49 protein-coding genes (1 of these 49 cut by a window edge) are annotated in these 57268 nt (G+C 69.4%); 21 read left to right on the top strand and 28 right to left on the bottom strand.

Features of this window, described 5'->3' with window-relative positions:
• The 3 genes from H0X95_RS13415 to H0X95_RS13405 all read left to right on the top strand — a co-directional run.
• Positions 1–259, top strand: partial view of a metal-dependent hydrolase gene (locus tag H0X95_RS13415; RefSeq protein WP_059723267.1) — the final stretch only. 266 nt of this gene lie to the left of the window's left edge; 259 of the gene's 525 nt are visible here — the last part of the coding sequence; its start codon lies off the left edge, out of view; its stop codon occupies positions 257–259.
• Positions 260–471: 212 nt separating this feature from the next.
• Entirely contained in the window at positions 472–4935 is a 4464-nt protein-coding gene (locus H0X95_RS13410; protein ID WP_059723266.1) for a DEAD/DEAH box helicase, read from the top strand.
• Between the two features lie 140 nt (positions 4936–5075).
• The gene (locus tag H0X95_RS13405) at positions 5076–6350 is read left to right on the top strand and encodes an APC family permease (protein ID WP_059723263.1); all 1275 of its coding nucleotides are present in this window, start codon (positions 5076–5078) and stop codon (positions 6348–6350) included.
• A gap of 95 nt (positions 6351–6445) precedes the next feature.
• Here H0X95_RS13405 and H0X95_RS13400 read toward each other — a convergent pair whose 3' ends face one another.
• The 4 genes from H0X95_RS13400 to H0X95_RS13385 all read right to left on the bottom strand — a co-directional run bounded on the left by H0X95_RS13400 (position 6446) and on the right by H0X95_RS13385 (position 9110).
• Complete coding sequence (locus H0X95_RS13400) at positions 6446–6742, bottom strand: XRE family transcriptional regulator (RefSeq protein ID WP_006479223.1); 297 nt, start codon at positions 6740–6742, stop codon at positions 6446–6448.
• A gap of 74 nt (positions 6743–6816) precedes the next feature.
• Positions 6817–7176, bottom strand: a complete 360-nt coding sequence (locus H0X95_RS13395) for a type II toxin-antitoxin system RelE/ParE family toxin (protein WP_012493279.1) — start codon at positions 7174–7176, stop codon at positions 6817–6819.
• 132 nt (positions 7177–7308) lie between these two features.
• Positions 7309–8295, bottom strand: a complete 987-nt coding sequence (gene pcaQ, locus H0X95_RS13390; protein WP_058903028.1) for a pca operon transcription factor PcaQ — start codon at positions 8293–8295, stop codon at positions 7309–7311.
• 77 nt (positions 8296–8372) lie between these two features.
• On the bottom strand, positions 8373–9110 hold the full coding sequence (locus tag H0X95_RS13385) for a helix-turn-helix domain-containing protein (protein WP_006481688.1): 738 nt from the start codon (positions 9108–9110) through the stop codon (positions 8373–8375).
• A 120-nt stretch (positions 9111–9230) separates the two neighbouring features.
• Between H0X95_RS13385 and H0X95_RS13380 the strand changes: the two genes are divergently transcribed.
• The 3 genes from H0X95_RS13380 to pcaG all read left to right on the top strand — a co-directional run bounded on the left by H0X95_RS13380 (position 9231) and on the right by pcaG (position 11377).
• Positions 9231–9797 carry a YiiX/YebB-like N1pC/P60 family cysteine hydrolase gene (locus H0X95_RS13380; RefSeq protein WP_058903026.1) on the top strand — a complete coding sequence of 189 codons (567 nt, stop codon included), beginning with the start codon at positions 9231–9233 and terminating at the stop codon, positions 9795–9797.
• Positions 9798–10072: 275 nt separating this feature from the next.
• Positions 10073–10780 carry a protocatechuate 3,4-dioxygenase subunit beta gene (gene pcaH, locus H0X95_RS13375; protein WP_006489685.1) on the top strand — a complete coding sequence of 236 codons (708 nt, stop codon included), beginning with the start codon at positions 10073–10075 and terminating at the stop codon, positions 10778–10780.
• 3 nt (positions 10781–10783) lie between these two features.
• Positions 10784–11377 carry a protocatechuate 3,4-dioxygenase subunit alpha gene (gene pcaG / locus H0X95_RS13370; RefSeq protein WP_059723260.1) on the top strand — a complete coding sequence of 198 codons (594 nt, stop codon included), beginning with the start codon at positions 10784–10786 and terminating at the stop codon, positions 11375–11377.
• 467 nt (positions 11378–11844) lie between these two features.
• On the opposite strand, the gene H0X95_RS13365 is transcribed toward pcaG, so the two are convergent.
• The 9 genes from H0X95_RS13365 to H0X95_RS13325 form a co-directional block, all read right to left on the bottom strand.
• Positions 11845–12624 carry an AraC family transcriptional regulator gene (locus H0X95_RS13365; RefSeq protein ID WP_006489688.1) on the bottom strand — a complete coding sequence of 260 codons (780 nt, stop codon included), beginning with the start codon at positions 12622–12624 and terminating at the stop codon, positions 11845–11847.
• Positions 12625–12818: 194 nt separating this feature from the next.
• Complete coding sequence (locus H0X95_RS13360) at positions 12819–13646, bottom strand: M55 family metallopeptidase (protein WP_034202455.1); 828 nt, start codon at positions 13644–13646, stop codon at positions 12819–12821.
• Positions 13643–14725, bottom strand: coding sequence for a DmpA family aminopeptidase (locus H0X95_RS13355; RefSeq protein ID WP_059723258.1), 1083 nt, complete (start codon positions 14723–14725; stop codon positions 13643–13645). Before H0X95_RS13355 ends, H0X95_RS13360 begins: the two co-directional genes overlap by 4 nt.
• Complete coding sequence (gsiD, locus tag H0X95_RS13350; protein WP_006482629.1) at positions 14725–15618, bottom strand: glutathione ABC transporter permease GsiD; 894 nt, start codon at positions 15616–15618, stop codon at positions 14725–14727. Before gsiD ends, H0X95_RS13355 begins: the two co-directional genes overlap by 1 nt.
• A 7-nt stretch (positions 15619–15625) precedes the next feature.
• Positions 15626–16546 carry a glutathione ABC transporter permease GsiC gene (gene gsiC, locus H0X95_RS13345; RefSeq protein WP_006482634.1) on the bottom strand — a complete coding sequence of 307 codons (921 nt, stop codon included), beginning with the start codon at positions 16544–16546 and terminating at the stop codon, positions 15626–15628.
• Positions 16547–16613: 67 nt separating this feature from the next.
• On the bottom strand, positions 16614–18176 hold the full coding sequence (gsiB, locus tag H0X95_RS13340) for a glutathione ABC transporter substrate-binding protein GsiB (RefSeq protein ID WP_006482639.1): 1563 nt from the start codon (positions 18174–18176) through the stop codon (positions 16614–16616).
• Positions 18177–18278: 102 nt separating this feature from the next.
• On the bottom strand, positions 18279–20183 hold the full coding sequence (locus H0X95_RS13335; protein WP_048985807.1) for a dipeptide ABC transporter ATP-binding protein: 1905 nt from the start codon (positions 20181–20183) through the stop codon (positions 18279–18281).
• Between the two features lie 25 nt (positions 20184–20208).
• Entirely contained in the window at positions 20209–21207 is a 999-nt protein-coding gene (locus H0X95_RS13330; protein ID WP_006482631.1) for an isoaspartyl peptidase/L-asparaginase family protein, read from the bottom strand.
• A complete protein-coding gene (locus H0X95_RS13325) occupies positions 21204–22148 on the bottom strand; it encodes a MurR/RpiR family transcriptional regulator (RefSeq protein ID WP_006482638.1) in 945 nt (314 codons plus the stop codon). The genes H0X95_RS13330 and H0X95_RS13325 overlap by 4 nt, the downstream gene beginning before the upstream one ends.
• 471 nt (positions 22149–22619) lie before the next feature.
• Here H0X95_RS13325 and H0X95_RS13320 point away from each other — a divergent pair, with 471 nt between their 5' ends.
• From H0X95_RS13320 to H0X95_RS13300, 5 genes are all read left to right on the top strand, one after another.
• Positions 22620–23891: an MFS transporter gene (locus H0X95_RS13320; RefSeq protein ID WP_196446078.1), complete on the top strand. Its 1272-nt coding sequence runs from the start codon at positions 22620–22622 to the stop codon at positions 23889–23891.
• 27 nt (positions 23892–23918) lie between these two features.
• Positions 23919–26339 (top strand): glycoside hydrolase family 31 protein, encoded by a 2421-nt coding sequence (locus H0X95_RS13315; protein WP_059723254.1) that lies wholly within the window; start codon positions 23919–23921, stop codon positions 26337–26339.
• A 114-nt stretch (positions 26340–26453) separates the two neighbouring features.
• A complete protein-coding gene (locus H0X95_RS13310) occupies positions 26454–27641 on the top strand; it encodes a porin (protein WP_006495036.1) in 1188 nt (395 codons plus the stop codon).
• 322 nt (positions 27642–27963) lie between these two features.
• Entirely contained in the window at positions 27964–29985 is a 2022-nt protein-coding gene (locus tag H0X95_RS13305) for a BCCT family transporter (RefSeq protein ID WP_059723251.1), read from the top strand.
• Positions 29982–30293 carry a hypothetical protein gene (locus H0X95_RS13300; protein WP_006495039.1) on the top strand — a complete coding sequence of 104 codons (312 nt, stop codon included), beginning with the start codon at positions 29982–29984 and terminating at the stop codon, positions 30291–30293. Before H0X95_RS13305 ends, H0X95_RS13300 begins: the two co-directional genes overlap by 4 nt.
• Positions 30294–30387: 94 nt before the next feature.
• Here H0X95_RS13300 and H0X95_RS13295 read toward each other — a convergent pair whose 3' ends face one another.
• Positions 30388–31236: a class I SAM-dependent methyltransferase gene (locus tag H0X95_RS13295; protein WP_059723248.1), complete on the bottom strand. Its 849-nt coding sequence runs from the start codon at positions 31234–31236 to the stop codon at positions 30388–30390.
• Positions 31237–31400: 164 nt separating this feature from the next.
• On the opposite strand from H0X95_RS13295, the gene H0X95_RS13290 reads away from it, so the two are divergent.
• The 3 genes from H0X95_RS13290 (at position 31401) to H0X95_RS13280 (ending at position 34621) form a co-directional block, all read left to right on the top strand.
• A complete protein-coding gene (locus tag H0X95_RS13290; protein WP_196446077.1) occupies positions 31401–32864 on the top strand; it encodes a metallophosphoesterase family protein in 1464 nt (487 codons plus the stop codon).
• Positions 32861–34246: a cytochrome-c peroxidase gene (locus tag H0X95_RS13285; RefSeq protein WP_059723244.1), complete on the top strand. Its 1386-nt coding sequence runs from the start codon at positions 32861–32863 to the stop codon at positions 34244–34246. Before H0X95_RS13290 ends, H0X95_RS13285 begins: the two co-directional genes overlap by 4 nt.
• A gap of 96 nt (positions 34247–34342) precedes the next feature.
• On the top strand, positions 34343–34621 hold the full coding sequence (locus H0X95_RS13280) for a hypothetical protein (RefSeq protein WP_006488718.1): 279 nt from the start codon (positions 34343–34345) through the stop codon (positions 34619–34621).
• 84 nt (positions 34622–34705) lie between these two features.
• On the opposite strand, the gene H0X95_RS13275 is transcribed toward H0X95_RS13280, so the two are convergent.
• Positions 34706–36190 carry an aminotransferase-like domain-containing protein gene (locus H0X95_RS13275; RefSeq protein ID WP_408580720.1) on the bottom strand — a complete coding sequence of 495 codons (1485 nt, stop codon included), beginning with the start codon at positions 36188–36190 and terminating at the stop codon, positions 34706–34708.
• A 212-nt stretch (positions 36191–36402) separates the two neighbouring features.
• Between H0X95_RS13275 and H0X95_RS13270 the strand changes: the two genes are divergently transcribed.
• On the top strand, positions 36403–36753 hold the full coding sequence (locus tag H0X95_RS13270) for a hypothetical protein (RefSeq protein WP_059723240.1): 351 nt from the start codon (positions 36403–36405) through the stop codon (positions 36751–36753).
• A 108-nt stretch (positions 36754–36861) separates the two neighbouring features.
• Here the strand turns inward: H0X95_RS13270 and H0X95_RS13265 are convergent, their stop codons facing one another.
• The 8 genes from H0X95_RS13265 to gtdA form a co-directional block, all read right to left on the bottom strand.
• Positions 36862–37284, bottom strand: a complete 423-nt coding sequence (locus H0X95_RS13265; protein WP_059723237.1) for a DUF6691 family protein — start codon at positions 37282–37284, stop codon at positions 36862–36864.
• Between the two features lies 1 nt (position 37285).
• The gene (locus H0X95_RS13260) at positions 37286–37720 is read right to left on the bottom strand and encodes a YeeE/YedE family protein (RefSeq protein ID WP_059723233.1); all 435 of its coding nucleotides are present in this window, start codon (positions 37718–37720) and stop codon (positions 37286–37288) included.
• On the bottom strand, positions 37710–38060 hold the full coding sequence (locus H0X95_RS13255) for an ArsR/SmtB family transcription factor (protein ID WP_034202469.1): 351 nt from the start codon (positions 38058–38060) through the stop codon (positions 37710–37712). The genes H0X95_RS13260 and H0X95_RS13255 overlap by 11 nt, the downstream gene beginning before the upstream one ends.
• A 99-nt stretch (positions 38061–38159) precedes the next feature.
• Positions 38160–39521 carry an MFS transporter gene (locus H0X95_RS13250; protein WP_059723230.1) on the bottom strand — a complete coding sequence of 454 codons (1362 nt, stop codon included), beginning with the start codon at positions 39519–39521 and terminating at the stop codon, positions 38160–38162.
• 80 nt (positions 39522–39601) lie between these two features.
• Positions 39602–40810 carry a 3-hydroxybenzoate 6-monooxygenase gene (locus tag H0X95_RS13245; protein WP_034202470.1) on the bottom strand — a complete coding sequence of 403 codons (1209 nt, stop codon included), beginning with the start codon at positions 40808–40810 and terminating at the stop codon, positions 39602–39604.
• Between the two features lie 32 nt (positions 40811–40842).
• The gene (gene maiA, locus H0X95_RS13240; protein WP_196446076.1) at positions 40843–41484 is read right to left on the bottom strand and encodes a maleylacetoacetate isomerase; all 642 of its coding nucleotides are present in this window, start codon (positions 41482–41484) and stop codon (positions 40843–40845) included.
• 34 nt (positions 41485–41518) lie between these two features.
• The gene (locus H0X95_RS13235; RefSeq protein WP_006488722.1) at positions 41519–42217 is read right to left on the bottom strand and encodes a fumarylacetoacetate hydrolase family protein; all 699 of its coding nucleotides are present in this window, start codon (positions 42215–42217) and stop codon (positions 41519–41521) included.
• A gap of 87 nt (positions 42218–42304) precedes the next feature.
• The gene (gene gtdA, locus H0X95_RS13230) at positions 42305–43348 is read right to left on the bottom strand and encodes a gentisate 1,2-dioxygenase (RefSeq protein ID WP_006488719.1); all 1044 of its coding nucleotides are present in this window, start codon (positions 43346–43348) and stop codon (positions 42305–42307) included.
• 163 nt (positions 43349–43511) lie between these two features.
• On the opposite strand from gtdA, the gene H0X95_RS13225 reads away from it, so the two are divergent.
• Positions 43512–44456 carry a LysR substrate-binding domain-containing protein gene (locus H0X95_RS13225; RefSeq protein ID WP_006488716.1) on the top strand — a complete coding sequence of 315 codons (945 nt, stop codon included), beginning with the start codon at positions 43512–43514 and terminating at the stop codon, positions 44454–44456.
• A 50-nt stretch (positions 44457–44506) separates the two neighbouring features.
• On the opposite strand, the gene H0X95_RS13220 is transcribed toward H0X95_RS13225, so the two are convergent.
• From H0X95_RS13220 to H0X95_RS13205, 4 genes are all read right to left on the bottom strand, one after another.
• A complete protein-coding gene (locus H0X95_RS13220) occupies positions 44507–45775 on the bottom strand; it encodes an NAD(P)/FAD-dependent oxidoreductase (RefSeq protein ID WP_012493272.1) in 1269 nt (422 codons plus the stop codon).
• Positions 45772–46005 carry a 2Fe-2S iron-sulfur cluster-binding protein gene (locus H0X95_RS13215; protein WP_006491351.1) on the bottom strand — a complete coding sequence of 78 codons (234 nt, stop codon included), beginning with the start codon at positions 46003–46005 and terminating at the stop codon, positions 45772–45774. Before H0X95_RS13215 ends, H0X95_RS13220 begins: the two co-directional genes overlap by 4 nt.
• A gap of 282 nt (positions 46006–46287) precedes the next feature.
• Positions 46288–47415 carry an NAD(P)/FAD-dependent oxidoreductase gene (locus tag H0X95_RS13210; RefSeq protein WP_059723218.1) on the bottom strand — a complete coding sequence of 376 codons (1128 nt, stop codon included), beginning with the start codon at positions 47413–47415 and terminating at the stop codon, positions 46288–46290.
• Positions 47412–48344, bottom strand: coding sequence for a 4-hydroxyproline epimerase (locus H0X95_RS13205; RefSeq protein WP_059723495.1), 933 nt, complete (start codon positions 48342–48344; stop codon positions 47412–47414). The genes H0X95_RS13210 and H0X95_RS13205 overlap by 4 nt, the downstream gene beginning before the upstream one ends.
• A gap of 251 nt (positions 48345–48595) precedes the next feature.
• Between H0X95_RS13205 and H0X95_RS13200 the strand changes: the two genes are divergently transcribed.
• The 5 genes from H0X95_RS13200 to ilvD all read left to right on the top strand — a co-directional run bounded on the left by H0X95_RS13200 (position 48596) and on the right by ilvD (position 56209).
• Positions 48596–49516, top strand: coding sequence for a dihydrodipicolinate synthase family protein (locus H0X95_RS13200; protein WP_006484863.1), 921 nt, complete (start codon positions 48596–48598; stop codon positions 49514–49516).
• Between the two features lie 226 nt (positions 49517–49742).
• Positions 49743–51368: an APC family permease gene (locus H0X95_RS13195; protein WP_059723214.1), complete on the top strand. Its 1626-nt coding sequence runs from the start codon at positions 49743–49745 to the stop codon at positions 51366–51368.
• Positions 51369–51438: 70 nt separating this feature from the next.
• Positions 51439–53031 (top strand): aldehyde dehydrogenase (NADP(+)), encoded by a 1593-nt coding sequence (locus tag H0X95_RS13190; RefSeq protein ID WP_059723211.1) that lies wholly within the window; start codon positions 51439–51441, stop codon positions 53029–53031.
• Entirely contained in the window at positions 53024–54046 is a 1023-nt protein-coding gene (locus H0X95_RS13185) for an Ldh family oxidoreductase (RefSeq protein WP_006495060.1), read from the top strand. Before H0X95_RS13190 ends, H0X95_RS13185 begins: the two co-directional genes overlap by 8 nt.
• A gap of 303 nt (positions 54047–54349) precedes the next feature.
• A complete protein-coding gene (gene ilvD / locus H0X95_RS13180) occupies positions 54350–56209 on the top strand; it encodes a dihydroxy-acid dehydratase (protein WP_012493271.1) in 1860 nt (619 codons plus the stop codon).
• A gap of 119 nt (positions 56210–56328) precedes the next feature.
• Here the strand turns inward: ilvD and H0X95_RS13175 are convergent, their stop codons facing one another.
• On the bottom strand, positions 56329–57192 hold the full coding sequence (locus H0X95_RS13175; RefSeq protein ID WP_059723207.1) for an SH3 domain-containing protein: 864 nt from the start codon (positions 57190–57192) through the stop codon (positions 56329–56331).
• Positions 57193–57268: the final 76 nt, after the last annotated feature.

The raw sequence follows: 57268 nt of genomic DNA, 5'->3' as shown, positions 1-57268 counted from the left end.
CCATCATCCGCATCCGCTGTGGGCCGCGCCGCTGTTCGGCTTCGCCTGCGGCGGCGTGATGCACCTGCTCGCCGACTGGCCGAATCCGCTCGGCGTACCGTGGATCTGGCGGCGCCACTCGCTGAACCTGTGGAACAGCGGGCATTGCGACCTGATCATCGTGGCCGCCGCCTGGGGCGGCACGCTGTGGCTCGCGCAATCGCTGTGGTCGCGCGCGCCGCTGATCGAACAGTGGCTCGGCTGGCTGCATCGCGTCTAGTTGCAATTCGACGCAATTCCGTGCGCGATCGGCGTGCCGACGCGCACGCAACTTTCGGTCCATTGAAAGCGCGCAGCGAGCCCCCACCTGAGCGTGAATCGTCGGCACGCATGCCCGGCACGCACCCGCGACGTCTGGCACACTGACGATTCGATTCGCGTGCGATGCGTCCGCGCGCTCGCATCCCGCTCGCACCCTATTTCAACGCTCCGATGGACGTCACAGCTACCCGCCCTGCCGCCCGTGCGCTCGACGTGTTCCACCCGGCCGTCGCCGCGTGGTTCACGCGCACGTTTGCCGCGCCGACCGGCGCGCAGGCACTCGCGTGGCCGCACATCAAGGCCGGCCGCTCGACGCTCGTCGCCGCGCCGACCGGCTCCGGCAAGACGCTCACCGCGTTCCTGTGCGCGCTCGACGATCTGGTGCGCGATGCGCTCGCGCACGACGGCACGCTGCCCGACGCGACGCTGGTCGTCTACGTGTCGCCGCTGAAGGCGCTGTCGAACGACATCCACGTGAACCTCGACGCGCCGCTCGCCGGCATCGCCGAATCGCTCGCGCAACTCGGCCTGCCGGTGCCGGCGATCCGCACCGCGGTGCGCACCGGCGACACGACGCAGGCCGAACGCGCCGCGCTGCGCAAGCGCGCGCCGCACATCCTCGTCACGACTCCCGAATCGCTGTACGTGCTGCTGTCGTCCACGTCGGGTCGCCAGATGCTGTCGAACGTGCGCTCGGTCATCGTCGACGAAATCCATGCGCTGGCGTCGTCCAAGCGCGGCAGCCATCTCGCGCTGTCGCTCGAACGCCTCGACGCATTGACCGGGCGCGCGCTGCCGCGCATCGGGCTGTCCGCCACGCAAAAGCCGATCGACGCGGTCGCGCGCTTCCTGGTCGGCGGGCCGGCCGACGCGCCGCGCGACTGCGCGATCGTCGACACCGGCCACACACGCGAGCGCGACCTCGCGCTGGAGCTGCCGAACGTGCCGCTCGAACCGGTGATGGCGACCGATGTGTGGGAACAGGTGTACGACCGCATCGCCGGGCTCGCGGCCGCGCATCGCACGACGCTGGTGTTCGTCAACACGCGCCGCACCGCCGAGCGCATGGCGCGCCATCTCGCCGACCGGCTCGGCAAGGACGCGATCGCCGCGCATCACGGCAGCCTGGCGAAGGAGCACCGCTTCGACGCCGAGCAGCGCCTGAAGCGCGGCGAACTGAAGCTGCTCGTCGCGACCGCGTCGCTCGAACTCGGCATCGACATCGGCGACGTCGATCTCGTCTGCCAGGTCGGCTCGCCGCGCGGCATCGCGCCGTTCCTGCAGCGCGTCGGCCGCTCGGGGCACCACGTCGGCGGCGTGCCGAAGGGGCGACTGTTTCCGCTGTCGCGCGACGAGCTGGTCGAATGCGCGGCGCTGCTCGATTGCGTGCAGCGTGGCGAACTCGATGCGCTGCGGATTCCCGAAGCGCCGCTCGACGTGCTCGCGCAGCAGATCGTCGCCGAAGTCGCGTGCACGGAATGGCAGGAGGACGCGCTGTATGCAAGCTTCACGCGGGCCGCGCCGTACGCCCGGCTGACGCGCGAGCGCTTCGACGAAGTGATGAAGATGCTCGCCGAGGGGTTCACGAGCCGTCGCGGCGTGCGCGGCGCGTACCTGCACCGCGACGTGGTCGGCGGCACGGTGCGCGGCCGCCGCAACGCGATGATGACCGCCACCACGTCCGGCGGCACGATCCCCGACATGGCCGACTACGCGGTGCTGCTCGAACCGCAGGGTATCCAGGTCGGCACCGTCAACGAGGATTTCGCGATCGAGAGCCTGGCCGGCGACGTGTTCCAGCTCGGCAACCAGTCGTACCGGATCATTCGTGTCGAAACGGGCCGCGTGCGGGTCGAGGATGCGCAGGGGCAATCGCCGAGCATTCCGTTCTGGCTCGGCGAGGGGCTTGGGCGCAGCGACGAGCTGTCGGCGGCGGTCGGCCGGCTGCGCGCGCGGCTCGACGCGCTGTTCGCGGAAGGCGACCGGCAGGTCGACAGCGGCGGGCGCAAGCGTGCCGGCGGCAACGCGGTGAGCAATGCGGCAACGGAAGCCGACGCGCCAGCCGCAACGGGCACCGCGCTCGCCCCCGCCGACAGCCGCCTCGCGCCCGCGTTGCGCTGGCTCGTCGACGATCTCCACCTGTCGCCCGACGCCGCGCGCCAGATCGCCGACTACCTCGCGCGCACCCGCGCTGCGCTCGGCGCGTTGCCGACGCAGGACACGCTCGTGATGGAGCGTTTCTTCGACGAATCGGGCGGCACGCAGCTCGTGATCCATTCGCCGTTCGGCAGCCGGATCAATCGCGCATGGGGGCTCGCGCTGCGCAAGCGCTTCTGTCGCAACTTCAACTTCGAACTGCAGGCCGCCGCGACCGACGACGCGATCATCCTGTCGCTGTCGCTCGCGCACAGCTTCGCGCTCGACGAAGTGTGGCGCTACCTGCGTTCGGCCAGCGCCGAGCACGTGCTGATCCAGGCGCTGCTCGACGCGCCGATGTTCGGCGTGCGCTGGCGCTGGAACGCGACCACCGCGCTCGCGCTGCCGCGTTTCACCGGCGGCCGGCGCACCGCGCCGCAACTGCAGCGGATGAAAAGCGACGATCTGCTCGCGACGGTGTTCCCCGATCAGGTCGCGTGCCTCGAGAACATCGTCGGCGAACGCGAGATTCCGCATCATCCGCTCGTCGACCAGACGCTCGACGATTGCCTGCACGACGCGATGGACACCGACGGCTGGCTCGCGCTGCTGCGCCGGATCGAAAGCGGCGCGATCGAACTCATCGCGCGCGACTTGCCCGCGCCGTCGCCGCTCGCGGCCGAGATCCTCAACGCGAAGCCCTACGCGTTCCTCGACGACGCGCCGCTCGAGGAGCGCCGCACGCAGGCCGTGCAGTCGCGCCGCTGGAGCGATCCCGAATCGGCCGACGATCTCGGCGCGCTCGACGTCGACGCGATCGACGCGGTGCGCGACGAAGCGTGGCCGCTCGTGCGCGACGCCGACGAAATGCACGATGCGCTGCTCACCCTCGCCTGCGTCGCCGACAGCGAGGCGCACGCGCACGCAGGCTGGCCCGAGCGACTCGCGGAACTCGCGGAACGCCGTCGCGCGACGAAACTCGCGACGCCGGGCGGCGCCGCGCTGTGGGTACCGGTCGAACGGCTCGTCTGCCTGCGCGCGCTGCATCCCGACGCCCGCATGACACCCGCGCTCAAGGTGCCGGCGGCATGCGCGCAGCCGTGGGAAGCCGATGCCGCACTCGTCGACGTGATCCGCGCGCGGCTCACCGGCTTCGGGCCGCTCACGCTCGATGCGATCGCCGCGCCGCTCGGCCTGCCGCCCGCGTCGATCGCGACGGCGCTCGCGGCGCTGGAGCGCGAAGGCTACGTGATGCGCGGACGCTTCACGCCGGGCGCGGCCACGGACGAATGGTGCGAACGCCACCTGCTCGCACGCATTCATCGCTATACGGTGAAGCGGCTGCGTCGCGAGATCGAGCCGGTCGAACGCGCCGATTTCATGCGCTTCCTGTTCCACTGGCAGCACCTGACACCCGACACGCGCGGCACCGGCCGCGACGCGCTGGCCGCCGTGGTCGAACAGCTCGAAGGCTACGAGGCGGCGGCAAGCGCATGGGAAGACGCACTGCTGCCCGCGCGGCTCACCGACTACACGGCGGGGGGCCTCGACGAGCTGTGCCGCTCGGGCAAGCTGGTGTGGACCCGCATCGGCGCACCGGCCCGCGCGGCCGGCACGCCCGTGAAGACGACGCCGATCGTGCTGCTGCCGCGCCGCCATCTTTCCGCGTGGCACGCGCTGCGCGACCCCGATGCGCAACCGGCGCTGTCCGCACGCGCCACGCAAGTGCGCGACGCGCTCGCCGCGCACGGCGCGATGTTCTTCGATGCCCTGCTCGACGAGCTACACATGCTGCCCGTCGAGCTCGAACAGGCGCTCGGCGAACTCGTGTCGGCCGGCCTCGTGAATGCGGACAGCTACGCGGGCCTGCGCGCGCTGCTGAAGCCGGCCGTCAAGCGCAGCGCGACCTATGCGCCCCGCACGCGACGCGGCGGCGCGCTGATCGGCGGGATGGACGATGCCGGCCGCTGGGCGCTCGTGCAGCGTCAGGCACCGTCGGACGACGACGCGCCCGCGCCGAAACGCGGCCTCGCCACGACCGATTCCGACGCGCTCGAACATATCGTGTGGACGCTGCTGCGCCGCTACGGCGTCGTGTTCTGGCGGTTGCTCGAACGCGAAGCCGACTGGCTGCCGAGCTGGCGCGAACTCGTGCGCGTGCTGCAGCGCCTCGAAGCACGCGGCGAGATTCGCGGCGGCCGCTTCGTCGCCGGGCTCGCGGGCGAGCAGTTCGCGCTGCCCGAGGCCATTCCGATCCTGCGTGAACTGCGACGGCAACCGGGCGATGGACAATACGTGTGCGTGACGGGCGCCGACCCGCTGAATCTCGCCGGCACGCTGCTGCCCGGCGACAAGGTGCCGGCGCTGGCCGGCAATCGCGTGCTGTTTCGCGACGGCGTGCCCGTCGCGTCGCTGGTATCGGGTACGTTCCACTACGCAGCCGACCTGTCGCCCGCCGCGCGCGAGGACGCACGGCTGCGGCTCGCGCGTTCCTGCTGACATCGGCTGACAGCCACGCGGCACCAGACTACTGAACGCGGGGCCGCGCGGTCGCCATCGTTCGGGTAGCATCGAACGATCGACCGCGCGAGCTTGCGCGCGTCGTCCATACAGAACAAGTTTTCCGGAGACTGCCGCTCATGCCTTCGCATGCCGATTCGCCCGCTGCCCATCACGCGGGTTCGCTGACCATTTTCCAGGGCGCCGCGCTCTATATCGGCGCGGTGCTCGGCACCGGCGTGATCGCGTTGCCCGCGCTCGCCGCCGAAGTCGCGGGGCCGGCCTCGCTGCTCGCGTGGGCGGCGCTCGTCGTGCTGTCCGGGCCGCTCGCGGCCACCTTCGCCGCACTCGGCGCCCGCTATCCCGATGCGGGCGGTGTGTCCACCTACGCGCGGCGCGCATTCGGCCCGAAGGCCGCGGCCATCGTCGGCTGGTGCTTCTATTTCGCGGTGCCGGCCGGCGCGCCGGCTGCCGCGATGTTCGGCGGCGCATACGTCGCGGCCGTCACGGGCGGCGGACACACGACGATCATCGTCACGGCCGCCGCGCTGATCGCGACCGTGTCGGCCGCGAATGCATTCGGCGTCACCGTGTCGGGCCGCATGCAGCTCGTGTTGTCGGTGCTGCTCGTCGCGCTGCTGCTCGCCGCGGTGCTTGCGTCGGCCCCGCATGCGCGCACCGCGAACCTGCATCCGTTCGCCCCGCACGGCTGGCTCGCGGTCGGCCAGGCCGCCGCGCTGCTCGTGTGGAGCTTCGCCGGCTGGGAAGCGATCACACATCTCGCCGCCGAATTCCGCCGGCCCGCACACGACATGCCGCGTTCGGCCGGCATCGCGGTCGTGGTCGTCGGGTTCCTGTATCTGTCGGTCGCCGCCGCGAGCGTGACGGTGCTCGGGCCTTCCGCGGGCGCATCGGGCGCGCCGCTCGCCGAACTGATCGCGGGCGGCATCGGCGGCCATGCGCAGGTGTTGGCGGCGGCTGCCGCGCTGCTGCTCACGCTCGGCACGATGAACGCGTATTTCGCGGGCGCGGCCAAACTCGGCGCGGCGCTTGGCCGCGATGGCGCGTTGCCTGCGTGGCTCGCGCAAGGCAGCCAGGTCGGCGGCGTGCCGCGCCGCAGCCTCGGCGTGATCGCCGTGCTCGCGGCCGTCGCGCTGGCCGCCACGGCGCTGTCGGACGTCGGGCCGAAGCCGCTCGTGCTCGTCACGTCCGGCTGTTTCGTGATGGTGTACGGGCTGGGCGCGGCGGCCGCGCTGAAGCTGCTGCCGCGCGGCGGCATCGCGTACCGCTGCGCATGGATTTCGCTCATTGCGGTGGCCGGGCTGTTCGTGACGACCGGCTGGTATTTCCTGTGCCCGCTGCTGCTCGCGGGCTGTGCGTTGCTTTACCTGCAGGTCACCGGTGCGCGTCGATGACCCGGCATGCGCACGCGGGCCGGCACCGGCCCGCTCGCCGCCCCGCCGCGCGAACAATCACGTCGCTCCGTCCGCGCGCCATTCGTTCGCGCCGGTCAGGCCGGCACCAGCTCGAAACTGAGCCGCTTGCCGAGCGCGGCGGCCGCGCTCGCGAGCGTCGCCAGCGTGAGGCTCGTGTCGGTTTCGTCGAGCAGACGGTTGAGCGCGGCGCGGCTGGTTTTCATCCGCGCGGCCATCGCCGTTTTCGTGATGTGCTGCGCCTTCATTTCCTGCCCGATCTGCCACGCGATCACGCGCTTGATCGCGGTGGCGGTGGCTGCTTCGAGATTGCCGTCCGCTTCGAGGAAGGCGTCGAAATCGCTGCCGATATACGGATTGTTCGTGGTCGTCATGTCGTACTCCAGGTGCATGGCGTTGCCGGCTGCCCGACCGTCGAAGACGGTGTGCTCCAGCGTAACCGGGGAATTCAGATGGCGCGCGTCAGCGTTTTCAGGCGCGCGACGGTGACGTCGAGATCGTCCGACGGCGTGGCCCGCGACTGCTTGAAGAAGCCGTGCAGCAGCACCATCGTGTCGCCGACGACCGTGAACAGCACGCGTGCGCTTCGCCCCGGCACCGTCACGCGGATCTCCCACAGATCCTTCGCCATCTTCCGGACCAGCGGCATGCCGAGCGGCCAGCCGAGTTGAACGGTCTTGATCTCTTCGCCGATCGCCCTTCGCTCCACTCGCCCGAGCGCGTTGAGCCATTCGCGCACCGGCTCGTGGCCGCGGGCCGTCCGGAAGAACCGCACGCCGAGCGTGACCTGAATCTGCTGTCTCGCCATCGTCTTGTCGCCAATCGTATCAAAAACGGTACGATATGCCAAGCACCCGATGACGGCTACTGACCGGATGGCCAGTCCCGCAGCAAGAAAGAGAAAGGAGATCGGGTCCGGCGCATCGCCAGGCCCGATGGATCAACGCTTGCCGCGAGCAGGCTTGCGCGCCGTGCGTGGTGCCCGATGCGGTCGCGCATCGCCGAACCGCGACCGAGCGATGTCGCGCATCGCGTCGATCAGCGTCCGCGCGACCGGCGACGGCTGCGCATCGGTACGCAGCACGAGCCCGACCGGCTCGTCGGTGCCCGCCGACGGCAGCGGCAGGCGCGCCAGCGCACCGGCCGACAGATCGTATTCGGCGGCATAGAGCGGCACGAACCAGACCGCGTCGTTCTCGAGCGCCAGCGCGCGCGCAACCGATACCGACAGCACCTCGATGAACGAATCCAGCGGCGGCGCGCCGCATGCGCCGAGCAGTTGCTCGGCCGACTGGCGGATCAACGTGCCGAACGGCGGCAGCACGACCGGATAGCGCGCCAGCTCGGCGGCCGGCGCCACGCTCGCGAGCAGCGGATGCCCGGCGCGCACGACCGCGACGAGCGGCTCGTTGTACAACTGCTCGAACGCGAGCCCGATCATTCGCTCCGGCTCCGACAGCCGGCCGATCGCGCATTCGATGGCCCCGGATTTCAGACGCTCGAGCAACTCGGCGTTCGCGGCCGTCGCGATCCGCACGACGATACGCGGCCAGCGCGCGGTCAACGCCTTCATCAAGGCCGGCGCAAGCGAGGCCGCGACGGTCGGCAGCATGCCGATTTCCAGCGTCGCGGCGGCGGCCCCGCCCTCGCGCGCCAGCAGCCCGACGCCCTGACGCAGCGCCAGCACGCACGCATTCGCGTGCGGCATGAACAGTTGCGCTTCGCGGGTCGGCTGCGCGCCGTGCCGGCCGCGCTCGAACAGCTTCACGCCGAGGATCGCCTCCAGCTCGGCGATCGTCTTCGACACGGCCGGTTGCGTGATCGACAGGCTTTCGGCCGCCTTCTGCACGCCGCCCAGCTGCGCGACCGCGAGAAAACACTGCAGGTGCCGGAATTTGACACGGCCGTCGGCGATACGGTTATTCATAACGGGTGGTTATGTTAATGACGATGAATCGCCATTTTGCATAACTTTCCGGAAAGGCCCAAGCGTTCGGGACGACGTCACCCGTGGCGCCGCAGCGCGTGGAATCCGGTCGGCTCCCAGATCCGTTTCGCGATCAGCAGGGCCGTGCCGTGCTTCTGCCCGAGCGGCGCGGACGACGACTCGGCATGCAGCGCCGCGGCCTTGCTGGCGAGCCGCCGCAGTTCCTGTTCGAGCTCGGCGGCGGCCGCGTCGGTCAGCATCCCCTGCAGGAACGTCATCGTCTCGCCCGGGCCGTCGAAGCGGCTGCCGAGAAAGTCGTCGAGCACGTGCGCATGGAAGTAGCGGCGAATCGGGCCACCCGGCAGCCAGTCGAAATCGCGCGCGACGCGCACGCGAATCCGGTCGCCGGGCAACAGCGCGATCACGTTCATCCGGTCGAGCATCAGCAGATATTTCACACACTCGGCCTGCGTGAGCCGATAGGCCGACACGATGTCCTGCACGGTCCAGTAATTGATCGCGCAGACGGCGACGAGCAGCAGTTTCTCGTCCGACACGAGCAACGCCTCCTGCGCCTCGGTCAGCACGCGCAGGCGCGGCGCGGACGCCGACGCTTCCTGCACGAGCTCGGCGAGCGTATAGCCGAGCAGTTGCGCGATCTCCGCGACGCGCTCCAGCGTGAAGCGGCCGCTCGCGAACAGCCGCTTCACGCTCGTCTCGGAGACGTCGAGCGCACGCGCGACGTCCCGGTAAGTCATTCCCTGCGCCTTCAGCTGGCGCTTCAGCGTTTCGATGAGTTGGGCAGTCTCGGTCATGTTGGTATCGAAAAATGATGCTCGTGGTCGGATATTAGGCTACTCGCGTATCCGCATCAGCACTTTTGGATACTTGTCTGCATAATCCGCTCCGTCCTGTCATGCAACGACGGAGCCGAAATGACCGCCCGAATCGACACAGCCGCCTGCGAACCGCACCACGCCGCCCCGCGCGATGCACGCGCCACCGATCGCACGATGCCGCTCGCCACCGTACGCACGCTGGCCGCCGGCGCCCACGTTGGCGATCTCGTGTTCATCCGCGAGCGAGCCGGTGCACCGGATGCCGCGACGGGCGCGGCCGGCGCATGGGCCAACCGCTTCGGCATCGTCGTTGATACGTCGGGCGACGAACCGGCGATCGCGGAGTCGACGGCGTTCGGATGGACGACGCTCACGCCGCTGTCGCGTTTCGTCGCCCGGACCGGCGGCGGACGCATCGCCCTGGCGCGCCGCGTCGCGGCGGCATCGGCCGACGCGCAACGCCACGTCCACGCGCTGGCCGAACGGCGAATCGATGCGCTGCTCGGCAGTCGCTTCAACCTGCGCGCGCGGCGCGGTTTCTGCGCGCAGTACGTGGCCGAGGTGCTCGGCGCCGGCCACGCGGCGACACCGTCGGCCCTGCTGCGCAGCGGCACGCTGGCGCTCGAATTCGACGGGATCGTGTTCGACGCCCGTCAGCCATGACGACGGGCACGCTCGGGGAGACCGGATAACAACGAGAACAAAAGAAAAAACAGCGACGGGCTGGCTGGAGGGCCGTGCACGGGGTCGTCACCGACGACGCGAAGCCCGATCGTTTTTTCCGCCGGACAGGCTTCCTGTCCGGCGGAATTTTCATTGCCGGGACGAACATAACGAACGGTTATGCGATTCGCGAAAAAAGGTCATTTTGCATAACTTTCCGGATTGGCTAAAGTCGTGGCCATCCACTTCGCGAAATACCTATCAGGAGACGCCCGATGGATTCCCCCACGATCCTCACGCCGCGCGACTGGCCGTCGCATCCGGCCTATGTCCACCCCGAGTACCGTTCGTCCGTGAAACGCGGCCCGACCCGCCCGCTGATCCCGCTGAAGGAGAAGTTGCGCGACCAGTACGCGCCCGTCTACGGCGCGGAAGATCTCGGCGCGCTCGACCACGATCTGACGAAGAACGCCGTGAAGAACGGCGAGCCGCTCGGCGAGCGGATGGTCGTCACCGGCCGCGTGCTCGACGAAGGCGGCAAGCCTGTGCGCAACACGCTCGTCGAGGTGTGGCAGGCCAATGCGGCCGGCCGCTACGTGCACAAGGTCGACCAGCACGACGCGCCGCTCGACCCGAACTTCCTCGGCGCCGGCCGTTGCCTGACCGACGACGAAGGCCGCTACCGCTTCCTGACGATCAAGCCCGGCGCGTATCCGTGGGGCAACCATCCGAACGCGTGGCGCCCGAATCACATCCATTTCTCGCTGTTCGGCGATTACTTCGGCTCGCGTCTCGTCACGCAGATGTATTTCCCCGGCGATCCGCTGCTCGCGTACGACCCGATCTTCCAGGGCACGCCGGAAGCCGCGCGCGATCGGCTGATCTCGCGCTTCTCGATGGACATCACCGAAGAAGGCTATGCGCTCGGCTACGAATTCGACATCGTGCTGCGCGGCCGCGACGCCACCCCGATGGAGCGCTGAACCATGACGACGCTGAAGCAAACCCCTTCGCAGACGGTCGGCCCGTACTTCGCGTATGGCCTGTGCCCGCAGCAATACGACTACGACCTGAAAAGCCTGTTCACGCCGACGATCGCCGCGGCGCACGCCGAAGGCGAGCATGTGCTGCTGGTCGGGCAGGTGTTCGACGGCGACAACAACGTGGTCGGTGACGCGGTGCTCGAATTCACGCAGGTGGACGGCGCGGGCCGCTACCCCGCGTCGCGCGACGACATCGCGACATCCGGCTTCACGGGCTTCGCGCGGGTCGGCACGGGCACCGACCCGCAGCAGCGCTTCGTCGTCGAGACGGTGAAGCCGGGCCGCGTCGCCGCCGACGAGGCGCCGCACATCAACGTGACCGTGATGATGCGCGGCATCCTCACCCATGCGTTCACCCGCGTGTACTTCGACGACGAAGCCGCCGCGAACGCGGTCGACCCCGTGCTCAACGCGGTGCCGGCCGAGCGCCGCGCGACGCTCGTCGCGAAACGCGATGCGCAGCCGGGCCGCCCGGTCGTCTACCGCTTCGACATCCGCATGCAGGGGCCGGAAGAAACCGTGTTCTTCGACGTTTGACGCACGCGCCGGCGCTTGCCGGCCCTGTGCGCCGGGCACAACCGCATCGCCGTGTGGCGCGATCCCGACAGGCATCGCGCCACACGGCGTTTTTGATGCGCCGTCGCGATCATTCGATGGTGCGCCGCATCGTGACCGACGCGGCTGCGGATGATTGCCCCATCGGCTTTCCGCCCCGATATCGAACGCGCGATTGAAACGCGTGCTGCAACAGCACATCAATCGTGGGGCCGACACGATATCGTTTGCGCGTTATGCGGCGTATGCTTCGTTATCCGCAACGCACCGGCAGAATTAAATCGTAAGAAGAAACAATTGAATGCGTCATGCGCGACGCTGCCCAACCGGCGGCCCGCGCATTTTTTCAGACAGAGTGCCTTTAAACGCGTCTGGCCGAAGGTGGCGGACGCGTATTTTTTTGGCGCGGCGGCCCGCGTACCAGCAGAGCCTGCGCCGGGTCGCGGCGCCTAGCGACGCATCTCCAGATAGCGGCTCGGCGTATCGCCCAGGATGCGGCGAAACGCCGACGTGAACGCACTCGCGCTCGCGTAGCCGAGATCGAGCGCGACGCGCGTCACCGGCTGCCCGTCGGTCAGGCGGGCAATCGCCGCGAGCATGCACACCTGCTGGCGCCATGCGGCGAAACTCACGCCCGTCTGCGCGCGGAACTGCCGCGTGAACGTGCGGCGGCTCACGCCCGCGTCGGCCGCGACCCGGTCGAGATCGGCGTCGATCGACGGCGCCGCGAACAGGTGGCGGCACACCTTCGCCAGCCGTGCGTCGGCCGGCAGCGGCGCATGCAGCGAGAGGCGCGGCATCGTCGCGATTTCCGCGACCAGCAGATCCATCAGCTTGCCTGCGCGGCCGTCGACGTCGTACATCGCCGGCAGGTCGACCGCATCGTCGAGCAGTTGCCGCAGCAGCGGCGACACGCCATATACGCCGCACTGGGCCGGCAGGCCGGCCGCCTGCGCGGCATCGATGGATACGAACGCGTTGAGCATCGTGACCGGCCCGGCCATCGTCATTTCGTGCCGCACGCCGGCCGGCACCCAGCACGCGCGCTGCGGCGGCACCAGCCAGCGCCCGTGCGGCGTCGACACGCTGATCGTGCCGCGCGACGCGAACGCGAATTGCCCGCGCACGTGCGCGTGATCCGGAAACGTCGTGCCCGCCGCGAAGTCGTTGGCGAGCACGACCACGCTCCGGGGAATGTGTTCGTAGGGATCTAGCAGCGTATTTCTCACGGCTCGAATTCCATCATCAATGATCCGATATCAAAGGCCGGTCGCCTTCGAATGATCCACGATCCGCTCCACGTCCGGTCAACGCAACCCCGCTCGCGCTGGCCGCGACGATGGAAGCATTCCCGCTCGCCGCGACGGCCCGCCCGACCGCGTCGCGCTCGGCCGCGCGCCGGCGCACATCGTCACGGCACGCGTCAACGCAGCATGAACGACATCGCCGACAGGCTGTTCAGCGTGCGCACCACGTGCTCGACCGACGGCCCATCGAAACGCAGCGTCACCGCATCGACACGCTCGAGCGACGGCAGCACGCAGAACAGGTCGGCGAGCGCGGCCGTCTGCACGCGCAGCGTGCACGCCGCCGGCGCCGGTCGATGCGCGCCGGCGCGCACGCCGGCCGACAGCGCCCGCGCGACCGTTTCGCGCGCGGCGGTCGCGATCCGCGCACACGAGGCGGCGGGCGTCAGCGTCTCGCCGCTCGACGCGCCGCCGGCCGTCTTGACCGTCTCGAAACGCGCGTCCGGAAACAGCGGCTGCGTTTCGTCGGCGAATACGTCGTCGCCGGTCGCGAGCGCGACATGCGCGCCGTATTCGCGCGCCAGCGCGCCGTACAGGCCGGCCTCGCCGAGCTCGACGCCATTCAGCCACACCTGTGTGAACGCAAAGCTGTTGATCGTGTGCGCGAGCACGCCACGCGTCTGCGATTTCGCGTGATAGCCGATCATGAACACGAGATCGGGCTGCTGTTCGAGGCCCGCCATCATCCCGAGCGGGCGCGGCTTGCCGAGCACGACGCGTGCGCGCGCATCGAGTCCGTCGGGCAGCAGGTTGCGAAAGCCGCCATGCGAATCGTTGACCCAGACGGCCTGCGCACCGCCCGCGAACGCGCCTTCGATCGCCGCGTTCGCCTCGGCGGTCATCCAGCGGCGCGCGCGTTCGTATTCCGGATTGCCGGCGCGCGTCTGCTCGACGGCGAATACGCCGGCGACACCCTCGATGTCGGTCGAGATCAGGATCTTCATGACTGGGTCGAACGTCCTTCGTTGTTTTCGTTGAACAGCCGGGCGAGATCGGGCACCGCGTCGCGCAGCGCTTGCCGCACGTGGCCGTCGCGCCCGGCGACCGTCACCGCCTGCAGCAAGGCGTCGGCGATCGCGTGTTCGACGCTTTCGGCCGCGGCCATGAACAGCGGATCGAGCGCCGCATCCGCGACGAGGGCCGGCAGCGCGATCGTCGACGCGTCGTGCGCGATCGTGTAGGCGGTCGAGAACGCGAGCGCGATGTCGCCGCTGCCATGCCCGTAGACGGAGCCCGTACGGGCCAGCCCCGCCCCCGCGCGACGCGCGAGCCGCGACAGCTGCCGCGCGTCGAGCGGCGCATCGGTGGCCAGCAGCAGGATGATCGAGCCCTGCTCGGGCGGCGCAGCGTGCGCCGCTTCGGCCGCGCGCCGTTGCGCGACGATGCACCCGAGCGGCACGCCGCCGAGCGTCAGCATCGGCAGCCGGCCGAAATTCGCGAGCACGAGCGCGCCGACCGTATAGGGGCGGCCGGCCGCGACGGCCACGCGCGACGCCGAACCGATCCCGCCTTTCAGGTCGAAGCACGACATCCCGCGCCCGGCGCCGACCGCGCCGCGGACGACGTCGCGCGACGCCGCGCGGCACGCGTCGTCGTAATGCGCGGCGGTGACCGCGAACGCCTGGATGTCGTTCAGGTAACCGTCGTTGCACTCGAACACGAGCGGATTGACGGTCGACCAGTCGCGGCCGATCCGCGGATTCGCCGCGATCGCCGCGCGGATCTGCGCCTGGGCGACCGCGCCGACGCCGAACGTGTTGGTCAGCGCGATCGGCGTGTCGAGCGTGCCGAGTTCGTCGACCTGCACGAGCCCGACGCTCTTGCCGAAACCGTTGATCACGGCGGCCCCCGCCGGCACCTTGCTGCGGTACACGTCGCCCGGATGCGGCTTCACGACGGTCACGCCCGTCTGCACGTTGCCGGCATCCAGCGTGCAATGGCCGACCGTCACCCCCGGCACGTCGGCGATCGTGCCGCGCGGCCCGGCCGGCAGCGTCGCCGTCCACATCGGTGCAGCCCGCATCAACGGCGCTCCAGCTTCGGGTCGAGCGCGTCGCGCAGCCCGTCGCCGAGCAGGTTGAACGCGAGCACGGTCAGGAAGATCGCGAGACTCGGGAACACCGCGATGTGCGGCGCCGTCACCATGTCCGCGCGCGCCTCGTTGAGCATCGCGCCCCACTCCGGCGTCGGCGGCTGCGCGCCGAGCCCGAGGAACGACAGGCTCGCGGCGGTGATGATCGACGTGCCGATCCGCATCGTGAAGTAGACGACGACCGACGACACGGTGCCCGGCAGGATGTGCCGCATGATGATCGTCCAGTCGGACGCGCCGATGCTGCGCGCGGCCTCGACGTAGGTCATGTGCTTGAGCATCAGCGTGTTGCCGCGCACGAGCCGCGCGAACGCCGGGATGCTGAAGATCGCGACCGCGCAGATCACGTTGACCATCCCGTTGCCGAGGATCGCGACCACGCCGATCGCGAGCAGGATGCCCGGGAACGCGAACAGCACGTCGGCGATGCGCATCGTGATGCGGTCCCACCAGCCTTCGTAGTAGCCGGCGAGCAGCCCGAAGAACGTGCCGATCACCGCGCCGAGCGCCACCGAGAAGAAGCCGGCCGCGAGCGAGATGCGCGTGCCCGCGACGATCCGGCTGAAGATGTCGCGGCCGAGCGAATCGACGCCGAACCAGTGCACGGCCGACGGCCCCGCGTTCAGCGCGTCGTAGTCGAAATAGTTCTCCGGATCGAACGGCACGATGTGCGGGCCGACGAACGCCAGCACGACGAGCGCCAGCACGAAGCCGCCCGCGACGAGCGCGACGGTCTGCTTGCGGAACTTGCGCCAGAATTCGCGCCACGGCGTGCGGATCGCGGTCGGTGCGGCCGGCGCCGCGGTCTGGACAGTCGCGTTCATGCGCGCCTCACTTGAACCGGATGGTCGGGTTGATGACCGCGTACAGCACGTCGACGGTCAGGTTGATCAGGATGAATTCCAGCGAGAACAGCAGCACGATCGCCTGGATCACCGGGTAGTCGCGCATCGTCACCGCGTCGACGAGCAGGCGGCCGAGCCCCGGCCAGTTGAACACGACCTCGACGACGATCGAGCCGCCGAGCAGGAAGCCGAACTGCAGCCCCATCATCGTGACGACCGGGATCATCGCGTTGCGCAGGCAGTGCTTGAGCACGACCATCGGCTCGTGCACGCCCTTCGCGCGTGCGGTGCGCACGAAGTCCTCGTTCAGCACCTCGACGAACGATGCGCGCGTGAAACGCGCCATCACGGCCGCGACCGCCGCGCCGAGCGTCAGCGACGGCAGCACGTAGCTCTTCCACGAGCCGTCCGGCACGACCGGCAGCCAGCCGAGCTTCACCGAGAACACTTCCATCAGCAGCATGCCGAGCGCGAACGCGGGAAACGAGATGCCCGACACCGCGATCGTCATCCCGAGGCGATCGGGCCAGCGATTGCGCCAGACCGCCGACGCGATCCCGATCGCCATGCCGAGCAGCGTCGACCACACCATGCTGACGAGCGTCAGCATCAGCGTCGGCATGAAGCGTTCGCCGATCTCGGTCGAGACCGGCCGCTTGCTGCGCGTCGACATGCCGAAATCGCCGTGCGCGATCTTCGTGAAGAAGTTCGCGAACTGCGCGGGCAGCGGCCGGTCGAGCCCGAGATCGGCGCGCACCAGCGCGACCGTCGCGTCGTCGGCTTCGGGACCGGCCGCGAGCCGCGCCGGGTCGCCCGGCAGCAGGTGCACGAACAGGAACACCAGCACCGCGACGATCGCGAGCGTGGGCAGCAGGCCGAACAGGCGTTTGACGAGGAAATTCAGCATGGGACACCGATCGAATCAGCGCACCGGCGGCTCGCGCCGCCGGCACTGCGTGGCGGGCAAACCGCCGTCATTTCAGCGAGATCTCGTCGAAGTTGAACGAGCCGTCCGGCATCACGTACGCGCCCTGCAACCGCTTGCTGCGCGCATACACGATCTTCTCCTGCACGAGGAAGATCCACGGCGCATCGGCCCAGATCTGCTTCTGCGCGTCGGCGTAGAGCTCGGCCTTCTTCGTGCGGTCGACCGTCTCGAGCGCCTTCGTCAGGTCGCCGTCGACCGTGTCGTTCTTGTAGTACGCGGTGTTGACGAGCTTCGGCGGCGCCGACGCGCCGGCCAGCAGCGGCGTGATCGCCCAGTTCGCCTCGCCCGTCGACGACGACCAGCCGATGTAGTACATCCGCACCGGCGCCTTCGCCGGATCCGGCGCGCTCTCGACCTTCGCGACGCGCTCGCCGGCTTCCAGTGCCTGCACCTGCACCTTCACGCCGACCTGCGCGAGCTGCTGCTGCACGAACTGGATCGCCTTCTGCGACGTCGAGTTGTTATAGGCGGACCACAGCGTCGTCTCGAAACCGTTCGGATAGCCGGCTTCCTTCAGCAGCGCACGCGCCTTCGCCGGATCGTACGGCCAGGGGCCGAGCTTCGTCGCGTAATCGACGCCCTGCGGCACCACGCCGGTCGATGGCGTCGCGAAGCCGGAGAACGCGACCTTCGCGAGCGCTTCCTTGTTCACCGCGTAGTTCAGCGCCTGGCGCACCTTCGGGTTGTCGAACGGCTTCTGCAGCATGTTCAGCGAGACGTAGCGCTGCACGATCGACGGCCGCTCGACGACGTCGACCTTCGCGTTGCCCTTCAGGTCGGCCGCCTGCTCGAACGGAATGCGGAACGCGAAATCGGCTTCGCCCGTCTTCATCAGCGCCGCGCGCGTGTTGTTGTCGACCACCGGCTTCCAGTCGATCGCGTCGATCTTCGGATAGCCCTTCTTCCAGTAGCCGGCGAACTTCTTCACCTTCAGGTCGTCGGTCTGCTTCCATTCGACGAACTCGAACGGCCCGGTGCCGACCGGATGCAGCGCGATGTCGCGGCCCCACTTCTTCAGCGCGGCCGGCGAGATCATCACGGCCGACGGGTGCGCGAGCGTGTTGATGAACGCCGAGAACGGCTCGCGCAACGTGACCTTCACCGTGGTCGGATCGACGACCTCGGTCTTCTCGATCACGCGGAACATGTTGTAGCGCTTCAGGTGGTTCGCGGGATCGGTCACGCGGTCGAAGTTGGCCTTCACGGCCGCCGCGTTGAAATCGGTGCCGTCGTGGAACTTCACGCCCGGGCGCAGCTTGATCGTGTACGTCTTCGCGTCGGGGCTGGCCTCGTAGCCGGTCGCGAGCACGTTGACGAGCTTCATGTCCTTGTCGAAGCCGAACAGCCCCTGGTAGAACGACTTGACGACGGCCTGCGACACGGTGTCGTTCGCGTCGTACGGGTCCATCGTCGTGAAGGTCGAATCCACCGCCATCACCGCGGTCTGCTGCGCGAACGCGGGCAGCGCGGCCGACAGCGCGAACGCGCCGGCGAGCGCGACGAAGCAGGCGCGCGGACGAAACATCGGAAACGGATGCTGCTGGGTCATTTTGCTGGGCTCCTATCGGTGAATCGGTGACGCCTCACGGGCGTTTCGGTTTCGACTGCCTGCTGACTCGCGCGCCGTCATCGCGGCGCACGACTCCACCACTCAATACGCGCCGCCGACGCGATGCGTCGCGACGTAATGATCGGGACCGACCGCGACGAGCGGCGCGACGACCGGCTCGTCGCCGACCGCGCGGATCGGGCTCGGAATCTCGTCCGCCGCGAGCTGGCGCGGCGCATGCCGGCGCGCGGGATCGGCGACCGGCACCGCGCTCATCAGCTTCTTCGTGTACGGATGCTGCGGCGCCTCGAACACCGCGCGACGCGGGCCGATCTCGACGATCTGGCCCAGATACATCACCGCGACGCGATGGCTGACGCGCTCGACCACCGCCATGTCGTGCGAGATGAACAGGTACGCGACGCCGAGCTCGCGCTGCAGGTCGAGCATCAGGTTGACGATCTGCGCCTGCACCGACACGTCGAGCGCCGACACCGACTCGTCGGCGATCACGACCTTCGGGTTCAGCGCGAGCGCACGCGCGATCGCGATCCGCTGGCGCTGGCCGCCCGAGAATTCGTGCGGATAGCGGCGCGCGGCTTCCGGCGGCAGGCCGACCTTGTCGAGCAGCCAGTCGACGCGCGCCTGCGCCTCGGCGCCGCTCGCGACGCCGTGCACGAGCAGCGGCTCCATGATCGAGAAGCCGACGGTCAGGCGCGGGTTCAGCGAGGCGAACGGGTCCTGGAAGATGAACTGGATGTTGCGGCGCAGCGCCTGCAGGTCCGGGCCCTTCAGCGCGCTGATGTCGCGGCCGTCGAATTCGATCGAGCCGCTTTGCGATTCGACGAGGCGCAACAGCGAACGACCGGTGGTCGACTTGCCGCAGCCCGATTCGCCGACGAGCGCGAGCGTCTCGCCCGCGCGCAACTCGAAGCTCACGCGCTCGACCGCATGCACGTATTGCGACACGCGGCCGAACACGCCGCTCTTCACCGGAAAGCGCGTGACGAGATCGCGCACGCGCAGGATCGGCGGCGCGGCATGATCGACGGGCGGCTGCGCGTCGTTCGCGGCGGACGCCGTGGTCGGGGCCGGCGCCGTCGCGCTGGTGCCGTCCACCTTCAGCAGCGGGAATTTCTCGGGGGCGTCGGTGCCCTGCATCGAGCCGAGCCGCGGCACGGCCGCGAGCAGCGCGCGCGTGTAGCGATGCGCGGGCGTCGCGAAGATGCGGTCCGACCCGCCCTCCTCGACCTTCTCGCCGCGGTACATCACGAGCACGCGGTCGGCGACTTCGGCCACCACACCCATGTCGTGCGTGATGAAGATCACGCCCATGTTCATTTCGTCCTGCAGCCCGCGCACCAGTTGCAGGATCTGCGCCTGGATCGTCACGTCGAGCGCGGTCGTCGGCTCGTCGGCGATCAGCAGCGCGGGCCGGCACGACAGCGCCATCGCGATCATCACGCGCTGCCGCATCCCGCCCGACAACTGGTGCGGATAGCGCGCGAACACGCGGCGCGCTTCCGGGATGCGCACCAGATCGAGCAGCCGCAGCGCCTCCGCGCGCGCTTCGGCCGTGCCCTTCGACTGGTGCAGCGCGATCGCCTCGCTGATCTGGTCGCCGACGGTGAACACCGGGTTCAGCGACGTCATCGGCTCCTGGAAGATCATCGCGATGTCCGCGCCGCGGATGCCGCGCATCGTCGCGGCACTCGCCTGCGCGAGATCGACCAGCGCGCCGCCACGGCGCCGGAACGCGATCCGTCCGCTCGTGATCTCGCCGCCGCCGTGCTCGACGAGGCGCATCAGCGCGAGCGACGTGACCGACTTGCCCGAGCCCGATTCGCCGACGATCGCGAGCGTCTCGCCGCGATCGACGTGAAACGACACGTTGCGCACCGCGTCGAACGTCGCGCCTTCGCGGCGGAACGTGACCGACAGGTCGTCGACGGCCACCACGCGCTGCTCGGGCAGCGCCAGCGGCGACGGGTTACGGCTCGAAGTCATGCGTGTCTCCTCGTGCGATCCGGAATCAGGCCGCGTCGTCGCGGTAGATGCCGACGACCGGCGCTTCACCGACGCGCGCGTAGCCGCGGTACATCCCTTCGGTGTTGAACGGCATCGCGACGTTGCCCTGTGCGTCGACCGCGATGATCCCGCCGCGGCCCGCGAGACGCGGCAGCTTGTTCATCACGACGTCGTGCGCGGCGTCGGCGAGCGACGCGCCGCGATACGCGATCTGCGCGGCGACGTCGTAGGCCGTCGCGAGCCGCATGAACATCTCGCCGGTGCCCGTCGACGAGACCGCGCAGGTCGCGTCGTCCGCGTAGCAGCCGGCGCCGATGATCGGCGAATCGCCGACGCGCCCCGGCTGCTTGTTCGTGATGCCGCCCGTCGACGTCGCCGCCGCGATGTGGCCGTTCAGGTCGCACGCGACCGCGCCGACCGTGCCGTGCTTGCGGTCCGGATCGAGCGGCTCGGCCGGCTGCGGCTGTTGCTGCGACTGGCCGAACACGAACGTCGCCGCATCGTGATCGAGCATCGCGCCGGCCGCCGCGCGCGCCTTCACCCACTGCGCATGCCGCGATTCGGTGTCGAAGTAGCCGGGTTCCGCGAGTTCGAGCCCCTGCGCGGCGGCGAACGCATCGGCGCCCGCGCCGGCGAACAGCACGTGCTCGCTCGCCTCCATCACGCGCCGCGCGGCGAGCACCGGGTTGCGCACGCGGGTCGCGCAGCAGATCGCGCCGGCGCCGAGCGTCGCGCCGTCCATGACCGCCGCGTCGAGTTCGTGCTTGCCTTCGGCCGTATACACGGCGCCGCGCCCGGCGTTGAACAGCGGGCAGTCCTCGAGCATCCGCACCGCGACGGTGACGGCGTCGAGCGCGCTGCCGCCATCGGCCAGCACGCGCTGCGCGGCCTGCAGGATCGCGGTGAGTTCGGCGCGGTACCGACGTTCGGTGTCGGTATCCATCGCTTCGCGCAGGATCGTGCCTGCGCCGCCGTGAATCGCGACGATCGCGGGTGAAGTCATGATTTTTTCGGACGTGGGGAAGAAGGGTTGGTGGCCGGCAGCGCCGCTTGCGGCTGCACGAGCCACGGCAGCAGGAATTCGGTCATCTCGGCGGCGGATTTCGCGGACCGGTGCGTGCGCAGCGCGACCGCATCGATCAGCGCCTCGATCATCGTCAGCACGGCGGCTTCCGACGTGGCCGCGAAACGCCGTTCGGCCTTGACGTACAGGTTCAGCGACGCGATCGGCGCGAGCGGCGATTGCGGGCCGTCGGAGATGCCGAGCACGCGCGCCCCGCGCGCCGCCGCGCGACGGGCCAGCTCGATCGTGTCCTTCACGTAGCGCGGAAACGCGAGCGCGATCACGAGATCGCGCGAATCGGCCGTGTACAGGCGCCGCGCCGCGTGCGACGGGCCACCGAGCAGCGCGAGCGACTGCACGCTGTCATGGCAGACGGACAGTCCGTGCTCCATCAGGCCGGTGAGAAACGCGCTCGACCCGGCGCCGAGAATCAGCACGCGCCGCGCGCCGACGATCGCCTCGACCGCCGCCTCGACATCGGCCGCGTCCAGTTGCGCACGCGTGTTCTCGATGTTGGCGGCAGCCTGGTCGAATACCGCGTCGATCCACGCGGCGCCGCGCACGCCGGACTCCTGCTCCTGCGCGGAACGCAGCCGTTCGACCGGTCCGAGCGTGGCCTCGAAGCCGCGCACGAGCGCCGCGCGCATCGCCGGATAGCCGTCGAAACCGAGCGCCTTCGCGAAGCGGTTCGCGGTCGCGATCGATGCATTCACGGCCTGCGCGAGCTCATCGATCCGCATCGTCGCCGCGCGAAACGGGTTCGCGAGCACGAACTCGCCCATGCGCCGGTGAATCGGCGTCATCAACGGCATCGCCGACGCGATCCGCTCGGCGATCGCGGGTTCGTCGTGACTGACATCGTGCGGAACGAGGGGCGTCATGCGAAGGGTCGTTGCAAGGTGGATGAAAATCAATTTACACAATCTATCTCGAAAAAAGAAATAAATTTTCATCAGGGTTGTCACGCCCCGCCGGGTGTCCATCGACCGTCCGGAAGATCGCCCGGCCCCGCCGCACGGGCCTCTGGCGGCCGAGCGCCGGGTGTCGCCGCTCATCGGCTTGCCGTCCGCCATCGGGAAAACCCCGAGCAGGTTCGTTCGAATGCAGATTCACGTTGACCGGATTCGCATTCGAACATAGGATGTTCGAAAATGATCAGTCGTCAGATAACATTGCAGTTTGATGACGGCGGAATGTTCGCTCGAACACCGTGATTTCGATATAAACCGGGTAAAACCGGCGCGCATCAAGATCGGACATCGTACAAATAAACGAAACGAGCCATCTCGAATGGATGGCCCTCACGGACCGGGCAGGCGCCGCGCGCCCGCCCTGCCTGACAGGAGACAGCAGTGAAGACAGTCAAGGCGTTGCGCTGGTGGATCATCGTGCTCGTGTGTCTCGGCACGATCCTCAACTACCTCGCACGGAATTCCCTCGCGGTGCTCGCGCCCGAACTCAAGCAGGTGTTCGCGATCTCGACGCAGCAGTACTCGTACATCGTCGGCGCGTTCCAGATCGGCTACACGATCATGCAGCCGGTATGCGGGTTCATCGTCGATCTGATCGGGCTGCGGCTCGGGTTCGCGCTGTTCGCGATGCTGTGGTCGGTGGTCGGCGTCGCGCACGGCTTCGCGTCGGGCTGGCTGTCGCTCGGCATCCTGCGCGGCTTGCTGGGCCTGTTCGAGGCCGCCGCGATTCCATCGGGGATGAAGGCCGTCGCCGAGTGGTTTCCCGATCGCGAGAAATCCGTCGCGGTCGGCTACTTCAACGCGGGCACGTCGCTCGGCGCCGCGATCGCGCCGCCGCTCGTCGTGTTCCTGTCGATGCGGTTCGGCTGGCAGGCCGCGTTCATGGCCACCGGCGCGCTCGGGTTCGTGTGGGCCGCGCTGTGGTACACGCAGTACCGTTCGCCGGCCGCTCATCCGCGCATCACGCCGCAGGAACGCACGCTGATCCGCGACGGCCAGGCCACGATGCCGCCCGTGTCGACGCGCCGCATCCGCGACGTCGTCACCGCCCGGCGCTTCTGGGCCATCGCGCTGCCGCGCTTCTTCGCGGAACCCGCGTGGCAAACTTTCAGCTTCTGGATTCCGCTGTACCTCGCGACCGAGCGCCACATGCCACTCACGCAGATCGCGGTGTTCGCGTGGATGCCGTTTCTCGCGGCCGACCTGGGCGGCATCGCGGGCGGCTACCTGTCGCCCTACCTCGCGAATCGCTTCAGGCTGCCGCTCGTGTGGTCGCGCGTCGCGGGCGTCGCGCTCGGCGCGCTGCTGATGCTCGGGCCGGCGATGATCGGGCTCGCGTCGTCGCCGTACACCGCGATCGCACTCTTCTGCGTCGGCGGCTTCGCGCACCAGATGATCTCCGCGCTCGTCAACACGCTGTCGGCCGACGTGTTCGACCCCGAGGAAGTCGCCACGGCGAGCGGCTTCGCCGGAATGGCCGCGTGGATCGGCGGCCTCGGCTTCTCGCTGCTGGTCGGCGCGCTCGCCGACAAGATCGGCTATGCGCCGCTGTTCGCGTGCCTCGGCCTGTTCGACATCATCGGCGTCACGCTGCTCGCGGTGCTGATCCGCGGCCAGTCGAAGCAGGAACGCCTGCTCGCGCAGCACGCCTGATCTCCGCCTTTACCAGGAATCGCATTCATGACTTCGCTTCTTCATCCGCCCGTGTTCCGCGTCGACAGCCACCACGCGAACCGTGTGCTGCTCGCGTCCGATACGGGCGCCACCGTCGAAATCTTCGTGCTCGAGGACGACATCGTGCGGGTGCGCGTGCTGCCCGACGCGACCGCGCGCAACCCGCGCACGTGGACCATCGCGCCCGGTCTCGACGACGTGCCGCTCGACGGCCGCGACCGCCTCGACCTGAGCGACTTCACGCTGCCCGGGTACGAACTGACCGAGGACGACGACGGCGTGCGCATCGAAACCGCGCGGATCCGGCTCGCGGTGCGCCGGCAAGGCGGCCATTGCACGTGGTCGATGCGCGGCGCGGATGGCGCATGGCGCGTCGCACTCGCCGACCGCGCGACGCAGGCGTACAACTTCGGCTGGTGGGACGACCGCGTGTATCACTACGTCGCCCGCGAGCGCGGCGACCAGGTCTTCGGCCTCGGCGAACGCGCGGGCGAACTCGACCGCACGGGCACACGCTTCGAGATGCGCAACATCGACGCGATGGGCTACAGCGCGAAACACACGGACCCGCTGTACAAGCACATCCCGTTCTACATCACGTGGTCGCCCGATGCATGCCAGGGCTTCGGGCTGTTCTACGACACGCTGTCGGACTGCTCGTTCGACATGGGCCGCGAGCTCGACAACTATCACGGCCCGTACCGCTATTTCGTCGCCGAGCACGGCGATCTCGACTACTACTTCATCGCGTCGCCCGATACGCCGCTCGCGGCCACGCGGCGCTTCACGTGGCTGACCGGGCGCCCCGCGCGCACGCCGAAATGGGGGCTCGGCTATTCGGGCTCGACGATGAGCTACACCGATGCGCCGGACGCGCAGCAGCAGATGAACCAGTTCGTCGAGCAGTGCGACGCGCACGACATCCTGTGCGATTCGTTCCACCTGTCGTCGGGCTATACGTCGATCGGCGCGAAGCGCTACGTGTTCAACTGGAACCGCGACAAGTTTCCCGATGCGAAAGGTTTCGTGCAGCACTATCGCGACCATGGCATCCGCCTGTGCGCGAACATCAAGCCGTGCCTGCTGCGCGACCATCCGGCCTTCGACGACGCCGCGCAGCGCGGGCTGCTGATCCGCTCGGCGTCCGGCGAGCCCGCGTGGGTGCAGTTCTGGGACGAAGTCGGCGCGTACCTCGACTTCACGCAGCCGGACGCATACCGCTGGTGGCGCGAGCAGGTCACGTCGGCGCTGCTGGAATACGGGATCGAATCGACCTGGAACGACAACAACGAATACGAGATCTGGTCGCCCGACGCGATCGCGCACGGCTTCGGCCAGCCGTTCCCGGCGCGCGAAGCGAAGGTGCTGCAGACGATGCTGATGATGCGTGCGTCGCGCGACGCGCAGCGCGCGCATGCGCCGGCGCGGCGGCCGTTCCTCGTGTCGCGCTCCGGCGGCGCGGGCATGCAGCGCTACGTGCAGACGTGGTCCGGCGACAACTACACGTCGTGGGAAACGCTGCGCTACAACCTGAAGATGGGCCTCGGGCTCGCGCTGTCGGGCGTGTCGAACATCGGCCACGACATCGGCGGCTTCTCCGGCCCCGCGCCGTCGCCCGAATTGCTGCTGCGCTGGGTGCAGTTCGGCATCTTCATGCCGCGTTTCAGCATCCATTCGTGGAACGACGACGGCACCGTCAACGAACCGTGGATGTACCCGGAGATCACCGCGCAGATCGCGTCGCTGATCAAGCAGCGCTACCGGCTGCTGCCGTACCTCTATCACCTGCTGTGGCTGTCGACGACGCGCTACGAGCCCGTGCTGCGGCCGACGCTCGCCGACTTCCCCGGCGATGCGCGCTGCTACGACGCGTGCGACGACATGATGCTCGGCGACGCGCTGCTGGTCGCGCCGGTCGTCGATCCCGGCCAGACCGAGCGCACGGTGTATCTGCCGTCGGGCGCACGCTGGACCTGCTGCGCGAGTGCGCAGTCGTTCGACGGCGGCGCGAGCGTGACGCTGCCCGCACCGCTCGACACGCCGGTGATGCTGCTGCGCGAAGGCCGCGTGCTGCCGCTGAACGTCGCGGAACAGCATTTCGGGGCGCGCGCCGACACGCGCGGCTTCCTCGTCGCACCACGGATCGAGGATGGCGTCGCGTATGGCGAATGCGTCGAGGACGACGGCGAGACGGAAGCATGGCGCGACGGCGAATACGGACTGTGGCGCATCGAGACCGGCCGCGAGGCGTCCGGCGTGCTCGGCGTGTCGGTCCGCTGGGACGGCCGCCCGGCGCGCCCGGCCGAGCGCGTCGAGATCCTGCTGCCCGCGTCGCTGCAAGGCCCGGTGGCCGTGCGCGGCGCACGTGTCGAGCAGGATGCGCGGGACGGCGCATGGCGCCGCCTCGTCGTCGCGTTCGACCACTGAACCACTGAATCGCAAGCAGCCCCGATCAGGCGGGCCGTTCGCGCGGTCCGCCGCCTGCCACAGAGGAGGCATTCAACCTCCCCTTGAAAAGATGAAGCACCCCGGAGATCGACAATGAAAGCACCCGTCAACCGTTATGCAATCCTCATTTTATCGGCCGCATCGCTCGGTACGACCGCCGCTCATGCGCAGAGCAGCGTGACGCTGTACGGCGTCGTCGACGATTCGCTCGCGTACGTGAACAACCAGCAGGGACATTCGAACGTCTACATGCGCGACGGCAACCTGTACGCGTCGAAGTTCGGGCTGCGCGGCGACGAGGATCTCGGCGGCGGCACGCACGCGATCTTCGACCTCCAGGCCGGGTTCAACCTGAATACGGGCGCGCAGGCCGCCGCCGGCACGATCTTCAATCGCCAGGCCTTCGTCGGCCTGCGCAACGCCAGCTACGGCACGGTCACGGCCGGCCGCCAGTACACCCCCTACTTCCTGTTGGTCGGCCCGTACGCGTCGAGCAGCTGGCTGACCGGCGCCACCGGGGCCCATCCGGGCGACATCGACGGCCTCGACACGACGATCCGCGTCAACAATTCGGTTACCTATACGTCCCCGACCTTCGCCGGGCTGACCGCGAGCGCAATGTACGCGTTCGGCGGCATTGCCGGCGCGACCGGCAAGGGCAACACGTTCAGCGCCGCGCTGCGCTACGCGAACGGGCCGGTCGGCATCGCGGCCGGCTACCTGCGGATCAACAGCTCGGGCTCGTCCGCCGGCTTCCTGAACCCGGCCACCGCGTCGTCGGGCAGCTTCGCGGTGTCCGTGCTGAACCAGGGCTACCTGAGCGCGAAAGCGGTCGAACAGGTGGCGGCGGCCGGCAACTACACGCTCGGCGACCTGACGCTGGGGCTCAACTATTCGAACGTGAAGTACCTGCCCGGCAACGGCTCGGCGTTCACCGACACGGCAGTGTTCAACACCTACGGCGCGCTTGCCGCATACCGCTTCACGCCGACGTTCTCGGTGGCCGGCGCATTCGCGTACACGCTCGCATCGAAGGCAAACGGTGTCGCGAGCGCGGCCCGTTATCAACAATATTCGCTGAAGGAGTCGTACAGCCTGTCGAAACGCACGACGCTCTACGCGCTGCAGGCGTACACGCATTCGAGCGGGCAGACGCTCGGTGCGCAGGGCGCCGGCCACATCGTCGACGCGGCGCCGATCGTCGGCGATTCGCAGCAGCTCACGCCGTCGACCACGCACGGCCAGTTCGTCGGCATGGCCGGGATCGCCGTCACGTTCTGAAACCCGCCCGGCGGCGCCTTCGGCGCGCCGCCTGTGCCCGGACGATACGCATGCCGTGCGTGCCCGTCCGGGCGCCCGATCCGCGTTCGCCGCTGCCTTCGCGCCGCCGTTTTCCCCGCCCCGCCGGCCCGCCACGCACACCGCGCGGGTTTTCTCGATCGCCGCGATACCTTACAATTCGTCAGGTTTGCCCCTTCTGCATGCCCCCTTCTTGCAGTCCTGACACCGCGGTACACTCGACGCACGCCGTATCAGGGTCCGACGCGCCACAGGCGCGCCGGGCGGCGTCGCGCCTCGTTGCGCCCACAACTGGATGCCCGCCATGCCGGATTCCCGTCCCATGCCCCGCACGACATTCAAGCCGCAGGTCGTCCTGCCGGCGCTCGCCGTCATCGGCGCACTACTCGTCGTATGCGCACTGCACCCGAGCGAAGCCGGCGCGCTGTTCTCCGCCGGCCAGCAATGGGTCATCGCACGTTTCGACTGGTTCTACGTGCTCGCCGTCACCGGCTTCCTCGTGTTTCTCGTGCTGATCGCCGCCAGCGACTTCGGCAATATCCGGCTCGGCCCCGACGATGCCGAACCCGAATTCAGCTTCGTGTCGTGGACGGCCATGCTGTTCGCGGCCGGCATGGGCATCGGCCTGATGTACTTCGGCGTCGGCGAGCCGATGCAGCACTTCCTGAAGCCGCCGACCGTCGACCCCGGCACGCCTGCCGCCGCGCGCGAGGCGATGCTGATGACCTTCTTCCACTGGGGCTTCCATGCGTGGGCGATCTACGGGCTGATGGGGCTCGTGCTCGCGTACTTCGGCTTCCGCTACAACCTGCCGCTGACGCTGCGCTCGGGGCTGTATCCGGTGCTGCGCGAGCGCATCAACGGCTGGATCGGCCACACCGTCGATGCGTTCGCGCTGGTCGGCACGGTCGCCGGGATCGCGACGACGCTCGGCTACGGCGTGATGCAGCTGAGCGCGGGCCTGCATACGGTCGCCGGGTGGGACACGGGCAGCAACCTGTTCCGCATCGGGCTCGTCGCGGTGGTCGTGATCCTCGCGGGCGTGTCGGCCGCGACCGGCCTCGACAAGGGCGTGCGCCGGCTGTCCGAGCTGAACCTGCTGCTCGCGTTCCTGCTGCTCGCCTTCGTGGTCGTCGCGGGCCCGACGGCCTTCCTGCTGCGCGCGCTCGGCGACAACATCGGCCAGTACCTGTCGAGCCTCGTCGACCTGTCGTTCCGCACCTACGCGTATGCGCCGCCGCGCGAGGAAGGCTGGTTCGGCGGCTGGACGATCCTCTACTGGGCATGGTGGGTGTCGTGGTCGCCGTTCGTCGGCATGTTCATCGCGCGCATCTCGCGCGGCCGCACGATCCGCCAGTTCGTGATCGGCGTGCTGCTGGTGCCGACCGCGTTCAACCTCGTGTGGATGACCGTGTTCGGCAACAGCGCGATCTGGCTCGATACGCACGGCGCGGCCGGCGCGCTCGCGCAGACGGCCACCAACGTCGATGCGCTGCTGTTCCGCTTCTTCGATTTCCTGCCGTTGCCGCAACTGCTGTCGATCGTCGCGATCGTGCTGATCGCGGTGTTCTTCGTCACGTCCGCCGATTCGGGCGCGTTCGTGATCGACCAGATCGCGACGCGCGGCAGCGCGCAGTCGCCGGTCTGGCAGCGGCTGTTCTGGGCCGCGCTGCTCGGCGTGACGGCCGCGGTCCTGCTCGTCGCGGGCGGGCTCGGCGCGCTGCAGGCGATGACGCTGATCGCCGCGCTGCCGGTGGCCATCATCATGCTCGCGCTCTGCTACGGGCTGTGGCGCGGGCTCGCGGCCGATCGCGCGCACTATTCGCAGGACGTCGCGCCTGCAACGAGCTTCTGGACCGGCCAGCACTGGCGCCATCGCCTGACGCACATCCTGCGGCAGACGACCGAGGCCGAGGCGCGCCAGTTCGTCGCGGAAACGGTCGAACCCGCGCTGCGCAAGGTCGCCGACGAGTTGCGCGCGAGCGGCGTCGATGCGCACGTGCAGCGCGACGGCGACGATGCGGTGCGGCTCACCGTGCCGACCGCCGAACACCGCGATTTCGTGTACGGCGTGCGCGTCACCGCGAAATCCGCGGCCGCGTTCCTGGTGCGCGAGGCGGCCGAACCGGACGAAGCGCGTGCGCACGTGTATGGCATCGTCACGTTCTTCGAGGACGGCCGGCTCGGCTACGACGTCGAATACCTGCGCGGCGACGAAGTGATCGCCGACGTGCTGCGCCAATATGAACGCTACGTGTCGCTGGCCGCGGACAAGCGCACGCACCTGCTCAGCCGGGCTCCGGGACACGCGACGGAGGCCGAATGAGCGGGCTGCTGCACAGCCGCGCGGCCGACGTCATCGCGCTCGGCACCCTCGCCGTGCTGTACCTTGGCGGCGCGGGCCTCGCGCTGTGGCGGATCCGCGCCGCGGCGCCGCTCGGCAAGGTCTACTGGACCGTCTGCGCGGCGCTGCTCGCTGGCGGCGCCGTCGCGATGGGCGGCAACCTGTCGCCGGTGCCGAACAGCGGCGAAATGCCGCCCGGTTTCGCGCTCGGCGCCGAGGCCGTGCTGCTCGGCCTCGCGCTGGTGGCCGGTGGTTGCGCGTGGCTGATGCTGCGCGCGCGCAAACGCTGATACCCGCAGGCCCCGCTTCGTCACGCGCACACCGCAGCATGTGGGGCGAACGGGCCGTCGCCCCTTCCCTGATCCGCTGCTTTCACGCGACGCGTCATGCGGACGGCGCACGCGCCGTCACGAGCCAACACGCCGCATCGAAGCGCACCTCGGCGCCGTGCACGTACGGCTCGAACGCCGCGCGCATCGTATCGATCACGCGCCGCCGCGTCGCTTCGTCCGTCTCCAGCAACGCCAGGCCGACCGGGCCCAGCCGCGCAACGTAGTCGTCCAGCGCGGCCTTGGGCAGCACACATGACCGCTCGACCGGCTCGATCGCAACATCGGCCCAGCCGCTGTCCGCCAGCACCGACGCGATCCGCTGGCGGTCGCCGAACGCGAACTGCCCCGGCGCGCCGGGCTGCCGCGCGGGCAGGTTCGGCAGCAGCGGCGCGGCCGCCCGCTCGGCCGTCGTCATGAACGGGTTGTCGGCCGCGCCGCGCCACGCGACGAACCGCATCTGCGCGGCGGGCCGCGCCGCCTGCCGCAGGTTCGCGAACGCCCGCACCGGATCGTCGAAGAACATCACGCCGAGGCGCGACACGATCAGGTCGACGCTCGCCGGCTCGAATGCATGCGTCTGCACGTCCGCGCACACGAACCGGGCAGGCAGGCCGCTGCGTTCGGCACGCGCCCGCGCGGCGTCGATCATCCGCGCCGAAATGTCGATGCCCGTGCACTGCGCGCTCGCGCCGAGCCGCCTCGCGATCGCGAGCGTAACGGCGCCGGTGCCGCAGCCGACATCGAGCACGCGCGTGGCTGACGACGTGGCCGCGGCCGCCGCCAGCAGCGTTTCGAACGGCTCGAACATCCGGTCCAGCAGCGCCTGCGCATCGACCCACGCGCGCCCCGACGGACCGTTCCATAGCGCGGCTTGCGCTTCGTTGGGCCGGTTGGTTTCCATCGTCGATCCCCTTCCGATTCATTGATGACGAACCGGACTGTGCTGCTTCAAGCCGGCTTGAAGTCAAGGCCGGCCCGTGCGCGCCTGCGTCGTGCCCCGTTTTTCACATTTCTTACATTCGCGCTGCGTATCGTTGACGACTTTCCTACGGTGCCTCCCCTCCCATGCGACGATTCCTCACGCGCGCGCTGCTCGTACGTTGCGCCCCTCTGGTTGCCCTCGCCACGCTGTCCGCGTGCTCGAATCACATCGATACGCCGGACGATCCGGCCAGCGCGTCGGCCAACGTCCAGGCCGCATGGGTCGAGATCGGCGATGCGAACCAGGCGATCGCGCGCGTCATCACGAACTACACGCCCGCGTCGGCCAGCGATCCGCTGTGCCCGCAGTTGACCGTCGACGGCAAGCTGTCGCGCATGACGCTGCGCGCAGCCGCCGCGACCGTCGCCCAGCGGCCGACCGCCAGCGACCCGGCCGATTCGAAACCATCGAGCTTCCCGGTGTCCGTCTGCGAGGCGACGCTGCCGGCCGGCGCGCAGGCGGCGAGCGTCGCGGGCCGCACGCTGCCGCTGCCGAAAGCGCAGCCGCAGCGCATCGCGATCATCGCCGACACGGGTTGCCGGATGAAGAAGGCCGACAACGCCTGGCAGGCGTGCAACGATGCCGCGGTCTGGCCGCTCGACACCATCGCGGCCAGCGTCGCGAAGCTGTCGCCGGATCTCGTGCTGCACGTCGGCGACTACCACTATCGCGAAAACGCATGCCCGCCGGACATCGCCGGCTGCAAGGACAGCCCGTGGGGCTACGGCTGGGATACGTGGCAGGCCGACCTGTTCCGCCCGGCCGCGCCGTTGCTCGCGAAGGCGCCGTGGGTCGTCGTGCGCGGCAATCACGAGGAATGCGCGCGGGCCGGCCAGGGCTGGTTCCGCTTCCTCGACCCGCGCCCGTATTCGGCCGCACGCTCGTGCGACGATCCGGCCAACGACAACAACGCGAACTATTCGGAACCCTATGCGGTGTCGCTCGGCGGCGGTTCGCAGGTGATCGTGTTCGATACCGCGAAGGTCGGCCGCACGCCGCTCAAGACGACCGACGCGCAGTTCGGCATCTACCAGAAACAATTCCAGACGGTCGCCTCGCTCGCGTCGAAGGCCGGCATGACGACGACGATCTTCACGAACCATCATCCGATCCTCGCGTTCGCGCCGATCGCCGGCAGCACGCCCGCGCCGGGCAACCTCGCGCTGCAATCGGTGATGTCGAGCCTCAACGCGCAGGCGTACTACCCGCCGGGCATGCACGTCGCGCTGCATGGCCACGTGCATGATTTCCAGGCGATCAACTTCTCGTCCGGGCACCCGGCGACGATCGTGTCCGGCAACGGCGGCGACAACCTCGACGTCGCGCTGCCCGACCCGTTCCCGGCCGGCCTGACGCCCGCGCCGGGCGCCGTGATCGAGCGGCTGTCGCACAACAACAGCTTCGGTTTCCTGATCATGGAGCGCAACGCGGCACCGGCGACGGGCTGGGTGTTCCATGCGTATTCGGCGGCCGGCAAGCTACTCGCGTCGTGCAACCAGTCGGGCACGACGCTCGCCTGCGACAAGACGGGATTCATCGCGCCGTGAGTAAAGCAGGTCGATGTGAAGGCCACGGCGTACGTGGCCGGCGGACGCTGCACGCGCTTGCCGCCACCCTGTTCGCCGGCCTGACGCTCACGGCCCACGCCGCGCCTGCGGAAACGGTCCTGCTTCCGGGCGCACCGCCGTCGCGCGTCGTCGACACGATCGGCAACGGCACGCCGCAGGTGACCGGCAAGATCGACGCGGCCACCGCGCGCTTCGCGCCGGACCCGATGCTCGTCGCGCTCGGCCGCCGGATCTTCTTCGACCCGCGGCTGTCCGAGCCGCGCGGTATGTCCTGCGCGGGCTGCCACGACCCGGGCCGCGCGTTCGCGCCGACGCTGTCGGCCGCGGCGCTGGCGGGGCCTGGCGTGCCGGAAGGCAGCCGGCCCGGGCGCTTCAGCCAGCGCAACGCGCCGTCGCTGCTGTATGTGCGCTACGTGCCGCGCCGCCACTTCTACCAGGACGACGATGCGCCCGCGCCGTCGCCGTTCGGCGGCCTGTTCAGCGACGGTCGCGCGGATACGCTCGCCGAGCAGATCCGCGGGCCGCTGTTCGATCCGAACGAGATGAACAACCGGTCGCCTGCCGCGCTGCTGCGCAAGGTCAACGCGACCGAACTCGCGCCCGATCTCGCCGCACGCTTCGGCGCGCCGGTGCGACGCGATCCCGAACAACTGGTGCGTGCGCTGGGCTCGGCCGTCGAAGCCTACCTGCAGAGCGACGAAATGGCGCCGTTCACGTCGCGCTTCGATGCGTTCCTGCGCACGCGCAAGCCGCTCGCGCCGGCCGAGATGCGCGGCCTCGCGCTGTTCAGGAATCCGGACAAGGGCAATTGCATGACCTGCCACACGCTGTCGGACACGTCGAGCCGCCCGGAACGCTCGCTGTTCACCGATTTCGGCTACGACGCGATCGCGGTGCCGCGCAACCGCGCGCTGCCGGCGAACCGCGACCCGCGCCATTTCGACAACGGGCTATGCGACACCGCGCGGCGGCTGCGCTGGCCCGAACCGACGCAATGGTGCGGCTACCTGCGCACGCCCGGGCTGCGCAACGTCGCGGTCAAGCAGACGTTCATGCACAACGGCGTGTTCACGACGCTGCGCGACGCGGTCGCGTTCTACAACACGCGCTCGACCGATCCCGGCTTCTGGTATCACGGCGCCAAGACGTTCGACGACGTGCCGGCCGCCTATCGCGGCAACATCAACGTCAACTCGACGCCGATGAACCGCCGGCCCGGCACGCCACCCGCGCTGACCGACGCGGAAATCGACGACATCGTCGCGTTCCTCGGCACGCTGACCGACGCGCGCTATACGGGCCGCGCCGCCCCGACCGCCCCCGCCGCCCGGATCACGCGCGCCGCCGCGCCGGTGCGCTGACCCTGGCCGAACGGCCAGCCGACGCGCGCCCGCTTGCGGTTACCGCAAACACTGGTTATATTTACAGTACTGTATTTATGAACAGTGAGGTGCGCGATGGAACATCTGGTCCGTATCGTCAACGACACCGATCGCCAAGTGCTGGCGTGGCTGCGTGCCCAGGTCGGCGATGCCCGCGTCGAGCGCGCGGCACGTCAGCTCGGGCATACGCGCAAGCCCTTTCCGTCGGCCGTGTGCCGATATCTGGGCATGAGCGCGCCGGCCACGCTGCGGCCTGCCGCCGCCCGGCCGCGCGCGGCACGCGATTTCTCGGTGGGCGATCGCTACCTGTCGCTGATTCGCCAGCACCTCGCCACGCACACGGTCGGCCGATGAAATGGCGGCGGCTCGCCGCTTCGGTCCCGCGTCCGGCCGGCGCACTCGCGTATTCGCAAGTCCGGCCGGCCGCCGCCGTCGCGCTTACGCGGCCGCCATGGCTTCCCGTACGAGGCGGCCGAGCGTGTCGAACGCTGCCTCGTGCACCGCATCGAATACGCGCGTGCAGGCGAGCCGGATATAGCCGTCGAAACGGTCCGAATTCGAGAAGATCGAACCGGGCGCGATCTTGACGCCATGTGCCAGCGCGGCGTCGAACAGCGCATCGGAGCGCACGCCTTCCGGCAGCGCGATCCACAGCAGCATCCCGCCCGGCGGCTGGTTCATCCGCGTGCCGGCCGGGAAATGCCGCGCAATCGCGTCGATCGTCACGTCGCGCTGCACGCGCAGCTGTTCGCGGAACCGGTGCAGGTGCCGATCGAACGCGCCCGAGCCCACGAATTCGGCCGCCACGGCCTGCAGCAGCGCGGCGTTGTGCCGGCTGTGCGCGAATTTCAGCATCCTCACACGCGCATGCCAGCGGCCCGCACTCATCCAGCCGAGCCGCATCCCGGGCGCCAGCACCTTGTTGAACGACGGGCAATAGATCACCGTGCCGTCGCAATCCCATGCCTTGACCGGCCTGACCGCGTGCGGCGCCTCGACGAGCTCGCGATAAGGCTCGTCCTCGATCACGGCCACGCCGTGGCGCGAGCACAGCGCGACGAGCGCAGCCTTGCGCTCGTCGGGCATCACGCAGCCGAGCGGGTTTTGCAGGTTCGGCACGACGACCACGGCCCGGATGTCCGGATAGGCTGCCAGCGCCACGTCGAGCGCCTCGATCGACAGGCCCGTCGTCGGGCTTGCCGGGATTTCGAGTGCCCGCAGGCCGAGGCTTTCGAGCAGCTGGATCAGCCCGAAGAAGGCCGGCGATTCGATCGCGATCGTGTCGCCGGGCCGCGCGACCGCACGCAGCGCGAGATTCACCGCGTCGACGCCGCCGCTCGTCGACATCACGTCGTCCGGCGTCAGCGTCACACCGTAGGACAACGCGCGTTTGGCCATCGTCTGCCGGAATTCGGGCGAACCGCCGACGGGCCCCGCATCGGTCAGCAACGTGGGTTTGCGCCGCAGCAGCCGGATCGCCAGCGCCTGCAGGCGCTCGGTCGGATACAGCGCGGCATGCGCGGAAGCGCCGCCGAGATTCAGCGCATCGGTCGCCGCGTTCGCACGGTCGATCACGCGCGAGACGCGTTCGTGCAGCCCCGCGAACGGCGGCTCGACACTCAGCGGCGGCCCGTCGCTTTCCGGCAGCGTGTCGAGCATGGCCACCGCGCGGCGGCGCACGAAGTAACCCGAACGCGGTTTCGCATCGCACCAGCCCGTATCCTCGAGCCGCCGGAACGCCTGGATCGCGGTCGACAGGCTCACGCCGTGCTGCGCCATGCACGCACGGACCGACGGCATCCGGTCGCCGGGCGACAGCGTGCCGGCCGCGATGATGCGGCGGTAATGTTCGGCGAGCCGTTCGTAAAGCGGCTCGCCGTCCATCGGCAAAGGCGTACGGGAAGCGTCGGCGAAAGGCGTCATGCGGACCATCGTGCCCGTGCCCCATCGCGCACGCCAGATACAGATTCGAGGGAAACCCACCGATACAGCAGCGCGAAACCGCCGCCTGCACCGCAACAGATTCCCGTCCCCTGAATCTGTCGTGCGCGCGTCCGTTTCCCTAACCTGATTGCACGCTGTCGCCTCGTCGTCGCGAGGCCGCGCAACCGGAGCAACCGGGAAAAGGAATCGCCATGCGGACGCAACACCTCCGGCTCGACGCCGGGCAAAGCCACTTTGCGTGGTTCGACAAGGGCAGTCAGCTGATCGTGCTGGATGGCGCGCTGGCGGTCACGCTGCGCCACGGCGGGCTCGACTGGCTGCCCGATGCACCGCAATACATTCGCCGCGAACTCGACGAGGGCGAATGCCTGACGCTCGAAACCGCCGGTCACGTCGCGCTGTCGGCTGGCGGCCGCGACGTGGTCAGCACGGCGATCGTGGCCCCCTCGGGCCGAAGCAGCATGCTCGCGGTGTGGCGCGACATCCTGCGCCGACTGGCCGGTCGACTGCACGGCGGCCGGCACGTGAACGAGCATGTCTGACATCGCGGCTTGCCCGCCGTGAGCCACGCCGGAAAGTCACCGCATCATCGCGGTGACCGATGAACCCGTGATGTTCCGAGCAATCGTGCCAAGCGAACGTCCCGCGCGTCACCGCCCGTTCCGCCAGCGCTCGATCCACTCGAACAACGCCATCCCGGCCAGCATCGCGACGACGAACCCGATCCCCTTGGCCGACCCGAAGCCGATCGACACGATCGCGGGCCCCGGGCAGAACCCGGCAATTCCCCAGCCGATGCCGAACGCCGCACTTCCCGCGACCAGGCGCACGGTAATCGTCCGCACCGCCGGCAGTTGCATCGGCAGGCCGAGCCAAGAGCGGGTCCGGCGCTTCGCCCACGCGAACGCGAACACCACAACACCGGTCGCGCCCGCCATCACGAACGCGAGCGACGGATCCCAGCGGCCCGCCAGGTCGAGAAAACCGAGCACCTTCTGCGGATCGGCCATGCCCGACACGATCAGGCCGACGCCGAACAGCAACCCCGCCAGAAACGCGAATCCTGCCTGCATGTCAGCCTCCCGCCACGTGCAGCCGCACGAAGACGGTCGCGAAGCCCGCGACCATGAAGGTCGCCGTCGCGACCACCGAACGCAGCGCCCCGCGCGACATCCCGCATACGCCGTGACCGCTCGTGCAGCCGCCCGCGTACCGCGTGCCGATCCCGACCAGCAGCCCGGCCGCGAGCAGTTCAGGCCAACCGGCGTCGATCCGGGGCGTCAGGCTGCGCCCGGCGACGTGCATCGCAACGGGCGCGACGATCATCCCGGCGATGAACGCGACGCGCCAGCCGCGCTCCGCGCCGCCCGCGGCGAGCAAGCCGCCGACGATCCCGCTGATGCCGGCGATCCGGCCGTTGAACGCGACGAGCCACGCGGCCGCGAGCCCGATCAGCACGCCACCGGCCAGCGACAGCCACGGCGTGAAATGAAGCGCATCAATCTGCATCGCGCGCCTCCTTCGCGGTCGCCCCGCAGAACTGCTCGTACAGCACGCCCATCACCGCGACCACGGCCGGACTGTCGAGCGAATAGCGGATGGTCTTGCCTTCCCGGCGGGTACGAACCAGCGCGTTGTCGCGCAACACGCCGAGCTGCTGCGACAGCGTCGGTTGATGGATGTCCAGTCGCGCCTCGAGATCGCTCACGCAGCACTCGCCCTGCGACAGTTCGCACAGCAGCAGCAGCCGGTCGGGATTCGACATGACCTTGAGGAGCGCACAGGCCGATTCGGCGGCGGCGCGCATCTGATCGGGCGCGGGCAGCCCGGCGGGGAGATCGTCGTTCATCGGAGCGGGAATACGATTAAGGAATGAACATTATATTCATTTATATAATGTTGTATCCCGCTGCTTGCCGGACCGGCAATCCGGCCGCCCCTCCTTCGATCAGGCCTGCCTGCCCGCCATTCCGTCGGCGGCCGCCGCGCGTACCACGCCCGCGCGCACCACGCCGAGCGCCAGTACCGCGACCGCCGCGATCACGCATGGCGCGGCAACGACGGCGAACGCGGTCGACAGCGGCACGCCCATCGCCAGCATCGCGCCGCCCGCCATCGAGCCGACCACCGAGCCGCCGCGACCGATCCCGTTCGCCCAGCTCACGCCGGTCGTCCGGCACTCGGTCGGATAGAACGCGGCCGATAGCGCGTTCGCCCCCACCTGCGAGCCGGATACGCAGAAGCCGGCGGCGAACACCGCGAGCGCGGCACCCCACGGCGACGCGGCGAACACGCCGATCGCCGCGACGCACGCACCGGCCGCCGCATAGCTGCAGGCCAGCACGCGATGCGGATCGAAGCGGTCCATCAGCCAGCCGAGAATGATCGCGCCGAGCGTGCCGCCGACCTGGAACATCGCGGTCACGCGCGCGGCCGTCTGCAGCGTCGCGCCAGTCGTGCGCAGCAGCGTCGGCAGCCAGCTCGACAGCAGGTAAATGACCAGCAGGCTCATGAAGAACGTGAGCCACAGCAGCAGCGTGCCGCGCAGCAGGTCGGCGGCGAACAGCCGGCCGAGCGGCGACCCGGCCGGCTTTCCGGCGGGCGCGATGAACGACGCATGCGCGAGATGCGGATCCGGTGCGATACGGCCGAGCATCGTCGCGATCCGCGCAGACGGCGCGCCCTGGTTGACGAGATAGCGCACCGACTCCGGCAGTCGCCACGCGAGCAGCGGCAGGAGCAGCAGCGGTGCTGCGCCGCCGACGACCAGCACCGCGCGCCAGCCGTGGTGCTCGATCAGCGACGCGGCCGCGAGCCCGCCGAGCGCGGAACCGATCGTGAAGCCGCAGAACATCGTCGTCACGAGCAGCGAGCGACGGCGCGCCGGGCAGTATTCGGACGTCAGCGTGATCGCATTCGGCATCGCGCCGCCGAGCCCGAGCCCGGTCACGAAGCGCCACACGATCAGCTCGGTCAGGCTACCCGCGCTCGCCGACGCGGCACTCGCGATGCCGAAGCACGCGACGCATGCGAGCAGCAGGCGCTTGCGGCCGAACCGGTCGCCGAACGGCCCGAACACGAGCGCGCCGGCCATCAGCCCGGCCAACCCCGCGCCGAATACCGGCGCGAGCCGCGCGGGCGACAAGCCCCATTCCGCGCGGATGACGGGTGCGATGAACCCGATCGACGCGGTATCGAATCCGTCGATCGCGACGATCAGAAAGCACAGGACGACGATCGCGGCCTGAAACGGCGCAATGCGATGCCGGTCGATCCATTCGCTGACGTCGATGGACAGCGTATCGGCCATGATGGTGTCTCCTCCAGGAAGGCGGCGCGCGTCGTCTGTCGTTGAAATGCGCGCCGCCGGAATCGGGCTGAACGGGTGCGCTATGCGGCCGTCTTCAGGCAATCCTCCGCACGCCAGCCGTGCAGCCAGTCGAGCGCGTCGTAGAACTGCGCGTCGGTGCGCCCGACCCACAGCCCGTTGCGCACTTGCCGCTCGACGCCCTTCGCGTGGTAGATCCGCCCCATCTCGCGCGCCGAATACAGCACGCGTGCGGTGCGTGGAATCCGCACGCGTTCGTACAGCGCGAACGCGGCCTCGAAATCGCCGTCGGTCTGCGCAACGGCCGCGCCGAGCGTCACCGCGTCCTCGAGCGCCTGGCACGCGCCCTGCGCGATGTATTGCGTCATCGGATGCGCGGCGTCGCCGAGCACCGTCGCGCGGCCCGCGCTCCAGCGCTCGACCGGATCGCGGTCGGCGGTCGCCCAGCGCTTCCATGACGTCGGCCGGTCGAGCATCTGTTTCGGCAGCGGATGGATGCCGTCGAAGTACGACAGCACTTCTTCCTTGCTGCCGTCGCGCACGCCCCAGGTCTCCTGCTCGCGGCTGTGGAACGTGACGACCAGGTTGTACTGGCGCCCGCCGCGCAGCGGATAGTGAACCAGATGGCAATGCGGGCCGGCCCATACGACCGGCGCATTGATCTGCAAATCCTTCGGCATGTTGTCGACCTCGACCACCGCGCGATACACGACATGGCCCGTCACGCGATGCGCATCGCCGATCAGCGCCTGACGGATCGCGGATTTCACGCCGTCGCAGCCGATCACCGCGTCGGCACGATAGCGTTCGCCGTGCTGGTCGATCACGGTCACGCCGTTGCCGTCCTGCTCGAACCCGCACACCTGCGTGCTCGTCCGGAATTCGATCAGCGGGTGATCCTTGACCGCCTCGTAGATCGACAGGTGAATGTCCGCGCGATGAATCACCGCATACGGATTGCCGAAACGGTCGCGATACGCGGCGCCCGTATCGATGCGCGCGACCTCGCGTGCATCGATCGCATCCATCAGTTGCAGCCAGTCGGTCAACACCGCGCGACCGCGCGCCGCCTCGCCGACACCCAGCGCATCGAGCGCGTTGAACGCGTTCGCGGCGAGCTGGATGCCCGCACCGATCTCGCCGATCCGTTCGGCCTGTTCGAGCAGCTTCACGCGAATGCCCTGACGCGCGAGCGCCAGCGCCGTCGCGAGCCCGCCGATACCGCCGCCGATCACGAGTACGCGCCGGCCGTTGTTGATTGTCTCGCCCATGTTCGTCTCCCGCGTCTATGACGCGATTCGTGTTACGCGACGTAGTCCGGTTGCCGCTGCGGTTGCGCGGCCTCGAACGCCGGTTCGTGCCGCGCGTGCTCGACCACCGCGAGGCAGCGCGGATACGCGCTCAGGTCGCAACCCATCCGTAACGCGTTCGCGACCTGCGGCACCAGGCACACGTCGGCCAGCGTCGGCGCATCGCCGAAACACCACGGGCCCGCGTTCGCGCGGGCCAGCAGCCGCTCGACGCCGGCCATCCCTTCCGCGACCCAGTGCCGGTACCACGCACTCTTCTGTTGCGGCGTGACCTTCAGCTCGCTGTCGAGATAGCGCAGCACGCGCAGGTTGTTGACCGGATGGATGTCGCACGCGATCAGCGCGGCGAGTTCCAGCACGCGCGCCCGGCGCCGCGGTTCGAGCGGAATCAGCCGAGGTGTCGGCTGGATCTGGTCGAGGTAATCGAGGATCGCGAGCGACTGGCCGAGACGGAAATCGTCGTCGGTCAGCGCCGGCACCGCGGCCGACGGGTTCACCTGCGCGATGTAATCGGCGTCGCGATGCTCGCCGGTGCGGATGTTCACCGGCAGCGTGTCGTACGGCAGCCCTTTCAGCGCGAGCGCGATGCGCACCCGGTAGGAAGTCGAACTGTTGAAGAAGCTATGCAGTTGCACGATGTGACCTTTCGAGGAAAGCGACGAACGGGCGTCAGACCACACGCACGGTCAGCTCGCCGAGACGCTCGACGCCGACCTTCATCACGTCGCCCGCGACCACCGGCCCGACCCCTTCGGGCGTGCCGGTAAAGATCACGTCGCCCGGTTCGAGGCGGAAGAACTTCGACAGGTCGGCCACCGTTTCCGCGACCGACCAGATCAGGTGCGACACGTCGCTCTTCTGCCTGGTCGCGCCGTTGACGGTCAGCCACAGGCCGCCCTGCTCGACATGTCCGACGTCGCTCGCCCGATGCACGGGCCCGAGCGGCGCCGAACGGTCGAACGCCTTGCCGATTTCCCACGGCCGCCCCATCTCGCGCATCTTCATCTGCAGGTCGCGGCGCGTCATGTCGAGGCCGACCGCATAGCCCCACACGTGGTCGAGCGCGCGTTCGAGCGGAATGTCCGAACCGCCCTTGCCGATCACCGCGACGAGTTCGGCTTCGTAGTGATAGTTCTGCGTCTGCGACGGATACGCGAGATCGAGCGTCTCGCCGTACGCCACCGGCACGATCGAATCGGCGGGCTTGCAGAAGAAGAACGGCGGCTCGCGATCGGGATCGAAGCCCATCTCGCGCGCATGGGCCGCGTAGTTGCGGCCGACGCAATAGACGCGGCGAACCGCAAATCGGGCATCGCTGCCGGCAACGGGCAGCGCTACCGGCGCTTCGGGCGGGAATACGAAAGTCATGAACGGCTCCAGCGTAGACATGAATGAAGGGGCGCGCGCCGCGACTTCGGCGGCGCGCGGAAAACGGATCGTGGACGGCCGTCGGCGTCAGTCGCGCGCTTCGCGCAGCAGGTTCAGCGCGGACAGCACGGGCCGGTCGGAATAGCTGAACAGCACGCTGTCGGACGACGCCGACAGCCGCACCGGCGCCCACGACGGCGCGACGAAGATGTCGTGCGGCGCGAACGCGAACGCCTGGTCGCCGATCAGCGCGGCGCCGCGGCCTTCGACGACGCAATAGATCGTCGCGTCGGTGCTGCGATACGTGCGGCCGTCGAAGCCCGCGGGCAGGAACTGCATGAAGGTGGCGATGGTCGGCATCGGCCAGCCGCCCGTCGCGGGGTTCACGTAGCGCAGCTTCACGCCGTCCCACGCATCGAGTTCGCCGTTCCGGTACAGCGCGTCGAGCGCCTCGCGGCTGCGCGCATACGGATAGCTGAACACCGGCGACGTCGGATCGCTCACGCGATGCCGCACCGGCACCATGTTGTGACCGAAGCGCGCGAAGCTGTCGCCTTCCGGACGATTCACCGGCTGCACGGCTTCCGGGAAGTTCTCCGCGAAACCGGCGTCGAGGTGCGCGAGCAGCGGGATGTCGAGCCCGTCGAGCCACACGACCGGCTCGCCGCCGTCTTCCACCGACGGATTGCCGTGGTCGTGCCACGCCCACGACGGCGTGATGATGAAGTCGCCGGGATGCATCGTCGTGCGCTCGCCGTTCACGGCCGTCCACGCGCCGCGCCCTTCGACGATGAAACGCAGCGCCGACTGCGTATGACGGTGGCTCGGCGCGATCTCGCCCGGCAGGATCAGCTGCAGCCCCGCGTACAGGCTCGGCGTCATGCTCGACTTGCCCGGCAGCCCAGGGTTCTCGAGCACCAGCACGCGACGCACCGCTTCTTCGGCGCTGATCACGCTGCCGGCCTGCATCACGAGGTCGCGTATCTGTGCGTACTTCCAGATCGCGGCCTGCGCGGCCGGCTGCGGCGAGGTCGGCACGAGGTTGTGCAGCGATTCCCACAGCGGCGCCAGGCGCTGCTCGGCGATTCGTGCGTAGTAAGCGGCGCGTGTCGCGTCCGGATGGGTCGTCATGATGTCTCCTGCGGGTCGGCCGATCGGGTCGGCGCTATGTCGGGGCGGGGACCGTACTGCAGTCCGTCAGCAGATTTATATTCGACGCAGACATACCCGGTAAAATGGTCAAATCATCTGATCCATATATTTCTGGATATACCTACCTGCAACGAGGCATGCAATGGACTGGACCCACCGGCTGCGGCTGCGGCATCTGCAGGTACTGTTGAGCCTGGCCGGCACCGGCAATCTGAGCCAGTCGGCGGTCGCGCTCGCGACCACGCAGCCGGCGCTGTCGAAATGGCTGAAGGAGCTGGAAGAGGATGTCGGGCTGCCGCTGTTCGAGCGGCATGCGCGCGGGCTGCGGCCGACGCCTTACGGCGAAGCGCTGATCGAGCACGCGCGCCGCGTCGAAGCGCAGCTCGACATCGCGCGCGACGACATGGCCGCGTTGCGCGAAGGCGGCAGCGGCCTCGTGACGATCGGCACGTCGGGCGTCGCGGCGGCCGACACGGTGCCGTTCGCGGTGTCGCAGCTGCTGAAACGCATGCCGCGCGCGCAGGTGCGGCTCACCGAAAGCACGATGAACCAGCTGATGCCGCAGCTCGCGCGCAGCGAACTCGATATCGTCGTCGGCCGTTCGGGTTCGACGTCCGTCGATCCGCTGCTGCATGCCGAAGCGTTGTACGTCGATCCGGTCGTGTTCGTCGCGCGGCCCGACCACGCACTGGCCGGCGCGACGTCGCTCGGCTGGGACGACGTGCTCGCCTATCCGTGGATCGTGTGGCCGGCGGGCACGCCCGTCCACAATGCGCTGGAAGCCGCGCTGCACGCCGCCGGCCGCGCGCAGCCGCCGCACTGCGTCGAATCGAATTCTTCGATCCTGAACCTCACGCTGCTGAACAACACCGATCTGCTCGGCGTCGCGTCGCACCGCGCCGCGCGGCGCTTCGCGCAACTGAACGCGATCCGCATCCTGCCGATGGAACTCGAGGGTCAGGGCGCGGTATCGATGTACTGGCACCCCGACAGCGCGAACCGCGCGGCCGTGGCCGCGACGATCGAGTGTCTGCGCGCCTGTGCGGCGCCGCAGGTTGGCGGATGGGAGAAAGTGAAGGTGGAATGAAAGGCGCGGCCCGGCGCGAACCGGACCGCTTCACCGCGACGCCGCACGCATCATGCGCCGTCGCAGGGCCCCGTACCGTCGAGCATCAGCGTGCCGACCCGCGCGGGCACGAGCGGCGTGCGCGGCGCCGGCGGCGTCCAGCCGAACAGCGCCTGCGCGGCCGCGCCGCACACGCGGCCCTGGCATGCGCCCATCCCGCAACGCGACTGCAGTTTGGCGACCGTCCAGCCCGGTTCCCGCGCGACCGCATCGAACCGCACGTCTTCGCAACGACACAGCAGCGTGTCGGCTCGCGCGAGCCGGCGGATCGGCTCGCGGATCGCGAAGCGCTCGCGCACGGCATCCGCGAATGCCTGCCAGCGCGCGCGGCGTGCGACCAGCGCGGCCAGTCGGTCGGTCTGCCCGGTCGCCGCATAGCCGGCGATTTCGCCTTCGACCATCGCCAGCTCGCTGCCGCCGACACCCGTGCACTCGCCCGCCGCGAAATACCCGTCGCGACTCGTGCGCTGGTGTGCGTCGACCGCCACCGCGCCGTGCTCGATCCGGCAGCCGAGATGACGCGGCAGCACGGTATTCGGCACGAGGCCGAAGCCGCACGCGAGCCGGTCGCAGTCGACGTCGAATTCGCGATCGCCCTGGCGAATCCGCACGCGTTCGAGCCGCTGGTCGCCGAATGCCTCGACGACGTACGCAGCCGGCCGATAGGCAGCCGTGACGAGCTTCGCGGCCTGCGCGAGCTTCGACGGCCAGCGCCACAGCCCCGCGCCGAAGCCAGCGACGTCGCCCCATGCGGCCTGTTCGAGCACGTGCGACACGCGTGCGCCGGCGTGCCGGGCCGTCGCCGCGCTCGCCAGCAGCAGCGGCCCGCTGCCCGCGATCACCGTGCGCTGCCCGCGCACGTCCAACCCGTACTTGATCAGCGCCTGCAAGCCGCCGGCGCCGGTCACGCCCGGCAGCGTCCAGCCCGGAAACGGCAGCAGCAGCTCGCGCGCGCCGCAGCAGAGAATCAGCGTCCGGAAATCGAGCAGCAGCCCGCGTTCGTCGTCCTCGAGCAGCAGCGTGCCCGGCTGCGTTTCGGCGACGATGCGCGTCGCCGCGAGATGCGTGACGTTCGGCTGCCGCAGCACGGCCAGGCGTTCGGCGGCGGCCGGCGTCGGTGCGGACGCTGCCGGCTGCCGCCAGATCTGCCCGCCCGCGCGCGGGTTGTCGTCGACGATCGCAACCGTCGCGCCGCTGCGCGCGGCGGCTCGTGCGGCCGACAGCCCGGCCGGGCCCGCGCCGACGATCGCGACGTCGACGCTCAATCGTTCCTGATTCATCGCGTGCGCTCCACCTGCATGCCGTCGCGGCACAGCGTCTGGCACGCCAGCCGGCGCCGGCCGTCGATCGTCATCCGGCATTCCTGGCAGATGCCCATTCCGCAAAACGGCGCACGCGCCGCACCCGTGCACGACACGCGCGTCATGTCGTCGCCGCTCGCCGCGACGGCGGCCGCGACGGTCGCGCCGTCGGCCACCGTCAGCGCGCGGCCGTCCAGATGAATGATCATGTCCGCCTCCGCCGGGCCGCCCCAAGGAGGCTGACCGCCCCCGCGGGGGGCAGCGAACAAAGTGAGCGTGGGGGTCGTTTCATCTCAGCCTCCGCCGGGCCGCCGCAAGGGCGTAGCAGGGAATTCGCAGCGCATCGCTCTGCGCCTGCGTAGCGGGCCGGCTTTGCAAAGCCGGCCGTGGGCGGCTGACGGCCCCCGCCGGAGGCACCTTGCATGGGACCGGCGTAAGCGCTGAAGCGCCAACGCCGGTCGACGGCGAACGAAGTAAGCGTGGGGATGGTTTCATGTCAGCGCTCCAGCTACGGGGGACGCGGTCAGGAAGCGTCCCGGCAAATACGGTTCGATCTCGATGGGCGGCCGCTCGCCGGCCATCAGCGCGGCGACGAGCCGCGCGCTGCCCGGCGCGGTCGTCACGCCGAGCCCTTCGTGCCCGACCGCGAGCCACACGCCCGGCCGCGCCGGGTGCTCGCCGAGCAGCGGCAGGCCGTCGGGACTCGCGGAGCGAAAGCCGGTCCAGGCACGGATGCCGTTCAGGTCGGCCAGCGCAGGCAGATAGCCGACCGCGCGGCGCAGCATGCGCGCGAGCACGGGCGGCTCGACCTGCGCGTCCTCGGTGTCGAACTGGCGCGACGAGCCGATCAGCAACTGACCGGTCGGCCGCGGCTGCACGTTGAACGCGACCGACGTGCCGTCGCTCGCGTGCGCGCTCGCCGCATAGCCCAGCTCGACGAGCTGGTGCGACACATGGCCCGGATAGCGGTCGGTAATCAGCAGATGCCCTTTTTTCGGGCGCAGCGGCAATTCGGGCAGCAGCGTACGCGCCGCGACGCCGTTCGCGACCACCACGCGCTCCGCGCGCAGCACGTCGCCGCTTGCGAGCGTCACGCTCGGGCCATCGACCGCGACGGCCCGCTCGCGGCGCACCGTGACGCGCGGCGCGCGCTGCAGCAGCCAGTTCGCGGTGACGGGTGCGTAGAGAATCGCGTCGCCCGGAATCTTCAGCGCGCCGCCGAGGCCCGCGCGCAGCATCGGCTCCAGTTGCGCGAGCGCCGCCGCGTCGATCAGCTCGCCGGCCACGCCGTGCGCGGCGAGCGTCGCCTGCTTCGCGCGCGCCAGATCCATCTCGTGCGCATCGGCCGCGAGCCACAGCGTGCCGCAGTTGCGGTATGCGCAGCCGTCGGGCATCTCGCCACTCAACGCGCGCCACAGTTCGATCGAGTAATGGCTCAGCGCGAGCTCCGCCGCGTTGTCGTCCATCGCGACGAGGTGCCCCATGCCCGCGCCGGTCGCGCCGCCGCTCGCGTCGTCGACGACGAACACGCGCAGCCCGCGCTGCGCGAGTTCGTGCGCGCACGCCGCGCCGACGATGCCGGCGCCGATCACGACGACGTCGGTCTTCGTTTCGCTCACGACCCGATGCCCCAGCCGAACGGATCGTCTTCCTCGATCAGCAGCGTCGCTTCCGCGCTCAGGTGCGCGCTGCCGCGAATCGTCGGCACGATGCCGCCGTCGGCCCGTTCGTAGCTCGCGTGAAACACGCTGCCGATCACGCTCGCCTGCCGCCACACGGCGCCCGGTGCGAGCTTGCCGTCGGCCGCGAGGCACGCGAGCTTCGCGCTCGTGCCGGTGCCGCACGGCGAACGGTCGTACGCGAGGCCCGGGCACAGCACGAAGCTGCGGCTGTCGTGCTCGGGATCGTCGGCGAACAGCTCGATGTGGTCGATCTCGCCGCCGTTCGCGCCGGTGATGCCCGCGCGTTCGAGCCCTTCGCGCACGGCCGACGTATACGCGGTGAGCGCCGCGACGTTGTCGCCGGCGACGCGCTGCCCGTGGTCGCTGATCAGGAAGAACCAGTTGCCGCCCCACGCGATGTCGCCCTTCACGGGGCCGTATCCCGGCACGTCGAGCGCGACGCCCTGCGCGTGGCGATACGCGGGCACGTTGCGCACGCTGACCGACAGGTCGTCGTGCAGCGTCGCCTCGACGGTGCCGACCGGCGTCTCGATCCTGTGCACGCCCGGCGCGATGCGTCCCATGTGATGCAGCGTGCGCACGACGCCGATCGTGCCGTGCCCGCACATCCCGAGATAGCCGCTATTGTTGAAGAAGATCACGCCGGCCGCCGCGTCGGGCGCTACCGGGTCGCACAGCAGCGCGCCGACCAGCACGTCGCTGCCGCGCGGCTCGAGGATGCACGCGGTGCGGTAACGGTCGTGCTCGCGCGCGAGCACGTCGCGCCGCTCGGCCATCGTGCCGTTGCCGAGCGACGGAAAGCCGGACACGACGAGCCGAGTGGGTTCGCCGCCCGTGTGCGAATCGATGATCTGGATGCGCTTCATCATGAGCCGTCCGAAGTGGGGAAAGGAGCATAGCTTCCTCCGTCGCGCGTCCGTCCGCTTGTGGCTTTTCGATGAGGACGACGACGAAATCGGCATAGTGCGATGCGCCCCTCCCGCCCCTGCCGGCCACTGTGCCGATTTCGTCATTTTGCTCCGCGATACGACTCAAGCGTGATGGGCGTTTGCGCGGCGATACTGGTTGCCACACCGACACACCCGTCGGCCGACCGATACGAACGTAGGAGATTTCAGTGAGCCGAAACGCCATTCAGTGGACCGGGGTTTTCCCGGCCGTCAGCACCCAGTTCAAGCCGGACTTTTCCCTCGACATCGACGCCACGCACCGCGTGGTCAAGAACCTGGTGAACGACGGCGTGTCGGGCCTCGTGGTCTGCGGCACGGTCGGCGAAAACACGTCGCTGTCGACGAGCGAGAAGCTGCAGGTCATCGAGGCCGCACGCGACGCGGCCGGCGGCAAGATTCCGGTGATCGCCGGCATCGCCGAATTCACGACCGAATTCGCGCGCAACACGGTGCGCGAAGCGCAGCGCGTCGGCGTCGACGGCGTGATGGTGATGCCCGCGCTCGTCTACTCGGCGAAGCCGCACGAAACCGCCGCGCACTTCCGCGCGGTCGCGACGAGCACCGACCTGCCGGTGATGGTCTACAACAACCCGCCGATCTACAAGAACGACGTGACGCCCGACGTGCTGATCGCGTTGCAGGATTGCGAGAACATCGTCTGCTTCAAGGATTCGTCGGGCGATACGCGCCGCTTCATCGACCTGCGCAATGCGGTCGGCGATCGCTTCGTGCTGTTCGCGGGCCTCGACGACGTCGTGGTCGAGAGCATCGCGGTCGGCGCGGAAGGCTGGGTGTCGGGCATGTCGAACGCGTTCCCGAAGGAAGGCGAGACGCTGTTCCGCCTCGCGAAGCAGAAGCGCTTCGACGAAGCGCTCGCGCTGTATCGCTGGTTCATGCCGCTGCTGCACCTCGACGCACGCCCCGACCTCGTGCAGTGCATCAAGCTGTGCGAAGAGCTGGTCGGCCGCGGCAGCGCGATCACGCGCCCGCCGCGCCTCGCGCTGCAAGGCGACACGCTCGCGGAAGTGAAGGCCATCGTCGCGAAGGCGCTCGAAACGCGCCCGGCGCTGCCCGACGTCGGTCTCTGATCGACGCCCCTGCGGCGGCGCGCGGGCTTGCCCCTGTTCGTCGCCGTCCGCGGTCCGGCATGGCCTGCGGGCCCGTTCACCGGCGGCGCCAGCCCGCGCCGCCGGTGAACGGGTCGCGGCCCGCCCCGGTCGTTCGAACCGGGCGACGCCGGCCGGCAGGCGTGCGCGCTGCTCCGTCGGAGCGCGCCACGCGCGCCTGCACCGACATTCCCCAGGAGACAAGCCCATGCCAGGCCAAGGCAACGCACACCCGTCTGTCCCGCTTTCCCGTTCCGCGCACCCCGGCGCGGGTCACGGCAAGTTCAAGAAACAGCTGTCGCTGACCGATCTCACGTTCATCGGTCTCGGCGCCATTTTCGGTTCGGGGTGGCTGTTCGCCGCGAGTCACGTGTCGACGATCGCGGGCCCGGCCGGCATCTTCTCGTGGCTGCTCGGCGGCTTCGCGGTGCTGCTGCTCGGCATCGTCTACTGCGAACTCGGCGCCGCGCTGCCGCGCGCGGGCGGCGTGGTGCGCTACCCGGTGTTCTCGCACGGCCCGCTGCTCGGCTACCTGATGGGCTTCATCACGCTGATCGCGTTCTCGAGCCTGATCGCGATCGAAGTCGTCGCCGCGCGCCAGTACGCGGCCGCATGGTTTCCGGGGCTGACGGTCGAAGGATCGAGCGACCCCACCACGCTCGGCTGGCTCGTGCAGGCCGCGCTGCTCTGCTTCTTCTTTTACCTGAACTATTCGAGCGTGAAGACGTTCGCGAAGGCGAACAACATCATCAGCATCTTCAAGTTCATCGTGCCGCTGTCGGTGATCGCGGTGCTGTTCACGTTCTTCAAGCCCGCGAACCTGACCGTGCGCGGCTTCGCGCCGTTCGGCATGCCGGGCATCGAGATGGCCGTGTCGGCCGGCGGCATCATTTTCGCGTATCTCGGGCTCACGCCGATCGTGTCGGTCGCGAGCGAGGTGCGCAATCCGCAGCGCACGATCCCGATCGCGCTGATCCTGTCGATCCTGCTGTCGACGCTGATCTACGTGCTGCTGCAACTCGCGTTCATCGGCAGCATCCCGACGGCCATGCTCGCCGCCGGCTGGCACGACGTGAGCAAGGCGTTCTCGCTGCCGTACCGCGACATCGCCCTCGCGCTCGGCGTCGGCTGGCTCGCGGTGATGGTCGTCGCCGACGCGATGATCTCGCCGAGCGGCTGCGGCAACATCTACATGAACGCGACGCCGCGCGTGGTCTACGGCTGGGCGAAGACGGGCACCTTCTTCAAGGTGTTCACGCGCGTCGACGAAGCGTCGGGCATCCCGCGCGCGGGCCTGTGGCTCACGTTCGGCCTCGCGATCTTCTGGACGCTGCCGTTCCCGTCGTGGGAAGCGCTGATCAACATCGTGTCGGCGGCGCTGGTACTCAGCTATGCGGTCGCCCCGGTGTCGGTCGCCGCGCTGCGCCGCACCGCGCCCGACCTGCCGCGGCCGTTCCGCGCCAGCGCGTTCGGCCTCACCGGCCCCGCGTCGTTCGTGATCGCCGCGTTGATCGTCTACTGGTCGGGCTGGAGCACGGTGTCCTGGCTGCTCGGCCTGCAGATCGTGATGTTCGCGATCTATCTCGCGTGCCGCCGCTGGGTGCCGACCGCGCACCTGAGCCTCGCCGAGCAGGTGCGTTCGTCCGCGTGGCTGATCGCGTTCTATGCGGCGATGATCGTGCTGTCGTATCTCGGCGGCTTCGGTGGCACCGGCCGGCTCGCGCATCCGTACGACACGGTCGTCGTCGCGGCCGTCGCGCTCGTCATCTACTACTGGGGCGCAAACACCGGCGTGCGCACCGACAAGCTGCAACTCGACGACGACGAGGATTGACGCGCGCGCCCTTCTCCCTTCCAGCGGCCGGGCGCAGCACGCCCGGCCCGGCTTTTTTCCGAGGAAAACCATGCAACTCACAGGTCAGCTCCTGATCGGCCAGTCGGCCGTCGCCGGACAGAACGGCACTCTCCATGCGATCGCCGCCGCCACCGGCGCACCGCTCGAACCGGCGTTCGGCGGCGCGAGCCTGCACGATCTGGAAACGGCGTGCGCACTCGCCGACGACGCGTTCGACACCTATCGCGAAACGTCGCTCGACGCACGCGCCGCGTTCCTCGACGCGATCGGCCGCCACATCATGGCGCTCGGCGACGACCTGATCGAGCGCTGCGTCGTCGAAACGGGGCTGCCGCGCGCGCGCATCGAAGGCGAACGCGGCCGCACGGTCGGCCAGCTCGCGCTGTTCGCGTCGCTCGTGCGGGACGGCGGTTTTCTCGACGCCCGCATCGACCCGGCGCGCCCCGAACGCAAGCCGCTGCCGCGCGTCGACCTGCGCCTACGCAACGTCGCGGTCGGGCCGGTGGCCGTGTTCGGCGCGTCGAACTTCCCGCTCGCGTTCTCGGTGGCCGGCGGCGACACGGCGTCGGCGCTCGCGGCCGGCTGCCCGGTGATCGTCAAGGCGCATTCCGCGCATCCGGGCACGTCGGAACTCGTCGGCCGCGCGATCCAGCAGGCCGCGCGCGAATGCGGGATGCCGGCCGGCGTGTTCTCGCTGCTGTTCGACGCATCGCGCGAGATCGGCCAGGCGCTCGTCGCCGATCCGCGCATCAAGGCGGTCGGCTTCACCGGGTCGCGTCGCGGCGGCGTCGCGCTGATGCATATCGCGGCTGCGCGCCCCGAGCCGATCCCCGTCTATGCGGAAATGAGCTCGATCAACCCGGTGCTGCTGTGTCCCGCCGCGCTCGACGCACGTCACGATGCGATCGCGCCGCAGTTCGTCGCGTCGCTCACGCTCGGCGCCGGCCAGTTCTGCACGAACCCGGGCCTCGTGCTGGCGGTCGACGGCCCCGCGCTGCGCGCGTTCGAAGCCGCAGCGGCCGACGCCGTACGCGCCGTCGCCGCCCAGACGATGCTGACACCGCCCATCCATGCGAGCTACGCGCAAGGCGTCGCGGCGCTGCGCGATCACTCGGCCGTCGCGCTGCTGGCCGAAGGCGTCGAAGGCGGCCGCCATCAGGCGCGCGCGGCGCTGCTCGCAACCTCTGCGGACGCATTCATCGCCCACCCCGAATTGCGCGACGAAGTGTTCGGTCCCGCGTCGCTGATCGTGCGCTGCCCGGACACCGACACGCTGCATCGTGTGCTGAAATCGCTCGAAGGCCAGTTGACGATCGCCGCACACATCGCCGACGGCGACGCGGCGCTGTTCGCCGCGCTGCGTCCGACGCTCGAACGCAAGGCCGGCCGCATTCTGGTCAACGGCTTCGGCACGGGCGTCGAGGTCGGCCATGCGATGGTGCACGGCGGCCCGTTCCCGGCGACGTCCGACACGCGCACGACGTCCGTCGGCGCCCGCGCGATCGAGCGCTTCCTGCGGCCCGTGTCGTACCAGGACGTGCCGGACGCGCTGCTGCCGGACGCGATCCGCAGCAGCAATCCGCTGCACGTGCCGCAACGCATCGACGGCGTGCCCGCCCCGCGCGAGGTGAACCATGGCTGACCACACCACCGAAGTCGTCCTGTCGCTCGATGAAGTCCACGCGCTCGCGTTGCGCGTGCTGACGCACCATGGGATGTCCGACGCGCATGCGCGCGCCATCGCGAACGTGATCACGCAGGGCCAGCGCGACGAATGCCATTCGCACGGCGTGTACCGGCTGCTCGTCTGCGTGCGGTCGCTGAAGAAAGGCAAGGTCGATCCGCAAGCCGTGCCGACGCTGCGCCGGCTGTCGTCGTCGATCGTCGCGGTCGATGCGCATCGCGGCTTCTCGCTGCTGAGCTTCGAGACCGGGCTGCCCGTGCTGGTCGAGATGGCGAAGCAGCACGGCATCGCCGCGATGGCGATCAACCACTGCTATCACTTCTCCGCGCTGTGGCCCGAGGTCGAGGCGATCGCGGCCGAAGGGCTGGTCGGCATCGCGATGAACCCGAGCCACAGCTGGGTCGCGCCGGAAGGCGGCCGCGAACCGGTGTTCGGCACCAACCCGATCGCGTTCGCGTGGCCGCGCCCGGGCGGCGAGCCGTTCGTGTTCGATTTCGCGACGAGCGCGATCGCGCGCGGCGACATCGAGCTGCACGCGAAGCAAGGCAAGGCGATTCCGTCGCACTGGGCGATCGACGCGGACGGTCAGCCGACCACCGACCCGAAGGCCGCGCTGCAAGGCGCGATGCGCACGTTCGGCGGCCACAAGGGTTCGGCGCTCGCGGCGATGGTCGAGCTGCTCGGCGGCGCGCTGATCGGCGACATGACGAGCCGGGAATCGATGGACTTCGACGAGGGCGTCGGCGCGACGCCGTGCCACGGCGAACTCGTGATCGCGTTCGATCCGAAGGTATTTCTCGGCGACGAGCTCGACACGGGGCTCGCGCGCGGCGAGCGGATGTTCGAATCGATCGTCGCGCAGGGCGCGCGGCTGCCGTCGCAACGACGCTTCGACGCCCGCGCGCGCAGCATCGCGAACGGCGTGCGGATTCCGAAGCCGCTGTACGACGAGATCCTGACGCTGCTCGACTGACGCACGCTCGAGCGGCACGGCGCGGCTTCATCGTCGGCGGGACGGGCGAGGAAGCCGCCGTCCGGCTGCGCTGAAGATGGCGTGCGTCCCGTTTCGGGCCCGGCGCGCTTGGCGCACGCGGCCGCTGCCCGGCTCGCGCCCCCACCGCCCGCCCGCTTCCGCCGGCGCCGCAGGCCCGTCGGCTGTGGGATAATCGCGGAGTTTGCCCAGGGCGCAGCTCAAGAGGTTGTTCGCACGGGCGCGAGAGAGGCCTTTATTCCCGTGCCTCCACCCTTTTCCCGCGATATTTCTTCAGCCATCACCATGCCCACTTACCGCTCCAAAACCTCTACCGCCGGCCGCAACATGGCAGGTGCGCGCTCGCTGTGGCGCGCCACCGGCATGAAAGACGACGATTTCTCGAAGCCGATCATCGCGGTCGTCAACTCGTTCACGCAATTCGTGCCCGGGCACGTGCACCTGAAGGATCTCGGCCAGCTCGTCGCGCGCGAGATCGAGGCCGCCGGCGGCGTCGCGAAGGAATTCAACACGATCGCGGTCGACGACGGCATCGCGATGGGCCACGACGGCATGCTGTACTCGCTGCCGAGCCGCGACATCATCGCCGACTCGGTCGAATACATGGTGAACGCGCACTGCGCGGACGCGATGGTGTGCATCTCGAACTGCGACAAGATCACGCCGGGGATGCTGATGGCCGCGATGCGCCTCAACATTCCGGTGATCTTCGTGTCGGGCGGCCCGATGGAAGCCGGCAAGACGCGCCTCGCGAACCCGGTCACCAAGACCGTCGAACTGAAGAAGCTCGACCTCGTCGACGCGATGGTGATCGCGGCCGACCAGTCGTATTCGGACGCCGACGTCGCCGAAGTCGAACGCTCGGCCTGCCCCACCTGCGGCTCGTGCTCGGGCATGTTCACCGCGAACTCGATGAACTGCCTGACCGAAGCGCTCGGCCTGTCGCTGCCCGGCAACGGCACGGTGGTCGCCACGCACGCCGATCGCGAACAGTTGTTCAAGCGCGCGGGCCGCCGCATCGTCGAACTGACGCGCCAGCACTACGAGCAGGACGACGAACGCGTGCTGCCGCGCTCGGTCGGCTTCAAGGCGTTCGAGAACGCGATGACGCTCGACATCGCGATGGGCGGCTCGACCAACACGATCCTGCACCTGCTCGCGATCGCGCAGGAAGCCGGCATCGACTTCACGATGAAGGACATCGACCGCCTGTCGCGCACCGTACCGCAGCTGTGCAAGGTCGCGCCGAACACGAACAAGTACCACATCGAGGACGTCCACCGCGCAGGCGGCATCATGGCGATCCTCGGCGAGCTCGAGCGCGCCGGCAAGCTGCACACCGACGTGCCGACCGTCCACGCGCCGACGCTGAAGGATGCGCTCGACCAATGGGATATCGTCCTCACGCAGGACGACGCGGTCCGCACGTTCTACCTGGCCGGCCCGGCCGGCATCCCGACGCAGGTCGCGTTCAGCCAGAACACGCGCTGGCCGAGCCTCGATCTCGACCGCGCCGAAGGCTGCATCCGCTCGTACGAGCATGCGTTCTCGAAGGAAGGCGGCCTCGCGGTGCTGACGGGCAACATCGCGCTCGACGGCTGCGTCGTGAAGACGGCCGGCGTCGACGAGAGCATCCTCGTGTTCGAAGGCTCCGCTCATGTGACCGAATCGCAGGACGAAGCGGTCGAGAACATCCTGAACGACAAGGTCAAGGCCGGCGACGTGGTGATCGTGCGCTACGAAGGCCCGAAGGGCGGCCCGGGCATGCAGGAAATGCTCTACCCGACCAGCTACATCAAGTCGAAGGGGCTCGGCAAGGCGTGTGCGCTGCTGACGGACGGCCGGTTCTCGGGCGGTACGTCGGGCCTGTCGATCGGCCACTGCTCGCCGGAAGCGGCAGCGGGCGGCGCGATCGGCCTCGTGCGCGACGGCGACCGGATCCGCATCGACATTCCGAACCGCACGATCGACGTGCTGGTGTCGGACGAGGAACTGGCGCGCCGCCGCGAAGAGCAGAACGCGAAGGGCTGGAAGCCGGCGCAGCCGCGTCCGCGCAAGGTGTCCGCCGCGCTGAAGGCATACGCGAAGCTGGTCATGTCGGCCGACAAGGGCGCCGTGCGCGATCTGTCGCTGCTCGACGACTGACGACGCATGCGACGGGCGACCGGTGGCGTCTTGCCCCGCCGCGCTTGCCCAGTCAAAAAGCCGCTCTCCGGAGCGGCTTTTTTTCGTCTGGCGCCGGAAAATCCGCGGCACCGACGCCATCAGTGACGGAGTTCGTCGGGACCGCCACCTCCACCGCCGCCGTGGTTGCCCCCGCCGTTTCCGCCGCCTTGCGGCCGCGCATAACCGCCGCCACCCCAGCCGCCCTGGCGCGCGGGCTGAGGCATCGTGCGGCCCTCGCCGCCCGGTGCGGGCGACGGGTGCAGCACGGCCGGCGGCGGATTGGCCGGACGCGCATTGCCCGATCCGCCCGGCATCGGCGTCGGCGCCGCCGGGCTGGCCGGGCGCGCATTACCCATCCCGCCCGGCATCGGCGTGGGCGCCGGTGTCGGCGCAGCCGGCGGCGGCACGCGGTTCGCGCCATTCCAGCCGCCACGCGTGGCCGACGGCCGCGTGTCATGCACGGGCGGCGAGCCGCCCGGCGCGACCTGCAGCGGCGCGCCCGGTTGCGGACGCCCTTGCGCCGGCGGCATGCCGCCGGGGCCGAGCCTCGGCTCCGCACGATGCGCCCAACGATCGCGGTCGGGATACCACGGGCGATGCCGGTAATAGCGATCCCAGTACGCGCCGATCGCGAACCCGGTCACCGGCACGCCGATGATCGCGCCGTATTCGAGCAGCGGCACGTAGCTGCCCTGGTACGGATAGTCGAGCAACTGCGCATCGATCCAGCCGCGCACGCCCGGCAGGGCGACGTCGCACCACGTGTAGTCGCTCAGGCAACCGAAGACGTCGAGCGCGGTGCCGGGCGGAATCTGCGCGACCACCGGATAATCGGGCGCCGGCCCGGCAAACAGCTCGGCCGGCGAATTCGTGTAAGCGCTGCTCTGCGCATCGGCGACGCCCGGCGCGGCCGCGAGGCCGGCCAGGACGACGCACAGACTTCGGACAATCGTGTTCCTCATGATGCTCTCCCGCGCAACGTCGCCGCGCGCCGGTCAGTGCCGATGGCCGCCGCCCCAGTGGCCGCCACCCCAATGT

This window comes from Burkholderia sp. 9779_493 (assembly GCF_015712215.1).
Taxonomy (GTDB): Bacteria; Pseudomonadota; Gammaproteobacteria; order Burkholderiales; family Burkholderiaceae; genus Burkholderia; species Burkholderia cenocepacia.
The sequence above is the reverse complement of the archived record's forward strand: the minus strand, read 5'-3'. Positions and strand labels throughout refer to the sequence as shown.

Excerpts from the sequence above, each read along its gene's own strand:
- pcaG (WP_059723260.1), top strand. The coding sequence starts at position 10,784 with ATGACGACGCTGAAGCAAACCCCTTCGCAGACGGTCGGCCCGTACTTC.
- H0X95_RS13205 (WP_059723495.1), bottom strand. The coding sequence starts at position 48,344 with ATGAAGCGCATCCAGATCATCGATTCGCACACGGGCGGCGAACCCACT.
- H0X95_RS13385 (WP_006481688.1), bottom strand. The coding sequence starts at position 9,110 with ATGACCGAGACTGCCCAACTCATCGAAACGCTGAAGCGCCAGCTGAAG.
- gtdA (WP_006488719.1), bottom strand. The coding sequence starts at position 43,348 with ATGACGACCCATCCGGACGCGACACGCGCCGCTTACTACGCACGAATC.
- H0X95_RS13295 (WP_059723248.1), bottom strand. The coding sequence starts at position 31,236 with ATGGAAACCAACCGGCCCAACGAAGCGCAAGCCGCGCTATGGAACGGT.
- pcaH (WP_006489685.1), top strand. The coding sequence starts at position 10,073 with ATGGATTCCCCCACGATCCTCACGCCGCGCGACTGGCCGTCGCATCCG.
- H0X95_RS13225 (WP_006488716.1), top strand. The coding sequence starts at position 43,512 with ATGGACTGGACCCACCGGCTGCGGCTGCGGCATCTGCAGGTACTGTTG.
- H0X95_RS13300 (WP_006495039.1), top strand. The coding sequence starts at position 29,982 with ATGAGCGGGCTGCTGCACAGCCGCGCGGCCGACGTCATCGCGCTCGGC.
- H0X95_RS13315 (WP_059723254.1), top strand. The coding sequence starts at position 23,919 with ATGACTTCGCTTCTTCATCCGCCCGTGTTCCGCGTCGACAGCCACCAC.
- H0X95_RS13280 (WP_006488718.1), top strand. The coding sequence starts at position 34,343 with ATGGAACATCTGGTCCGTATCGTCAACGACACCGATCGCCAAGTGCTG.
- H0X95_RS13270 (WP_059723240.1), top strand. The coding sequence starts at position 36,403 with ATGCGGACGCAACACCTCCGGCTCGACGCCGGGCAAAGCCACTTTGCG.
- H0X95_RS13330 (WP_006482631.1), bottom strand. The coding sequence starts at position 21,207 with ATGACTTCACCCGCGATCGTCGCGATTCACGGCGGCGCAGGCACGATC.
- H0X95_RS13220 (WP_012493272.1), bottom strand. The coding sequence starts at position 45,775 with ATGAATCAGGAACGATTGAGCGTCGACGTCGCGATCGTCGGCGCGGGC.
- H0X95_RS13250 (WP_059723230.1), bottom strand. The coding sequence starts at position 39,521 with ATGGCCGATACGCTGTCCATCGACGTCAGCGAATGGATCGACCGGCAT.
- H0X95_RS13380 (WP_058903026.1), top strand. The coding sequence starts at position 9,231 with ATGACCGCCCGAATCGACACAGCCGCCTGCGAACCGCACCACGCCGCC.
- H0X95_RS13235 (WP_006488722.1), bottom strand. The coding sequence starts at position 42,217 with ATGACTTTCGTATTCCCGCCCGAAGCGCCGGTAGCGCTGCCCGTTGCC.
- H0X95_RS13255 (WP_034202469.1), bottom strand. The coding sequence starts at position 38,060 with ATGAACGACGATCTCCCCGCCGGGCTGCCCGCGCCCGATCAGATGCGC.
- H0X95_RS13215 (WP_006491351.1), bottom strand. The coding sequence starts at position 46,005 with ATGATCATTCATCTGGACGGCCGCGCGCTGACGGTGGCCGACGGCGCG.
- gsiC (WP_006482634.1), bottom strand. The coding sequence starts at position 16,546 with ATGCTGAATTTCCTCGTCAAACGCCTGTTCGGCCTGCTGCCCACGCTC.
- H0X95_RS13355 (WP_059723258.1), bottom strand. The coding sequence starts at position 14,725 with ATGCGGGCTGCACCGATGTGGACGGCGACGCTGCCGGCCGGGCCGCGC.
- H0X95_RS13275 (WP_408580720.1), bottom strand. The coding sequence starts at position 36,190 with ATGACGCCTTTCGCCGACGCTTCCCGTACGCCTTTGCCGATGGACGGC.
- H0X95_RS13410 (WP_059723266.1), top strand. The coding sequence starts at position 472 with ATGGACGTCACAGCTACCCGCCCTGCCGCCCGTGCGCTCGACGTGTTC.
- H0X95_RS13190 (WP_059723211.1), top strand. The coding sequence starts at position 51,439 with ATGCAACTCACAGGTCAGCTCCTGATCGGCCAGTCGGCCGTCGCCGGA.
- gsiD (WP_006482629.1), bottom strand. The coding sequence starts at position 15,618 with ATGAACGCGACTGTCCAGACCGCGGCGCCGGCCGCACCGACCGCGATC.
- H0X95_RS13325 (WP_006482638.1), bottom strand. The coding sequence starts at position 22,148 with ATGACGCCCCTCGTTCCGCACGATGTCAGTCACGACGAACCCGCGATC.
- H0X95_RS13175 (WP_059723207.1), bottom strand. The coding sequence starts at position 57,192 with ATGAGGAACACGATTGTCCGAAGTCTGTGCGTCGTCCTGGCCGGCCTC.
- ilvD (WP_012493271.1), top strand. The coding sequence starts at position 54,350 with ATGCCCACTTACCGCTCCAAAACCTCTACCGCCGGCCGCAACATGGCA.
- H0X95_RS13405 (WP_059723263.1), top strand. The coding sequence starts at position 5,076 with ATGCCTTCGCATGCCGATTCGCCCGCTGCCCATCACGCGGGTTCGCTG.
- H0X95_RS13400 (WP_006479223.1), bottom strand. The coding sequence starts at position 6,742 with ATGACGACCACGAACAATCCGTATATCGGCAGCGATTTCGACGCCTTC.
- H0X95_RS13245 (WP_034202470.1), bottom strand. The coding sequence starts at position 40,810 with ATGGGCGAGACAATCAACAACGGCCGGCGCGTACTCGTGATCGGCGGC.
- H0X95_RS13305 (WP_059723251.1), top strand. The coding sequence starts at position 27,964 with ATGCCGGATTCCCGTCCCATGCCCCGCACGACATTCAAGCCGCAGGTC.
- H0X95_RS13290 (WP_196446077.1), top strand. The coding sequence starts at position 31,401 with ATGCGACGATTCCTCACGCGCGCGCTGCTCGTACGTTGCGCCCCTCTG.
- H0X95_RS13395 (WP_012493279.1), bottom strand. The coding sequence starts at position 7,176 with ATGGCGAGACAGCAGATTCAGGTCACGCTCGGCGTGCGGTTCTTCCGG.
- H0X95_RS13310 (WP_006495036.1), top strand. The coding sequence starts at position 26,454 with ATGAAAGCACCCGTCAACCGTTATGCAATCCTCATTTTATCGGCCGCA.
- H0X95_RS13360 (WP_034202455.1), bottom strand. The coding sequence starts at position 13,646 with ATGAAGATCCTGATCTCGACCGACATCGAGGGTGTCGCCGGCGTATTC.
- H0X95_RS13260 (WP_059723233.1), bottom strand. The coding sequence starts at position 37,720 with ATGCAGATTGATGCGCTTCATTTCACGCCGTGGCTGTCGCTGGCCGGT.
- H0X95_RS13185 (WP_006495060.1), top strand. The coding sequence starts at position 53,024 with ATGGCTGACCACACCACCGAAGTCGTCCTGTCGCTCGATGAAGTCCAC.
- gsiB (WP_006482639.1), bottom strand. The coding sequence starts at position 18,176 with ATGACCCAGCAGCATCCGTTTCCGATGTTTCGTCCGCGCGCCTGCTTC.
- H0X95_RS13195 (WP_059723214.1), top strand. The coding sequence starts at position 49,743 with ATGCCAGGCCAAGGCAACGCACACCCGTCTGTCCCGCTTTCCCGTTCC.
- pcaQ (WP_058903028.1), bottom strand. The coding sequence starts at position 8,295 with ATGAATAACCGTATCGCCGACGGCCGTGTCAAATTCCGGCACCTGCAG.
- H0X95_RS13265 (WP_059723237.1), bottom strand. The coding sequence starts at position 37,284 with ATGCAGGCAGGATTCGCGTTTCTGGCGGGGTTGCTGTTCGGCGTCGGC.
- H0X95_RS13335 (WP_048985807.1), bottom strand. The coding sequence starts at position 20,183 with ATGACTTCGAGCCGTAACCCGTCGCCGCTGGCGCTGCCCGAGCAGCGC.